We start from the raw sequence: 42,578 nt of genomic DNA on the forward strand, positions 1-42,578 counted from the left end.
ACCAGGTACAATCAAACCGCATACTAAATTCGATGCAGAAGTATACGTACTGTCTAAAGACGAAGGTGGTCGTCACACTCCATTCCTGAATGGTTACCGTCCACAGTTCTACTTCCGTACAACTGACGTAACTGGTGCGATCCAGTTGAAAGAAGGCGTTGAAATGGTAATGCCAGGTGACAACGTTGAAATGTCAGTAGAACTGATCCACCCAATCGCAATGGACGCAGGTCTGCGTTTTGCGATCCGTGAAGGTGGTCGTACAGTTGGTGCTGGTGTAGTATCTCGCGTTACTGCTTAATCACTGAATTGTGAAAAAAGCGTCCCTCTGGGGCGCTTTTTTTTATGCCTAATTAAAGTAAAAATGAATTGTTGAACAAAAATAAAAAGCTGTCCTTAAGTGATATTTCACTGACCTTAACTGCAATGATGTCAAACAGATATGTAAGTAATATAACAATCAGAGAATAGAAAAATAGGGCCAGGTCGAGAAGATCTGCGGGAGGCGTTACATGAATGCTGAAGTAAAAATTACTAACCGTGCCGGTGCAAGTTTCCCGGTTCGTCGTATGAACTTTAATTTTGATCAGGTTCCGGAATACTGGATGAATGGATCAGCGGGGCTGACTCATTTTATGACAGCATTGTCTGCATTGTTTCCTGCAGGTGAAAAATTCTTTATCGACAGCGTGCGTGCGGTACGCAATCATCCAAAGCTGAAAGACAACGAAGCGCTACAGAAAGAAATCTCTGCCTTTATTGGTCAAGAAGCCATGCATACTCAGGAACATGTTGGCTTTAATGCATCAGCGCAGAAATACGGTCATGATGTCGATACCCTAGATCGTTATACCGATAAAGTGATTCAAACTACACGTAAATTTATCGCTAAAGTAGCCCAGCCTGTGGGTATTACTCAGGAAATGGTGGACTTGACGGCTACTACAGCACTGGAACATTTCACTGCGACCATTGCTTCTCAGCTACTGACCAATAGTCATATTCAAGAACTGATGAAAGATGACACGATGAAAACCATGTGGCTCTGGCATGCGATTGAAGAAAATGAGCATAAAGCGGTAGCTTATGATGTGTTTGAAAGTGTCTTTGGTAAAGGCCTGAAATCCTATGCGTTGCGTACCAGTTCGCTGGTGATTGCCATGGTCACTTTATTCTTTGTGCAAACTTACTTTGTGCTGCGTTTGCTGAAAGAAGACAGACAGCTGAATTTCGAAGCACTGAAAGATATTTACCACTACGGTTATAGTCCTTCCAAAGGCATCATTACCGGTATGGGACGTGAAATGGCGATGTACTTCAAGCCAGGCTTTCATCCGAATGACCATGATACACGTCGTTTGCTGGCGAACTGGAAAGCCAAACTTGGTCTGTAATTCGACAAGTCATAAAGAGCGATTGAAATCGCTCTTTTTTTTACTCGATTTTCAGCACAAAGTTTCTATAATGCGCAGGAGATTTTTATTGATAGATGAACGAACATGATTCGTTTGATGCAAACTTCTGATGTTGAAGCCGTCAGTCACATTGAACAAAAAGTACAATCCCATCCATGGACGAAAAATCAATTTGCTGAAGCGGTGACTACGTATCAAAGCACGGTAATCGAGCAGGATGAAAAAGTCGTTGGTTTTTGTATTCTGCAGCCGGTGCTTGATGAAGCCAATTTGCTCTTAATGGCGATTGATCCGAGCCAGCAGGGTAGGGGCTTGGGCTATCAGTTGTTGGAAGAATCCATCCAGTTACTGAAAAATAATCCGGTACAGATTTTTCTGGAAGTCAGGGTAAGCAATACGCCTGCGATCAAGCTGTATGAGAAAGTTGGCTTTCACCAGATTGATTTGCGCAAGAACTATTATCCAAATCCGGATGGCAGCCGTGAGCATGCGATTATCATGGTGAAAGCCTGCACAGACGATTTTGCCAGCCTATTTAAATAACAAGAGATTTCTCGCCTGATGACGTTACTTGATAATTGAATTATTCCATCCGGAGGGTAGGGTCGTCATCAAGGAGTTTCCCAGGTGTTCGATCTCCTCGGCATTCAACATACGATTCAGGCGACGCCATTGCCCATCAATCAGTAGTTCCAGCGGTAGGTACTGGGATTTATAATTCATCTTGTTGGAATGCGGTACCCAATAGCCCAGATAAATAAATGGTAGGCTTAAGCTTTTAGCATGTTCAATCTGTTTCAGGATTGCAAATACACCGAGTGAGCGACGGTTCATGTCTGGATCAAAAAAGGTATAGACTGCAGAAATACCATCATCAAGCAAGTCACAGGTAGAAACGCTAATCAGCTGGCCATCTTGCCATAATTCCAGGAAGAAGCTGTTGGTACAGCTTTGCAGCAGGAATTTTTCGAACTGATCCCGGCTTGGTGGATACATGTCACCATCGGCATGACGTTCATTGATGTAGCGTTCATACAACGCATAGTGGGTATTAGTGGCGTCTTCTGGGGCGGTAATTCTAACGGTCAAGTCTTGGTTCCGTTTCCATGCTTTTTTCTGGGAGCTGTTCATGGAAAATTCATGTACAGGCACACGGCAGGACAGACACTGACGGCAAAGGTGGCATTCAGGGCGATAAACGAAATCACCACTACGGCGGAAGCCGGTACGGGATAATTCAGAAAGGGTGACGACATCAATACGATGCGAAGGATCTAAAAACACCATACGCGCAGATTTGTTCGGCAGATAACTGCAGTCGTGTGGCGGGGTAATATAGTACTGTAAATCGTTCAGCAGGGACTTTGGGTGATAAGAGTTCATAGCAAATTCCCTCTGTTATTTTCATTCATCTAATTGCGCGTTTATCGCTATTGTTTTACTTGAAAATACACCCTCCTGATATTTTTGCCAATTGATAGACGGCTGATTTATCACATCTTGTAACGAATTAAGATACGCCTGGCGAGAAATTGTACTAGCTCCAAGGCTAAGTAAATGATCATTAACGAGTTGACAATCGATCCAGGGCAGCTGATTTTCCTGTCCAATCAACATCAAGGTATAAAATGCCATTTTGGAGACATCAGTACGGGTACTAAACATAGATTCGCCAAAACAGCCTTTGCCAATGGTCACACCATACAGTCCACCTACCACCTGGTTTTCTTCCCAAACTTCAATGCTATAGCCATAGCCGGCATCAAATAGGTTACAGTATCCTTCAATAATATCCTCAGTAATCCAGGTGTCATCAGCATAAACACGTGGCAGGGAACAAGAGCGGATCACTCTCTCAAAAGCATGATTCACAGTAATTTGATAATCATACTTTTTCATATTGCGAATCAGGGATTTGCTGGGGTGGTATTCGTGAGGCCGGATAATGCAGCGCGGTTCCGGGCTCCACCAGCAGATTGGATCATTTTCTGAAAACCATGGAAACAGGCCATGGGTATAGGCTTCATATAATGTAGATGGTTCAAGGTCGGCCCCAATACAAATCAGGCCCTGACCTTCAGGATCTGCTTCGACAGGATTGGGGAAAATGTACTGTGAAGGAGGAAGAGGCTGCATACAAGAACCCAAGTGGAAAATCATCTTGGATTATCATACATAAAAAAACCGCCCAAGATGGACGGCTTTTTTTTGGCTGCTTGGTCTTATTTACCCAGTGCATCCAGATATTTTTCTGCATCCAGCGCCGCCATACAGCCTGAACCTGCAGAAGTAATCGCCTGACGATAAACGCTGTCTGCCACATCACCCGCAGCAAATACGCCAGGAAGTGAAGTTTGAGTCGCATTACCCGCAGTACCGCTTTGTACCTGGATATAACCATCACGAAGCTCTAATTGACCTTCGAACATAGTGGTATTTGGCTTGTGACCAATCGCAATGAATAGACCAGAGACTTCAACTTCTTGAGTAGACTCATCTTGGGTTGATTTCAGACGGACTGAAGTCACACCCGCTTGTGGATTACCCAGGACTTCATCCACCTGATGATTCCAGATGATGCTAATTTTGCCTTCTTTCTCTTTTTCAAACAGATGATCTTGAAGGATTTTTTCAGAACGTAAAGAGTCGCGACGGTGAACCAGAGTCACGTGAGAAGCAATATTAGATAGGTACAGGGCTTCTTCAACCGCAGTGTTACCACCACCCACAACCATGACTTTCTGGCCTTTATAGAAGAAACCGTCACAAGTCGCACAAGCACTCACGCCTTGGCCCATGAATGCAGCTTCAGATTCCAGCCCGAGGTATTGTGCAGTTGCACCTGTCGCAATGATCAGTGCATCACAAGTGAACTCTTCCATATCACCTTTCAATACGAAAGGGCGGACATTCAGGTTCACTTCATTGATGTGGTCATAGACGATTTCAGTACCGAAACGTTCCGCATGTGCCTGCATACGCTCCATCAGGACAGGACCAGTCAGACCTTCAGGGTCACCTGGCCAGTTATCTACTTCAGTTGTGGTAGTGAGCTGACCACCAAGCTGTAAACCTGCAATAAGGGTTGGTTTTAAGTTTGCACGTGCTGCATAAACAGCCGCACTGTAACCAGCAGGGCCGGAACCTAAAATAATCAGTCGAGAGTGACGTGCGCTCATCGGGACATCCTTTTTGTATTTAGAAATTTATTGAATTATACGGGAAACTGTATAACAGTGGTGTGAGATTAAAGTCGATATTATTGATCATTCAAATCGATTTGAGCTATATAGAGACGATAGACAACAAGGACGCTGCACAGTTGCACAATACTGCATCTTTTTTCGTGTAACAGGTGCATAATAAGCATTTTATTGCGTCGTTTTTTTGAATCATAATAGCAAAAGAACATTCATGAAGAATTCGCTACAGGACAGTATATGACAACGGTGTCGAGTGCTTATGCACAGCGCTTAGTAATGACATTATTTTTAGTCTCATTTGGGATTTATCTGTTTCTTGCAACAGTAACCTATACGCCATTTGATCCAGGCTGGATGCACATTTCCAGTGATACCCAGACTGTGTCCAATGCCAGTGGTGTTGCAGGGGCGTGGATCTCAGACCTACTGTTTGGTTTTCTGGGCTGGGCGAGTTTGCTGATTCCACTGTATCTGTTTATTGAAGCGATCCAGGTGTGGTGGCCACGCAGCTTCCTGAACCGTCCTTTCCGCTATGCGGCGCAATTCTTCCTGTTATTGACCACTTCTGCATTGATGTTCCTGTTCTGGGAAGTGCCAGCAGATACTTTAGATAATTCTTCAGGTGGCATCATCGGTTATGAGCTGGGCCAGAGCCTGGAACAGCTGCTTACAATTTATGGTGCAGCGGTATTCCTGATTGCACTATGGTTCCTACTATTTACATTGGCATTTGGGGTGAAATGGAACAAGACCTGGAGCAGCCTCAAAGCAGCTCCGGCTTATTTGCAGGATCTATTCTATCGTAATGTACCGGAAGGGGAGAGTGACTTTGATCGTTCCATGCTGGCAGCGAAGAAAGATGTGGTAGCTCTGAAAAAGGCTGTGCCTACACCAGTGATTCCTGTACCAGAACATGAACCCGTCGCGATTGATCCTGTGGTGCATGACCATATCGCAGAACGTCTGTTTGATGATATTGCCGACCGTGAACTGGAAGCACAGCAGAAGCAACATGTAGAGCCTGAACTGAGTCCTGAAGATGAAGAATTTGAAAAGACGCTGGAAAAAGCCCATCGTCTGGTGCAGGATTCAAACCGAATTATTACTACCGGTGAAGTCTGGCGTGCTTTGAACTCTGATGAAGATCAGCGTCATAAGCAGGATATTGATGCATTGCTGAAGGCGGCAGAAGAAAATCAGCCAGTATCAACATCAACTCATTCTGAACCAGTTACTTCAACACTTGTAGCCCCAATTGAAGATATTAAGGCACATTTAAAAGCTGAAACTTCAGTTCCAATGACAACAGCTAAAAAAGGCTTGGACTGGGATGATGATGAAATTTTTGATGAGTTACTGGCAGCCGTACCAGCAGGCAAAACTGCGACGGATGTGCATACGCCATTTACTACCCCTACAGCTACTGAACAGCCAACTTTAAGAATTGTTGAAGACCTGCCTGCAACTGCGGCGGCAGCAAGTGCTGCTGTAGTAACAGGGGTGAGCAACGCAGTACCTCATGCTCCATCGGTACGCAATGCACTGGAAACTGACTTTGATGATCTGGATGATTTGCTGGTTGAAGAGATTGAACCAGCACAGCCAGTACGAGCATCCAGCTATGCCCAGTCTTCTGCTTTTGTAAAAGCACCAATTCAGCACCAAGGTATTGATGTGCCTAAAGCTGTAAATCCAACTGTTGCTGAACAGCAAAATTCTGATGCAGTTAAAGTTCCTTTATCCAAAGAAGAATTTATTGAAGCCTGGCAGGAAACTGCAGGCGCGCCTCAGGATGAAGATAATTTCGACTTTGATGCCCCATTGACGGATTCTATGGGGCGTCCATTATCGCGTGCCATGATGGTGGCAGAACGCCGTAAAGATCTGCCGCCCTTGCCAGGTTTGGAACTGTTAGATGAAGTTGATCCAAACAAGAAGGTTAATTTTACAGAAGAGCAGCTATCCCGTCTGTCTGAATTGCTGGAAATCAAGCTGCAGGAATTCAATGTTAAGGCGAAAGTAGTCGAAGCTCAGCCTGGTCCAGTCGTGACCCGTTTTGAACTGGATCTGGCACCGGGTGTGAAAGCTTCTAAGGTGACCAATATTTCCCGCGACTTGGCACGTTCGATGTCGATGGCATCGGTGCGTGTGGTGGAAGTCATTCCGGGCAAGCCATATATTGGGATTGAAGTGCCAAACAGTACCCGTGAAATGGTACGCCTGATTGAACTGGTCAAAACGCCCAAATTTGAAGATCCGAATGGCATTCTGTCGATGGCCATGGGTAAAGACATTTCTGGTAATCCGGTGATTACTGAGCTCGGTAAAGCACCGCATATGTTGGTTGCCGGTACCACAGGTTCGGGTAAATCTGTTGCAGTGAACTCGATGATCTTGTCGATGCTGCTGAAATATACACCAGATCAATTACGACTCATTCTGATTGACCCAAAACAGCTGGAACTGGCCAACTATAACGATATTCCGCACCTGTTGACGCCTGTAGTCACTGACATGAAAGATGCGGTCAGCGCATTGAACTGGTGTGTTAATGAAATGGAACGCCGTTACAAGCTGATGTCTTTCCTGAAAATCCGTAAGCTAAGTGACTATAACCGTAAGGTGGAAGAAGCTTTAGCCAATGGCGAAGACCTGTTTGATCCAACCTGGAAAGCCAGCGAATCTGTGGCAGGGGAACGTGCTCCTCGTTTGACTCCACTTCCTTCTATTGTGATTGTTGCCGACGAGTTTGCGGACATGATCATGCAGGTGGGTAAAAAAGCGGAAGAGATGATTACCCGTCTGGCACAGAAATCCCGTGCTGCCGGTATTCACTTGTTGCTGGCAACCCAACGTCCTTCGGTGGATGTGATTACCGGTCTGATTAAAGCCAACATCCCGACCCGTGTGGCACTGCGTGTCAACTCGAAAATTGACTCACGTACCATTCTGGATGCAGGTGGTGCAGAAGACCTGCTCGGCCATGGTGACATGCTGTTCCTTGGCCCTGGCAAGATCGAGCCGGAACGTGTACATGGTGCCTTTATTGCCGATGATGAAGTCAACCGGATTTGTGATGCATGGCGTGAACGTGGTGCACCGAATTATGTGGATGAAATCCTGACCCCATTTGATGAAGAACCAAGTAGCCGGGGCTTTGAAGATGGCGGAGACGGTGGTTCAGATCGTGACCCGCTGTATGACCAGTGTGTATCCTTCGTGCTGGAAACCCGTAAGGCATCCACTTCATCGCTACAGCGTAAATTTAGTCTGGGTTATAACCGTGCGGCACGGATCATTGACCAGATGGAAGAAAATGGTATTGTGAGCTCGATGGGAGCGAACGGTAAACGTGAGATTTTGGTTTAATACCAGAATCTCCAAGCAATAAAAAAAGCCTGCATCAAGCAGGCTTTTTTGTGTGACCTAGAAAGTCTTAAGCAAATTTTGCAAGAACTTCCAGGAATTCAGCACTGTGACGTGGGAATTTGGCAATCACGTCATGAATACGCTCGCCTTCAGGATTGGTGGCATTGATATCACGACCATCAGCAACGAATTTAGTCAACAGACGTTCATAGTCATATGGACGCATGTGTTTATATGCATGATATAGCACATGAAAATCCGCGTTTACGCCTGCAGGAGGTAATTGATTGAGATAGGCAAATACACGCTCATCTGACCATTCTTCGTTAAACGTTGCCGGTTGAGACAATGCCATCACAAACTCCTTGATATAATTTTCGATATGAAAAAGGCAAAATATGAGACTAGATTAGCAAAGCACTGCTTTGCCTAGTCGCAAGACTTGAAGCTCTGCTTCAAGTGGGCTGAATTTAATAAAATAACTTCATTCAGCTAGTCTCATATTCTGCCTTGAATCTAGATTCTTGACTAATCAAAAATCAAATTATCGTTCTTCAGGTAAATTGATATTCATCTCAAGCATTTCAATGTTTGCTTCAGAACGCACCTGCATTTGAATGTGTTGTTCATCCACACCACGCACGTAGCGACTCACCACCTGCATGATTTCTTTTTTCATCATGTCAATTTTATCTTGGCTCAGACGACGTCCCAAACCTTGCTCAGATGCTACGATGACCTTTAAGCGATCTTTCGCAGTTTGCGCGCTTGATGGTTTGTCTTCGTTACCAAAAATCTTGCTCCAGAATCCTGCCATCCTTATGCTCCAAATAGACGAGCTAACCAGCCCTTCGGTTTCACTTCAAGATTACGGTAAGGACGTTCTTCACCGAGGAAACGTGCCACTAGGTCATCATAAGCCTGGCCTGCAGCAGATGCAGTAAAATGAATGACCGGTTTACCTTCGTTTGATGCTTGCAGAACGCTAGGGCATTCTGGAATCACGCCTAAAGTTGGGACACGTAAAATGTCTTTAGAGATGTCGTCGATGGTCAGCATTTCTTGCTTGTCAGCACGTTCAGGATTGAAACGTGTGATACACAGGTGCTTACGGATACGGCCTTCACCTTGTTCCACTTTCTTGGTTTTGCTGTCGAGCATACCAATAATACGGTCAGAGTCACGTACGGATGAAATTTCAGGGTTGGTCACAATGATGGCTTCATCGGCATGGTACATCGCCATGATGGCACCACGTTCAATCCCCGCTGGAGAGTCACAAATAATGTAATCAAATTCCTGCGACAATTCATCCATTACACGCGCAACGCCTTCATCAGTCAGGGCATCTTTATCACGTGTTTGTGAAGCAGGCAAAATATATAAGTTTTCAATATCTTTATCGCGAATAAGCGCTTGTTGTAATCGTGCTTCGTTATTCAGAACATTCACAAAATCATAAACTACGCGGCGTTCACAACCCATAATTAGGTCAAGGTTACGCAAACCCACATCAAAGTCGATCACAACAGTTTTGTGGCCACGTAGGGCTAAACCTGTTGCAAAAGATGCACTCGTCGTAGTTTTACCTACACCACCTTTGCCTGACGTTACGACAACAATTTTCGCCACCGAATCCACTCCTGTTATGGTTTAAATCCCCTAATTGATATAGGGGTTTTGGTGTTTATTTATACATTAAAATTGTAGAGCTTCAAATACAAGCTCTTGTTGATCATTCAAATAAATATGCACAGGCTTTTTCACCACATTTGGTGGGATGTCATCTGCGACGCAATAGGTACCTGCAATCGAAATCAGTTCTGCTTCCAGCGCATGACAGAAAATGCGGGCAGCGGTATTGCCACCTGCACCCGCAATCACACGACCACGTGCACTGCCATAAATATGAATATTGCCTGATGCGATCACTTCCGAGCCACTGTTCATGCCAGCATTGATAATAATGTCACCATGATCCTGCACGATACATTGACCGGTACGCAGAATTTCATCATGGTAAGACGTCACATGTGCAATCACTGGCGCCACTACAGCAGCCTCTTGACTAGCGTCAGCCTTGATTTCAGGTTTGATTTCGATGACCTGTTCTTTGCTGGCTTTGATTTCCTGCAACTGACGGTCTGGCGGTAATACCGGGAACTGGATGGCACGTGCCTGTTCAGCCAGTGGACCTTCAGTCACCGCCATCGGTTGTACATCCAGGCTAATCAGCAATTGAATCAGGGCAATCAGTTCCTGCTCGACTGAACTTTCAATCACCACCAGCATACCTGGCGGAAATGCAGCTTGTAATTTTGGTGCTAATTGCTGGCGGATCGCATCATGATCATTTGTATCAAGGCTAATGCGAATCGCATTGACCATTCTGCCCTTAATCCGTATATCAGCCATAGTTCTTCCTTAATACTTCTGACCTGTAAAATTTTATGTCGAAGCAATGTTGTAAATAGTGCAAATCCTAGAACAAATTTCGTTAATTCTCTAGCGATCCAAGTTATTTTTTTATGCGATCAAATTCCCTTAAAAAGAATAGCATTATTCCTGCCGGATTATTGATAGGTTGATCGCTGATTTTTCTCATTTTCTTCTAGAATTTGTTGCCACTGCTTGATTTTGACCTGTTCGCGAATGGCTTCAAGTGTTTCAAAAACAGCCGACTCGACCAGCTTGTCAATGTGTGGATTTTGTTCAATCTCGATTTGGCTGATCTTCTCGGCAATCATGGCATAGGTTGGATTATCCTTGCTGTAATTGGTGTGGGTAAACGGATCGATCAGTCCTTGGGTAATATTTTCACCCAGACGCTGACCGATACTCTGAATCTGCTGTTCGATGCGGCTGCCAACAATGGGGATCAGACGTAACAGTTGGGTCAGTTCGGGCGTATCTTCAATGGCCTGATTCACCACCTGACCGACATTCTTGGCAATCATGGAACGTTGGGCTTGTAATTCCTTGCCCAGACTTTCCTGCAAAATATCCGCAAGGGCAGTGGCAAACAGCTGGCGGTGATGCTCAACCAGATCATCAATCATCTGACGATGAGTGGTACTGGTGGTCAGTTCTCGTTTAATGCCATCCAGCACGGTAATCACGATACGGCTGGAAAGCTCTTCCATCACCAGGTTGTAATAGAAATTTGCACGTTTGTACCAGCTGTTAGGAATGACCTTGAAACCATGGCTATGCAGGTTATAGCCAATCGCGACAGCACGTAGCAGACGCAGGAAACGTAGCTGTGGAATAATCGCGAGAATTTCATACCAATGTACGAAAGGGAAGAACCACCAGCGCACATGATGACGTAGTACGATAGCAATCAGCCAGCGCGCTAGCAGTTCGCCAATTAAAAAAGTGGTAAACCAGCCTTCGGTAATGATCACCCAAGGGCGCAGTTCAGCCTTATAGAAATGTAGAATTTCGGGCAGACGAATGAAGTCGAACAGCCATTGTCCGAAGTCGCTAAGCAAAATGGCATTGGCACTTAGACAGAACAGGTTGATGATGATCAGCACCATCATGAAAATGTCGTAGGCCAGCGCGACCTTCCAGCCCCAAGTGCCTTCGCGGAAAAAGCTGAAGGCTGTAGAGCTGGTTTTTGGGGAGTTCGGCTTCATCACATCTCAAAAAATCAGGTCAGGCTGCCTGAGCCAGATCCTGCTTCATTTTTTCAATCAGCTGGTCTTTCTCAGTCCATAATTGATGTACCCATTGCTGGAAACGTTCACGGTATTCAGGATCATCCTCATAATTACCGCCCAGTACCCAGTCTGGAATTTCAATCTTTCTTAAATCTACCGCAATTCTTGGCACTTCGCCTAACCAGAATTCACCATAGCCCGGTACGCCGTCTGGATAGACAATGGTCATATCTACAAAGGCATCGATGCGGTCACCCAGAATATTCAAGGCTAGCGCCAGACCACCGGCTTTTGGTTTCAGCAGGTTTTTATATGGAGATTGTTGCTGGTCATGCTTTTCTTGGGTAAAGCGGGTGCCTTCCAGATAGTTGAGCAGGGTAAATGGCTGACTCAATAACTGCTGACATGACTTACGTGCTTCATCCATGTCGCGATCTTTCAGTGCTGGATTCTTGGCAATCTGTTCTTTGGTATGGCGTTTCATCATCGGAAAGCCCAGAATCTTAAACGCCTGTCCCACGAACGGAATAAAGATCAGCTCCCATTTGGTAAAGAAACGGGTGAGTGGCATACGAGTCAGACCAAAATACTGATTCACTGTGGTATCAACCCAGCTTTGATGGTTACAGGTCATCAGGTAACGACCTTGCATGCTTAGGTCGAGTGATTCATCAACGGTAATGGTCCACTTGGTATTTTTCAGCATGGTGTCAATCAGCCAGTTATTGACGCTCAGCCAGCTGTTGGTAATCTTGATATTGGTTTCATCAATTTTAGGTGATTTTTTCACTAACTTGGTCAGACCTAAAGCTAGTACTGGAGGCCCATGAAAGAAAGTACTTCCTGTCATAACTGAGCTTACAGTGAGGCCACGAGCAATTTTTTTTAAAAGCGGTTGTTTTTTACTTTCAGACGACATATAAATCTGTCCTAAGAGGGTAATCGTTTAAAATTTGTCATATTTTTAACAATATACGTTCTGAGAAGCGATTAGAAAAGTCCAGAATGAGAACTGTGGAGAAATTGTGATGAATTTAACTGTTTTAGTTACACATAAACATTACAAATAATTACGAAACAATTTATTATTAACAAAGTAAATATGGTTGTTGATTGAAATATCGACCATTATTCTTCAAATACAACAAAACAAGTTAAGGAGGCATGCAATGCGTGCATTGTTAATTTCAGCAGCTGTAGCAGGGGCGGTAGCACTTACAGGTTGTCAAACTACAGGTAACAACATTGGTGGCTTCGAATACGATAAAGCTGCACTGGGCACAGTGATCGGTGCAGCAGCAGGTTATGGTATTTCTAAAGGCAATGCCAACACTAGCGCTCAAAACAACCGTGCTGCTGCAATCGGTGCTGTTGTAGGTGCAGCAGCGGGTGCTTACCTTGACAATAAAGAGAAAAAACTTCGTCAAGCAACAGCGGGTAGCGGTATCGACGTAAACCGTAATCCAGACGGTTCGGTGAATCTGGTAATGCCAGGTAGCATTACTTTTGATACTAACAAGTCGAATATCAAACCAAACTTCTATGACACACTGAACAAAGTTGCTCAAGTATTAACTGAAGACAACAAGAGCGGTATCGTAGTAACTGGTTATACAGACAGTACTGGTAATGATTCAATCAACCTGCCATTGTCTCAAGCGCGTGCTCAGTCTGTTGCGAGCTACTTAGCGTCTAAAGGTATTTCAACTTCACGTATCAACGCTCAAGGTTTAGGTTCTGCGAACCCAATCGCTGACAACTCAACAGCTGCGGGCCGTGAACAAAACCGTCGTGTTGAAATCGCGGTATATCAAGTTCAGTAATCTCTGACTTGTAAAAAAGCCACCTTCGGGTGGTTTTTTTATGTCGGAAATTTGACTCAGGAAAATGAATTTTCAATTAGGCAAGTTGCCCGCAGATGACTATAATCGGAGCTGAATCTAGAAGAGGAAGCACTATGTCACTTGCCAGTCAGTTAAATGACAAGCAACTTGAAGCCATGAAATACACTCAAGGACCCTTGTTAGTACTTGCGGGGGCAGGTTCAGGTAAGACTTCCGTAATCACAAGAAAAATCGCTTATCTGGTCAAGCATTGTGGCATTCCGGCCCATCGTATTACAGCGATGACCTTTACCAACAAGGCTGCACGTGAAATGAAAGAGCGTGTCACTAAACTGCTGTCACGTGAAGAAGCGAAAGGTCTGTCAGTTTCGACTTTCCATACTTTTGGCCTGAATTTATTGCGTCTGGAACTGAAACATACGCCGTTGAAAGCCAACTTCTCGATTTTAGATGCAGATGATTGCAAACGTATTCTGATGGATTTAATGCACCGCGATAATTTGTCTGGTGCAGAAAGCAAGGAACTCATTGCTAAAGCGATGAAGATGATTTCTGACTGGAAGAATGACCTGATTCCACCGGAACAGGCACATACCACTTGTGAAACGCCGGAAGATGTTCAGTTTGCGCATTTATATCAACTGTATGAACGTAACCTGCGTGCCTATAACGCTGTCGATTTTGATGACCTGATTGTGATGCCTACACGTCTGCTACAGGAAAATGCGGAAGTCCGTGATAAATGGCAGAACCGGGTACGTTATCTGCTGGTGGACGAATATCAGGATACCAATACCGCCCAGTATATTCTGGTGAAATTGCTGGTAGGTGTAATGGGGCAGTTCACGGCCGTAGGTGATGACGACCAGTCAATTTATGCCTGGCGTGGGGCGAAGCCAGAAAATATGGCCTTGCTGCAACAAGACTTTCCGAATCTGAAAGTGATTAAACTGGAACAGAACTACCGTTCAACGAGCCGGATTTTGAAAGCAGCCAATACGGTTATCGGGAATAACCCGCATATTTTCGATAAAAAGCTCTGGTCAGACAAAGGCCATGGCGAAGTGATCCGTGTGATTACCTGCCGTAATGATGACGATGAAGCAGAACGCGTGGTCAAAGACCTTATTACCCATAAGTTGATGAATGGCAAAAACTGGAAAGATTACGCGATTCTGTATCGTGGTAATTTCCAGGCGCGTATTCTGGAAACCCAGCTGCGTCAGATGCAGATTCCGTACAAACTTTCTGGTGGTCAGTCCTTCTTCGCTCGTGCGGAAATCAAGGACATCATGAGTTATCTGCGCCTGATCATTAACCCGGAAGATGACAGTGCCTTCCTACGTATTATTAATACACCGAAACGTGCCATTGGTCCGGTAACACTGGAAAAATTAGGTCTATTCGCGCAGGAAAATAACCTGTCATTACTGGCTGCAGCAGGGGATCAGCGTCTGACCATGGCGATTCCCAAAAAAGCGACTACGCAGCTGGCTGAGTTTGCTGACTTTATTAATACCTTCACCCGTAACCTGCTAGATGATGATGAGCCGGTGCCGATTATCCGTCAGATGATGGTCGAAGCAGGTTATATCGACTATATCAAGGAATCGGCTGCCACTCCGGCACAGGAAAAAACCAAGCTGGACAACATTGAAGTGCTATATAGCAGTATCCAGAGCCTGATTAACCGCGCTGAAGATGTCGATGAAAAGAATATCGAAAGCGTGATTCGTAAGATGGTATTGCTGGATATGCTGGAACAGCAGCAGGAAGAAGAAGATACCGATAAGGTTAACCTGCTGACCCTGCATGCGTCCAAAGGTCTGGAGTTCCCTTACGTGTATCTGATTGGGCTGGAAGAGGAAATTCTACCGCATAAAAACTCGATTGCTGCCGATACGGTCGAGGAAGAACGCCGTCTGATGTATGTAGGCATTACCCGTGCCCGTCAAGGTTTAACCATTACTTTGGCCGAGCAGCGTAAGGCGGGCGGTCAGATGAAACAGATGACGCCAAGCCGTTTCTTGGATGAGTTGCCAGAAGATGAGCTGGAATGGCTAGGTCGCAAGAAAAAGCTGGCAGGCAATATTGATCCGAAGCAGCAAGCACAACAATATCTAGAAAATTTACGCGCTTTAATTAAGCGTTAATATTTAACCAATTTCTAAATCAATATTTTTCAATAGGAAAGAAATAATGAAAGTACAGGTGAAAGTCCTTGACTCACGCCTTGGCAATGAATGGCCAATGCCAACTTATGCAACAACTGGCTCTGCAGGACTGGATCTGCGTGCATGTGTAGATGAAACCACCGTGATCGAACCAGGTCAAACTGTATTGGTAAAGACCGGTTTAGCCATTTATATCGAAGATCCTAACTTTGCGGGACTGATCTTGCCACGTTCTGGCCTAGGTCATAAACATGGGATCGTACTGGGAAACCTGGTCGGTCTGATCGATTCAGATTATCAGGGTGAGTTGATGGTATCGGTCTGGAACCGTAGTCAAACTGCGTTTAGCCTGGAACCGGGCGAACGTCTAGCACAATATGTATTAGTCCCTGTGGTTCAGGCACAGTTTGATATTGTGAATGAATTTGAAGCTACTGAACGTGGTGCAGGTGGCTTTGGTCATACCGGCAAGAACTAATTTTTTGAAAGAGCCTACATTCAATTAAATGTGGGCTCTTTTAATCTTTGATAAAATTATAATTATCGTCTATTTAATTGCTATTTATCCATTTGATAAATTTTCTTACATTGATTATTTTCTGAAAATCAGCTAAAAGTACACTGTCTTAGAACAAGAACAAGAAGTTTCATATCGTGGTGATTACACCCGGTTTTTGAAATTATTTTCTCCTATCCAGCAGTGAAATTATCGTCTATGGGATTCATGCACCATCAATTCCCCATGCAACTCTTTCGTGCATATGACATTCGCGGTAAGGTTTCTTTACTGAATGCCGGCGTGGTGGAGGCTATTGCACATGGTCTGGCACAGCAGTATCAGCAGGCCGGGCAGACGCGTGTCGCGATTGGCTATGATGCCCGATTGACAAGTCCGACCTACGCAAAAATTATTCAACAGATCTTTCAGCAATATGGAATTGGTGCAACCGTGATCGGCTGTTGCTCCAGCCCGATGCTGTATTTCACGGCCAAAGAATTTGATGGGAACGGTATTATGATTACCGCCAGCCATAATCCGCGTGAGGATAATGGTATCAAGTGGTTAATGCAGGGGGAACCACCTTGTCCTGAGATGATTCAGAAAGTTGGACAAGATGCGGAACAGTATTACTCAGATGAATTGCCGCCAATCCCAGAAGTCTGGCATGAATTCATCACGGAATATTGCCTGAAGTATCAACAGTCGATTCTGGAGGATATTCAACTGAAACGCCGCTATAAAGTAGTGTTAGATGGCTTGAATGGTTCAGCTGGGCGATGTGCAGCTTTAGTGTTGAAAAAGTTGGACTGTGACCTAACCACCATTCGTACTGAAGCCAATGGCCATTTCCCTGATCATGCGCCAGATCCATCTCTGGATGCTCATCTGCAAAAACTGAAATCAGCAGTGCTGGATAGAGGTGCTGATTTAGGCATCGCTTTAGATGGTGATGGTGACCGTTTGGTGCTGATCGATGCCGCTGGAGAGATCATTCGTGCGGATCAATTACTTTGCCTATGTGCGGAAATCTGTCTGAAAGAGCATCCTGGACAGGAATTTGTATTTGATGTGAAATGTTCTGCCCAAGTGCGTAATACCGTACAGGCATTAGATGGCAAACCAGTGATGCTACGTACCGGCAGTTCTTTCCTGCGTAAATATTTAGCTAATGCGAAAGGCCAAGCCATTTTTGGTGGGGAATATGCAGGGCATTATGTTTTTAATGACGGCCGTGGCGGTGGTTATGATGATGGCGTCTATACTGCTTTAAGAATCATGGAATATCTGGATCAGACTGGTCAAAGTCTGGCAGAAGCACTCAAAAAATATCCAAAACGAGTTGGTACTGAAGATCTGTATATTTCTACCCATCAGATTCAACCTCAAGAATTACTCGACTTTGTTGAAGTGCAATCCCGTCAATTAAATGCACAAATCAGTAAAATTGACGGGATACGTCTTGATTTTGATGATGGTTTTGGCATCATTCGAGCATCCAATACAGGTGAATACTTTACAGTGCGTTTTGATGCAGAAAATCAGCAGCGACTGAATGAGATCTGTCACCTGTTCGTTTCGATGTTGCGTGACCGCTATCCTGCGATCGCCCAAGACATTTTAGATGCTCAATAAGGAGAGGCGAATGCCAAATCAACAGACCGGCATCGACAAAGCACAAGTACTGACCGAAGCTTTGCCGTATATTCAACGCTTTGCAGGTAAAACCCTGGTTGTAAAATATGGCGGCAATGCAATGACTGATCCTGAGCTGGAAAGTTCATTTGCACGTGACATCGTCTTAATGAAAACCGTGGGCTTGAATCCAATCGTGGTACATGGTGGTGGTCCACAAGTGGATTCCATGCTGAAACAGCTGGGCCGTGAGTCTGAACGTATTGATGGCATGCGTGTTACCGATCCAGCGACCATGGAAGTCGTCGAAATGGTCTTGGGTGGTAGCGTTAACAAGTCGATTGTAAACCTGATCAACAAACATGGTGGTCGTGCTATAGGCTTAACTGGTAAAGACGGCAATCTGATCCGTGCCCATAAACTGCTTATGGAAAAAACGGCAGAAGACGGTTCGATCCAGAAAATTGACCTGGGCATGGTCGGTGAAGTTGTCGGTGTAAAAACCGACGTTCTGGAAATGTTTACCAAAAGTGATTTTATTCCCGTGATTGCACCACTCGGTGTGGATGAAGAAGGGAATACCTATAACATTAATGCTGATCTGGTCGCAGGCAAAGTTGCGGAAGCTTTGGGTGCAGAAAAACTGATTCTGCTGACTAATATCACCGGTGTTCTAGATGAAAATAAAAATCTGCTGACAGGTTTAACCACTCAGGAAGTAGATCGCCTGATCGAAACTGGCGTGATCTATGGTGGTATGATTCCGAAAGTCGGCTGTGCCCTGGATGCAGTGAAAGGTGGTGTAGTCAGTGCACATATTGTGGATGGTCGTGTGCCGCATGCAAGTCTGCTGGAAATCTTTACTGATCATGGTGTTGGTACATTGATTACCAACCGGGTGAAATCAGCTCATCATTGATTCAGTATGAATGATAAGGAGCCTCTTGTGAGGCTCTTTTTTTATTTTCCCTATTCGAGGGATATTAGATCAAAACTAATATATCGAAAATATCCGAATAAAAAGTAAAGCTACGAGCAAGGTGGAAGTTTGTTTTTAATAAATTTGCATAAAAATAACTTCTTTAGCACTTTTGTTGCAAAGTCTTGCAGCAATCCTGATTTGAAAAGCCAACAGGGCTGATGCAGAATAACTGTATGGATTACCCAAGAATAGAATTGAGATTATGTGCCAGCTGTTAGGAATGAATTGTGCTACACCGACCGATATTACCTTTTCATTTCGGGGGTTTTCACAGCGTGCTGGAATTACCTCAGATCATTCTGATGGCTTTGGTATCGCCTTTTTTGAAGATAAAGCCTGCCGTCTGTTTGTGGATAACCAGTCTGCAGTCGAGTCACCGATTGCCGAGCTGATTCGAAACTATCCGATCAAATCCCGCAATGTGATTGCACATATCCGTAAGGCGACACAGGGTAAAATCAATCTGGAAAATTCTCATCCTTTTAGCCGTGAGTTGTGGGGGCGTCAATGGATTTTTGCACATAATGGCGATTTGCATGGTTTCTTTCCGGAATTATCTGGCCGTTTTACTCCGGTTGGGAATACCGATAGTGAACGTGCGTTCTGTTATCTGCTTGATCAGCTAGTCAAACGTTTTGGTTATGATGAGCCAAAATTGGATCAGGTATTTGACCTGCTAGTCGAGATTTCTCCAGGCATTGCTGAACACGGTACCTTTAATTTCTGTCTGTCCAATGGTCAGGCCTTATTCACTTATGCGACGACCAAACTGCATTGGCTCGTGCGTGAATATCCATTTAAGCCCGCCCAGTTGATTGATATTGATGTCGAAGTGGATTTTAGTCAGGTGACTACACCGGAAGATCGTGTTGCCGTCATTACTACTGAACCATTGACCCAAAATGAAGTCTGGACGCCATTTCAACCCGGTGAGATGATCTTATTCCGAGATGGTAACAACATTCGTTCTCAACTCACCCATGTCGAACGATTAGAACGTGAACGATTGGATCCTTCCTTAAAGCGGGTCACTCGAGCGGATCAATATTAAAAAATATCAGCTGGCGGAATAAAAAATCCGCCATTTCTTTATTTTAAATTAAAGTAAAAATCACGGATTAATAAGCGCTTATTTTTATCACTGGTTAATAAATATCTTATTCTTTTACTCGGGTTTGTTTTATTTTAACTAAATTTAACAATAACTTACTATTCAAATACTGACTTTTATATGAAAGCCGACTAATTCACTTCATTTTTATTTTAATCAATAACCTATATGCTCATTTCATGTGATAAGTCTTTAATATTGATAGGTGGTCGTAATGAAGATGAAGTGGATTCCAGACTATAACACTGGCATCGATGTGATTGACGATCAGCACAAACGAATTCTCGATTACATCAATGAAATTGATGAAATTGATGCGTCTACTGATCGTGCTCGAATCAAACAGATCCTGGAAAACATCATTGACTATACCCAGTCTCATTTCACCTTTGAAGAATCTTTACAGGAAGAGGCGGGCTATAAATATCGCGTACCACACAAACGCGTACACGACCTGTTTATCAAGAAAATTGAATCTTATCGTGACCGTTTTGAGATGGGGCATTCCATTGAAGCGGAACTCCATGAAGTGTTATCAAAATGGCTGATCAACCATATCCAGCATGATGATGCGGATTATGTGGGTGCAGTGAAGGAAAACATGATCGGCCTGATCAAGGAAAAAGAAAAGAAAAAAGGCAAGAACTGGTTCGCCCGTTTCTTCTCATGAGCCGATTATTCCTGATAACAAAAAATAAAGTCTAACGATCTTTTTTTGCGCAGCAAATCATCTTCGGGTGGTTTGCTTTTTGTTTTTGATTTTCACTGCCATGCAAGGCAAAATAGCGCTAGATTTTTATAGGAATGCATCATGCAGGACAATGCTATGTCGAAATGGTTATCGCCGCTGATGGCTTTTTGTTTATCCTTTCTTATTATTGCGACGCTCGCACCAATAACCGGGATTCAGATTGACCGTCAGCTTGATTTCTGGCTGTTGTGGTTAGCGACCATGCTGATTTTGGCTCTTCCAGTTTGCTATCTGGAAATTGCGCTGGCGAAACGCTCCAAAACCACAGCGCTCCAAGCATTGTCCAGCCTGACCCGTGAAGCGGATAGTTCACAACGCTGGCGTCTGGTTGGTTGGCTGGCGGTGGTATTTATTCCATTTTTGTCGGGTGCCATGCTCAATCATGCATCCAATGTGATTTCAGTAGCTAATCTGAATATCCAGCAACCGATTATCTTTGCTGTACTCGCCATAGCTGCGTTTGTGTTGTCTTTAGTGCCACGTTTAATTCTGGTCGGTATCACAACTGTAGGCGTATTAGCTTCTTTAGTCCTTGCCAATGTCATGGGCACTCAATTGCCAGCATGGCAAGTAACGCCAGTACAATTTTCTGAATGGGGCAATGTGACTGTACTTGCATTAGTGGCAAGCGGTTTAGGGATGGGTCTGTACTGGCAATCTAGTTTAGCTGCAGTAAAACAGCAGGATGTCGCGACTAAAACTGCTTTGCCAATTTGGATCGCCCAGCTGCTGGCCGTAATTGCTTTCGGTTTCTTTGCGGTGAAAGCGCAAGTACCTGCTTTTGCCCTGATGGCGGCAATTGTGGCGGCCGCTGCTTTAATGCTGCAAATGGCACGTGAACAGCTACAGCAACGTCAAATGAATGTCATCATCCAGTGGGTCGTGGTGGTGGTTGCGGCATTAATCTGGTTGATTCCAAATATTGCACCAATCTTTAACAATCTGCTGATTCTATGGGGCCTAGTGATCAGTCTGATTTATGCACTGTTTGCCGGCTGGATCATGAAAATCAGTCACCTGCGTAAATCAATGAACTTTAGTTCAGAAGCCTTTTACAACATCTGGCGTATCGCGGTACGTATTGTATTGCCAGTGGCGATCATCACAGCAATTATTGCGGTATTAGGGCAGTGGTTCTGATGAGTCAGGCAGCGATGGTTTGGGTGACGTATGCTGCCCCTGAACAACAGTTTCATATTGCTGTGCCATTTAAACAAGGCATGACAGCACTGGATGCCATTGCAGCAAGTGGTATCCGTGAACAGGTTGCATTGCCTGAGCCGCTGAGTCTGGGTATTTTCGGCGTTAAACTGCAGGATCATCAGAAGCTTTTGGAAGCGGGCGATCGTGTAGAAATCTACCGGCCACTGACAATTAATCCGAAAGATATCCGCCGTAAACGTGCAGCAGAAAATCCGGTGGGTCGTTATATCAAGGGCAACCGGGCCAAATTATGGAAATCTTAAAGAAATCGCAAATTCATTTGAATAGCGACAAAATGCTTGTTATTTGATAAACCTATGCCATTTATTAGAAAAACCCCTAGTCACTTAGGGGTTTTTTTATGGAAAAGCGATTATAGTGGGGGCGCTGTAAGAATTGCTTCTTTTGAGCCTGGTAGACCAGGTTGTGATTCAGGAATGGTTTCCAAACCTTCAATGCGTTCTACTATGCCATTCGGCGTAAAGTAGATTTTCAGGTGTTGACCACGTGCAGCAGGGATGTTGGCTTTTTTAGCATAGGTTCCTGGGGTATAATTGTAAATGTAGTCCCAGCGTAAAGGATTAAGCGGATCAGTTACTGTTGGACTACCAAGCAGGAAACGGACTTGCTGGTGACTCATACCGACCTGGATTTTTGAGGCTTGTGCTTGAGTTAAAGGTGTTCCTTGAGGAATATCAACTTTATACACACCTAATGTCGAACAGCCGACAAGCAATGAAGTGACGAATAACGTCAGCATGATTTTTTGCATTTTGCTACACTATCCCAAATTAATTATGATGCATTTGATCCAGGGATAGATCATACTGCATCTAAACTTTGTTGCATATTCCAACTTTAATTTTGTTGAGAGACCTTTGTACATGCCTATTTCAAATCAAGATTTACGTAAAGCTGGACTAAAAGTTACATTGCCGCGAATTAAAATATTAGAACTATTAGAAAACTCACGCCAGCACCACCTGAGTGCCGAAGATATTTATAAGACTTTACTCGATCAAGGCGAAGATGTGGGTCTCGCGACTGTATATCGTGTGTTAACACAGTTTGAAGCAGCAGGCATTATTCAGCGTCACCATTTTGAAAATAACCATTCAGTCTTCGAAATCATGCAGGAAGATCACCATGATCACCTGGTCTGCCAAAACTGCAACAAAGTGGTTGAATTTACCAATGATGTGATTGAGCATGAACAGCACGAAGTGGCGAAAAAATTTGGCTTTGAGCTGACTGGTCACTCATTGAACCTGTATGGTTATTGTGATGCACCTGAATGTCAGGAAGCCTACCGCAAGAAATAATTTTAGGCATGTCATTAAAAAAAACAGGCTTCATTTGAAGCCTGTTTTTTATTGCATAGAAAATAACTTAAGACTGACCATCAAAAGTGATGTTGCTATGCGAATTCATCAGATGGGCACCGCCTTCCTCCGAAAGCTTGATTTGCAGACGCAGGTCGTTTGGTGAGTCGGCATGTTTCAGTGCATCTTTATAGCTGATCTGTTTGGCCTTATACAGGTCATACAATGCCTGGTCGAAAGTCTGCATACCGAGTTCACGTGAACGTTTCATCAAATCTTTGATCTCATGTACATCACCTTTACGGATCAGATCTGAAACCAGCGGTGAGTTGATCAGGATCTCAATGGCAGCACGACGGCCGGTACCATCAATGGTCGGAATCAGCTGTTGGGCTACCATGGCACGCAAGTTCAGGGACAAGTCCATAAACAGCTGACTATGACGGTCCGCTTCAAAGAAGTGAATGATCCGGTCAATCGCCTGGTTGGCGTTGTTGGCGTGCAGGGTCGCAAACACCAAGTGACCGGTTTCTGCGAAGGCAATGGCATAGTCCATAGTCTCGCGGGAACGGATCTCACCGATCAGGATCACATCGGGCGCCTGACGCAGGGTATTTTTCAGTGCCACTTCGAAGGAATCAGTATCAATCCCGACCTCACGCTGGGTAATAATACAGCCCTTATGCTGGTGTACAAATTCGATCGGGTCTTCAATGGTAATGATGTGACCTTTAGAGTTTTCATTCCGGTAGCCAATCATCGAAGCCAATGAGGTTGATTTACCAGTACCGGTGGCACCCACGAAAATGATAATCCCGCGCTTAGTCATTGCCAGTTCTTTCAGAATTGGCGGTAACTTTAGATCATCCATGGTCGGAATCACGGTTTCAATCCGACGCAACACCATACCTGGCTGGTCGCGCTGCTGGAAAGCGCTGACACGGAAACGTGCCGATTTGCTGGCATTGGTAATGGCAAAGTTACATTCACGGGTTTCAGCAAATTCCTTGCGCTGTTTTTCCGACATGATCGAATGCAGAATTTGCCCTACAGCAGAACCCGGCAGCTTGACGTTGCCAATCGGCACAATCGTGCCATTTACTTTAATGGAAGGCTCAACATCCGCGGTAATAAACAAGTCCGATGCCTTTTGTGCCACCATATAATCAAGTAAACCGTTAAAATCCATGTAAATCCCCAAGAAAATGAAGGCTTATATTTTTATAGGAAGCTTTCAGGCTGTTTCGCCGCAGTACGTGCCACTTGAGGACTGATAATACCTTTGGACACCAGCGTTTTCAGGCTTTGATCCAGCGTGGTCATGCCATAGTTGGCACCGGTCTGGATTGCAGAGTACATCTGAGCAACCTTGTTTTCACGGATCAGGTTACGGATCGCCGGAATACCGATCATGATTTCATGTGCTGCGACACGACCACCGCCATTTTTCTTGAGCAGGGTTTGTGAAATTACGGCTTGCAGCGATTCTGACAGCATGGCACGCACCATGTCTTTTTCTTCAGCAGGGAATACGTCGATTACACGGTCGATGGTTTTTGCTGCTGAGGTGGTATGCAGGGTACCAAAGACTAAGTGACCTGTTTCCGCTGCAGTCAGTGCCAGACGGATGGTTTCCAGGTCACGCATCTCACCTACCAAGATAATATCCGGGTCTTCACGCAGTGCCGAACGCAGTGCTTCGTTGAAGCCATGCGTATCACGGTGCACTTCACGCTGGTTGATCAGACATTTTTTGGATTGGTGCACAAATTCGATCGGGTCTTCAACGGTCAGGATGTGGTCATAACGTGTATCGTTAATGTAATCCAGCATCGCCGCCAGTGTGGTCGATTTACCGGAACCGGTAGGACCTGTTACTAAGACCAGACCACGAGGATATTCACAGATGTCTTTAAAGATCTGACCCATGCCGAGATCTTCAATAGTCAGTACTTTTGATGGAATGGTACGGAATACTGCACCTGCACCGCGGTTCTGGTTAAATGCGTTCACACGGAAGCGGGCAACCCCAGGAACTTCAAAGGAAAAGTCAGTTTCCAGATTTTCTTCGTAGTCACGGCGCTGTTTATCGTTCATGATGTCATAAACCAGCTTGTGAACTTCTTTGTGTTCTAAAGCAGGCAGGTTGATACGACGTACTTCACCATCCACACGAATTAGTGGTGGCATCCCCGCAGACAAGTGTAAATCTGACGCGCCATTCTTAGCAGAAAACGCCAGTAATTCTGTAATGTCCATAAAGTCCCCAGAGTCATTAAAATGTTATTTATTTTGATAGAATAATAAGGCTTTCCCACAGCTTAACCAACACTTTGTTCGTGAGCAAGCGGAAAAATTTTGAATGAAATGAGAACTCCGTCAATGAATATGTTGCAACACGCGCGAAATCAGGTTTTGGCTCAAATTCACACTGCATGTCAGCAGGCTGGACGTGATGAAAATACGGTGCAGCTATTGGCGGTGTCCAAGACCCATCCGGCAGAAATATTGGCGGAAATGTATACAGCCGGGCAGCGCAGTTTTGGTGAAAATTATTTGCAGGAAGCGCTGGATAAAATTGAAAAGTTGCAGGATCTGGAAATTGAATGGCATTTCATTGGTCATGTACAGCGCAATAAAACCAAACATCTGGCTGAAAAGTTTGCCTGGGTGCATGGCGTAGATCGTCTGATTATTGCGGAGCGTTTGTCTAATCAGCGTGCGGATGATCAGGAGCCATTAAATATTTGTATCCAGGTCAATATTGACGGACAGGATACGAAAGATGGTTGCCAGCCAGCAGAAGTGGCTGAACTTGTCGCACAAATCAGCCAGTTACCCAACATTCGTTTGCGTGGTCTGATGGTCATTCCGGCACCAAACAATACTCAAGCCTTTAGCGATGCCAAGACTTTATTTGACGAGGTCAAAACACAGCATGCCCATCCGGAAGACTGGGATACCTTAAGTATGGGTATGTCAGGAGATATGACGGAAGCCATTGCAGCCGGTTCAACTATGGTGCGCGTCGGAACAGCCCTGTTTGGTGCGCGTCCTAAAAAAGATTAAGTGATTTAACAATCAGCTCATATTTTTAGTAAAGCGTTATTGTTGAACAGACAGTAACGCTTTTCTTTTTTGCGGTTCCAGCCATTTTGCTATGAACCAGGCAAAGAAGATTAAAAAGGTCATGCTGCCTAATAAAGCTAAAACAGCCCCGCCTAAGCCATACGCACGGCTTTGAGGAAAACAGCCTAAAATAAACAGCAGTAAAGGAAAATGGGTCACATACAAGGTATAGGAAAATCCTGCTGATTGAACCCAGATCGGATGATAATAACTTTGATAATATTGAAGCTGGGTTAACCAGCAAATTAATCCCAACCCGATACAGACATTAAATGGTACAAAATAGCTACCACGATAAATATTGGTGTGTTCGATGAAATGGAAAGTGTAGGCATCAATACAAGCAATCAGTAGAGCTAAACTAAAGAAGACTAATTTAAGTGAACTTAAATGATTTAGCAGATATTGCTGAACTTGCTGAAATGAACTGGCAAAGGCACTGAGCCAGAGCAGAAAATAAATCAGAAACTGCGGATTGAGTATCGATAGAATGACTAAAACTAGTGTGAAGCCAGCTTGAGCAAGAATCGAATTTCTTAGAAAGGGCAGAAAGCCTGCTAGTACATAAAACCAGATTTCATAACTGAAACTCCAGAACGGAGCATTAGCAGATAAAGTCGGTGTAATAAAGCCGTTTAAAAATAGCAGTGAACCTAGAAGATTGTCCCACTCTAGACTGTAAGATGTTCGAATCATCATGCCAAAGCTGTTTTCAAACTGGTGACTCTGCGAACTAAACAGCAAAGGAGCCAGAACATATAACAATACGGTCAGAACCAAGGCAAACAGGAACGGTGGCAAAATTCTTCGACAGCGCTGCTGAACATAATGAGGCAAATTAAACTGGTTATTGTGCTGAAGATTATTCTGTATAGATGTTCCGATCAGAAAACCACTTAAGGCAAAGAACATCATTACGGCTGCTTGCCCATGCATGCGTACCCAGGAATAAAGGGTCACATCAAATGGTGCAATAAAAGCCTGAAAGCAGTGGCTGAATAGCACCACAATCGCACTGACCCCACGCAAGCTTTCTAGTTGTAAGCTGAATTCAGCAGAGAGCTTGCGTGGAGTCATATTCATAAGCGCTAGCCTATAATCTGGATAGTGCTGGCACCGGAGCCGACCGGCTTGACCTGAATCTGCACCGGAATACGTTCATGCATCTCCTGTACATGCGAAATTAACACTACTTTACGACCTTGGCTTTGCAAATGGTCCAGTGCATTCATGACCATGTGTAGGGAAGCTGGATCAAGCGTACCAAAGCCTTCATCAATAAACAGAGATTCCAGTTTCATCGAGCCGGAGGCCATATTGGCAATCGCCAGTGCCAGGGCAAGAGATACTAGGAAGGTTTCGCCACCAGACAGGGAGAGTACCGGACGGACTTCGCTGTTCATATCCAGATCGATAATCGCCAGACTCAGGCTGTCCGGAATGCGGTGTAGCTGATAACGCTGGGTTAAAGGCTGAAGCTGCTGGTTGGCGTATTCCACTAGAATATCCAGATGGTGTTCCTGGGCAATTTTCTGAAACTTGGTGCCTTCCTTGTGTCCGATCAGGTCATAAATCCGGCCCCAGCGGTATTCCTCTGCCTTGATCTGTTCAATCTGATGCTGGTATTTGGTATAGGTGCTTTGGTTATTGGCATTCATACGCAGCTTGGCATCAATCTCATTCAGTGCTTCCTGCTGAGAAGTTTTTTCCTGAGCCAGTGCTGCCAGTTTTTGTTCAATCTCTTCGAAGTTATGTTCAGGCTGTAGTTTTAGATGCGCTTGATACTGTTCTTCAAGTAGCTGCCATGCAGTTTTGGCATTTTCCAATGCCTGTTTCTGATTCGCCAGATCCTGACGAATCCGTTGATGGCTGGTGAGATCGATGCTTAGCCAATGCTCAATTTGTTCTGTAGTTACCTGCGGGTGAGCTAGCTGCCATGCCTGAATCTGTTGTTGATGCTGTTTTAGTTGCTGCTCCAGCTGCTGTAATTGGGTAACAAAATCTTGCAGCTTGAGATTACCTTGATGCAGCTGTTTTTCTGCTTGAGCAGTGCGTTGCCGCTGATTATCCAGTTCCTGTTGCAAAGCTTTGCCTTGTTGATCTAGTACAACCTGCCATTCAGCAGCCACACGATACACCTGTCCAGCATGTTGTTCAGTCAGTTCAGCGAGTTGCTGACGCAGTTCTTTGCCTTGTTCCACCAGTTGTTCTAGAGACTGGCTGAGTTGGACAAAATTCTGTTGTTCAACTTGTAGCTGATATTGAGTTTTCTCTACTGCTTGTTGCTGTTGCTGCAGCTCGGAGTCCAGCTGTTTTTGTGTAGATAAATACTGGACGCGCTGTTGTAATTGTTGCTGGAGTTTAGGTAACCAGTTGATTGGTGGTTGAACCTGATACTGTTTAGGTAAGGCCATCATGACAGGTGTAATCAGCTGTTCGAGCTGTTGGCGTTGTTGTAATGCCAGTTGCAGATGCTGTAATTGCTGCTGTTGCTGACGCCATTGCTGTAATTGCTGCTGCAGCTGTTGTTCCTGGAGTTGCAGCTGTTCAATCTGTTTTGTCACAGTATTGTGATGATCTGCCAATTTCTGGATCAGATGAGGAAGATTATGTTCTTGTTGAGTAATTACACCTAAACTGAGCAGCTGAGTGGTACATTCTGCAGATTGTTGTTGTATCTGCTGTTGTACTGTCTGAGAACGCTGTTGTTGCTGCTCAATCACCGTTTGCAGTTTAGAGATTTCAATCCGTTTAGTTTGTTGTTGTTGTAATAGTTGATCCAGCTGCTCTCGTACCTGCTGTAACTGCTGTTCCTGTAATTGATGCAGGCTTTGTTCTAGCAGTTCATGCTGGCCTTGTACAAAAGGATGCTCATGGCTACCGCAAACCATACACGGCTCATTCGGTTTTAGTTGGGCACGCAGTTCCTGCACACTTTGTGCATGCAATAGACGCTGTTGGGCAAGGATCTGTTCTAGCTGTGTATAAGCTTGCTGTTTAGATTGAATCTGTTGTTGCAGATTGAGCTCAGCATTTTGTAGCACAACTAACTGTTGTTGCTGGTTTTGTACGGTATTTTGTAATTGTTCTGATTCTTGCGATTGTTGAGCAAGTTGTTGCAGGCGTTGCTGCAAGACCTCTAGCTGTAGCAGGGTAGTTTGATCCTGTTGTCGTTTTTCTTGCACAGAATGTAGTAATTGTTCCAGCTGTTGCAGGCTTTGATACTGTTGTGTCCATTGATTCAGATTATCTGAGAGTTGTACAACTGTATTTTCCAGTTCAGCCAATGGTTGCTGCAGGCTTTGTGGGTTTTGCCGCTGCAATTGCTGATATTGATGTAGATGGTCTTGAATCCGCTGTAGAGTGCTTTGCGGTTCCTGATCAAATACACTTAAGTACTCAGATTCAGTCAATTGCTGTGTAAGCTGTTGCTGTTTTGCCTGTGCTTGATTAAAAGTCAATTGCTGCTGTGCCAGTTGTTGTTCTAGCGGCTGCAGTCGTGTAGTTTGGAACTGACTTTTTTCGGCATTCTGTTTTTTATACTGCTCGGAAATCGTATTAATTTCATGATCCAGTTTTAGACCAGCATCCAGATGCGGCTTGATATTTTCTAAATACTGTTGGAACTGTTGTTGCTGTTGTTGTAGGGTTTGTAGCTTGGTTTCTTCTACAGAAAAAGATTGTTTGAGTTTCTCAAATTCAACTTTGAACTGGGCTTGTTGTTGCTGAATCTGGCTTTTTTGTGGTTCTAAACGGGCACGTTGTACAAACTGTTCCCGGATCGACTGGAACTCATCCAGTCGTTCTAATAATTGCTGCTGCCCGGCAGATTTAGTCACGGCATCCAGCTGTACATCATAAACTTCTTTTTTGGCATGCACTTCGGCATAGAGTTTATGCTGGTCCAGATGCCATTTTCTTTCATTTTCCAGCAGCTTTTCTGACTGTTGCAGATTCTGCAGTTGCAGGGAAAGGGCCTGCTGTTGCTGTTGCAATGCAGCAATGTCTTCTTCTGACAGGATTTCAATATAGCCAATCAGCTTTTCCAGTTCGCTACGCTTGTTTTTGACTTCACTGAATTTCTGTGCAGCTTTCTGGCTGACCACACTAAAAATCTGTGAATTGGTTAGGTATTCCAGCAAATCGGCACGTTCATGGTCTTTGGCTTTTAAAAATGCACCGACTTCGGACTGCGCCAATAACACCGCACGGGTAAACTGTTCGAAACTCAAGCCAATCAGCTTTTCTACCAGTGGTGTGACTTCGGATATTTTCTGGGTAAGGGTGGTATCATCATCCAGACATTTGATATAACGCTCGACCTTGAGATTGCCATCAATCTTGTTACGGGCACGGCGGATATCCCAACGTGCCAGATAACGCTTGCCATCTAGCGCAATAAATTCCAGTTCACTAAAACCGGAAGTGGTGCCACGACGCAAAATATTTTTGGAGTCCTTGATGGATACATCCTGTCCGCCAGTATCTTTTAGGCTGCCGGAAGCGCCTTTTAGGCGAGGAATCTCGTTATACAGCGCCAGACACATGGCATCGAGCAGAGTGGATTTGCCGGCACCGGTTTTGCCGGTAATGGCAATCAGTCCTGCATGGGCCAATGGACTTTCATCAAAGCGGATATCGTGCGTACCTGCCAGAGAGGCCAGATTGTTCAGGCTTAAACGTAGAATTTTCATGGCATCTCCTTAAGGTTGCTGCAGGTCAATGTCCTGCTGTGCTTCATGCAGCAGCTGCAGAAAATCACGCTGTACCGAATCATCCGGTTCATAGCCCATCTTTGTCCATAGGGTGCTAAATAGGGATTCCGGTGTTGGAGGTGCCAAGTCAATTTTAGAAATTTGTGCGTCAGTATCCATGACCTGCTGATAAATCCTGGAAATCCGCAGCAGGCGGTAGCGGTTCGGCGGCAAAGCCTGTTCGATCTGTTGTCTCAGATCAACCGGTGGTGGCGCTGTAGTGGTATATTCAATTTCCAGAAAATGCCGTGCATAGAGTTGCTCAATTTCACCTGCTGGTAGGGCTTTGACTTTATCAATTAATTCATTGAGATCAGCTCGAATCCGGATCAGATCCACGGTCCGAGGAATAAGCAGAGGCTCGTATTGAAAACGCTGCTCATCTGATCGAGTCGGATCAATCCGGATTTCCACGATTTGATGCTTATAGTTCAGTTCGCTAAAAGACAGCGGAATGGGCGAGCCGCTATAACGGATATGTTCCTTGCTAACTTTCTGCGGTTTATGTAGGTGACCCAGTGCGACGTAGTCAATATCATCTTCAAATAGGGCTGTAGAGAGCGCTTCTTCATTACCGATCACAATTGGGCGTTCCGAATCGGAAGTTTCACCGCCTTGCATATGTGCATGTGACATTAAGATCAGCGCTTGATCTGGCTCTTGGCGAGAGCGGGCTTCGGCAATCAGTTGTTGATGTAAGTAAGCAATCGCACTCTGGTTATTGCTGGTATGTTCATTCAGCCCGGTAATTTCCGCACTACGCAGATAAGGTAGTACCAGACACCAGGCCACAATTTTCTGTTCAGGGTTATAAATTGGAACCAGCAGACGATTCAGATCGAGTTTGTTGTCTTCAGTTTTGCTGATCACGCCGACTGCTTTGGCATTGAATTTACTTAAGAATGGCTCAACCTGTTCAATGCGGTACCCCGAGTCATGGTTGCCGGCAATCATCAGGGTCTGCATATGCGGTGCCAGATGATGCGCCGTAGTCAGGAACTGGTACAGCTGTTTTTGTGCACTAGAGGCTGGATTGATGACATCAAAAATATCCCCGGCAATCAGCAAGGCGTTTGGCTGTTTTTCTTTGATCTGTTTTAGCAGCCAGTCCAGAAACTGGGTATGTTCAAATTCACGATCATGATTATGGAAGAACTGCCCCAAATGCCAGTCTGATGTATGTAGAAAGTGAACTGCCATGTCCCCTGAGCCTGTAAAATTTTAAACACCCGGATATGGGCAAAAAGCATGGATGAAAACCGGTCTAAGCTGTATTTCCCAGTTAGTCTTATCAGCAGGAATATGCGTCTTAGGCTGGCTATAAAATAGCAGTATAGTCATCTCTAGGGATGAACACTAGCGCCCAGCAGTGGATTCGTGGGGTTAAATTCGATGTCATGAAATCTTATTTATCGTTAGTTATAGAAACTAAAGTGTTAAAATATGAGCCAATATCAAAAAAATAAAGCTGGGAAAATTACATCGCCCAAAAATAAAGACCGACGATTCGAGTGATGGTGAAATCGTCGGTCAAAGTGTACGCTTTATGAAAGTTTCGGCTGCTATTCAAAACTTTCTTTTGGCACACAAGTCTTATTGCTTTAGCAAAGATCAAACATATTTGTGGATGCCGGTACAAATTTGATGACCTTGTACCCTATATAACGTCAGGGTATTCACATCAGTTGACAATAAAATGAAAAAAAATCCAATTTTTTTTATACTAGCTACATATCTTTGTGTGAATCCCCATCATGGCTTCCTTAAAACGCTATTTTCTCTGGTTTTTTTTCATCTGCTTTGTGTTGACCTGTATTTGCGGTGTCATTGCTGCATTGATGCCAACCGGAATGGGAGCAATTCTGACGGTGGTACCTTATCTGGTGGCCATGATCTGGGTATTGTATAAATTTCTGAGCCAAAATCGCCGTGCACCGACCCAGCAAGAACGCAAAAAAATTACCTTAGGTTTTACCCTGATTTTTTGGGGTTATAACCTGGCATTCTTATTACTGGGGATTTTACTGGCAACCCGATCCAATCCGAATGCCTGGCAAGATTTTCTGCTGTATCTGCAGCAACCGCAATTTATGAGCATGGTGCTGATCATGATTCTGCTGCTGGCAATTCCGCTGTATCTATTAACCTACTGGTTTTATGGGGCACAGGCACAGCGTATGGCCGCTAAAATGTTTGGACCGAACCAATAAATTACTGAAAAATAATAATCTCGACATTTTAAAATTCGAATTGGATAAGTGAATATTAAAGGTTTAGCTATACCTGTCGGTATAAATTGTTACGCTTATTGAGCGCTTTGGATAGCTCTAAAACTCACGCAGTTCAGTACAATAGTCCCGATATAAGAACAATGGCGACTGAATAACAATGTATAAACCTGTCGTACTGATTACCGGCGCCAGCGGTTTTATCGGTCAATATGCCGTCCAGCATTTTCTTGGCATGGATTATCATGTAATTGGTCTGACCCGTGAACGGCACCGGATCGACATGCATCCAGATTTTGAATGGATTCATGATTTCGAAGAATTACATAGCCAGCAGATTGACTATGTGATTAATCTCGCCGGTGAAAATATTGGTGCCCAGCGCTGGACTGATGAGCGCAAGCAAACTCTGCTCAGCAGTCGTCTCGACACTACCCGCAGACTGTATGAATTTCTAGGGAAAAACCAGATTTTCCCAAGGCGTATCCTGTCGACTTCGGCGGTGGGCTATTACGGTATTGATCCTGAAGAACAATGGCAGCAGGTCTGTACCGAGAAATCGCCACCGCAGCCGATTTTTATGTCACAACTGTGTGCGCAATGGGAAGAATTGGCACTGTCTTATACTGATCAAGATACCAAGATCATGCGTTTTGGTGTGGTACTGGGCAGAAAAGGCGGGCTCTTACCGCAAATCCTGATGCCGATTAAACTGAACCTGTTTGGCCAGATTGGCAGTGGACGTCAGCCATTTTCCTGGGTGCATATTCAGGATCTGCTCAGTGTTTTTGATTTTTTGATGCATGAACCGACCACTTCGGATATTTTTAACGTGGTTGCGCCGGAAAAAACCAGCCAGCTGTATTTTAGTCAGACCGCAGCACGGGTATTACATCGCAAACCGTTATTTTGTTTGCCCGGTATTTTTATGAAATGGCTGCTGGGCGAGCAGTCGCAGCTGATTTTAAATGGTCAGTACGTCCAACCCAAAGCCTTGCAAGAGGCAGGCTTTGAATTCCAGTTCCCAACCATTAAAGAAGCCTTAACTGATTTAGTCGGCAAGCACAGTTAAAGGCTGTAACTGTTCTGGTGTATAGGCTTTCGGGTTAACCACGGTTGGTTGTCCAAACATCAGCTGTCTCAGTAATAAAGCGGAAGCAGGCGCCATACATAGGCCGTTGCGGAAATGGCCGAAATTGGCCCAGCCATTTTTCAGTTGTGGTAACTGACCGAGATAAGGAATGCCGTCTGGTGAACCTGGACGTAATCCAGCCCATTCCTGCACAATCGGGAAGTCTGCCAGTTCTGGTACCATCTCAAAACAAGCATCCAGAATTTTCTGGCGGATTTCAGATGCTGGGGTGGTATCAAAACCGACTTCACGCATGCTTGAACCGCAAACGATATGTCCATCTTGACGTGGAATCAGATACATCACCTGATTCATGCACATGGTCGGTAGCCAGTGTCCCGGTGTTTTAAACAGGACCATTTGACCTTGTACTGGACGGACCGGAATATCCAGTTTGAGCTGTTCAGACCACTGTGCTGACCAAGCGCCAGTGGTAAACACAAACTGATCTGCTTCAATCCAGTCACCCTGTTCAGTTTGTACTGCTGCAATTTGATCATCACTAATTTTTATCTGACGTACCGGGGTGTGTTCTAGCCAGGTCACTCGTGGATGCTGTTTGAGATAACAGCTAATCGATTGCAGCAGGCGAGGGTTACGCACATTGGCGATCTGCGGGAAATACAGCGCATGTTTAAAGTCAGTAGAAACCTGAGGATTGATCTGCTCGATCTGTTCCTGCTCAACATATAGCGCTTCTTGCATCGGTTCCTGATGTTGTTCGGCATAGTGATAGCCGACTTCAAAATCATCTTCGTCGAAGATCAACATGCCGGTTTCATGGATTTCGAAATCGATACCGGTTAGTGGTTTCAGCTTATCATTCCAGGCCTGATACAGTGGTTTGGCATATTTGGCCAGATCATTCACGGCTTGAGGATAACGCCATGGATACATCGGGGAGAGGATGCCGCCACCAGCCCAGGAGGCGGCTTTGCCTGCTTGCTGTTGATCCAGAATCGTCACTGAACAGCCCTGTTCAATCAGCTCCAGTGCAGTCATGAATCCGTTAATTCCTGCACCGATGATGGCAATATGCATCAGGTTTTCACCTTTATTTCAATCATCAAACAAAACGCAAAAAAATGCCTCCCTTGGAGCAAGGACGGCATTTGAGATTATTTCATGTCTTTCAGTTTTAGCGCGGCTTCTTCAGCGAAGTAAGTCCAGATGCCGTCAGCTCCGGCACGGCGGCAGCTCATCAGTGATTCCAGAATCACGCTATCGGACAGCCAGCCATTTTGAATCGCGCCAGCCAGCATCGCATATTCACCACTGACCTGATACACGAAAGTTGGAATGCCAAAGGTATCTTTGACTTCACGGACTACATCCAGATATGGCAGGCCTGGTTTTACGATGACCATGTCCGCACCTTCCTGAATATCAAGTGCAATTTCATGCAGGGCTTCAGCACGGTTACCGACATCCATCTGGTAATTGTATTTATTACCGCCTTTCAGGTTAGAGGCAGAACCGACTGCATCACGGAACGGGCCGTAGAAGCTGGACGCATATTTGGCAGAGTAGGCCATGATATTGGTATAGATAAAGCCATTGGCTTCGAAAGCCTGACGGATCGCACCGATCCGGCCATCCATCATGTCGCTTGGTGCAAACACGTCGGCACCGGCTTCAGCATGGCTCAGACCCTGTTTAATCAGACATTCAACCGTTTCATCATTCAGCACGTAACCGGTTTCATCGATAATTCCGTCCTGACCATGTGTGGTATATGGATCCAGCGCGCCGTCAGTGATCAGCACCATTTCTGGTAATTCTTTTTTTAGCAGGCGAACCGTGGTCTGTACCAGACCGTCTTCACGCCAAGCAGCTTCTGCGGTCAGGCTTTTATCTTCTTGTGGAGTCACCGGGAACAGCGCCAGTTTAGTCACGCCAAGTTCCAGCAGGTGCTCTGCTTTTTTGAGTAGCAGATCGGCAGACAGACGCTGAATGTTCGGCATGCTTGGTACGTCCTGAGTCTGGTTTTGACCCGGCAAGACAAACACGGGATAAATGAGATGATCAGCACTGAGATGCGTTTCACGAACCATGGAACGGAGGTGTTCATTTTTACGAATACGACGCATGCGAGTCGCAGGAAACGCGGGACGATTGAACGTATAGGTCATAAAAATCTCATTGATCAATATTAAACTATGAGTATTGTAGTGCCTTAATTTGCATTTAGGGCAAATGAAAGTATTTTTTTATTTGATCAAGGTTATTCGAGCAAACTATGACGGTAGCAGAGAAAAGTTGGACAGGAAATATTGATTTAGGCTCGGATAAGGATGTTCTGTTAGACCAGTTGTGTGCTGCTTTTAATGATTCACCATTCTACAAATATTGTGGCATGCAAATGCGTGTGGTGGATGGACAGATTGAAGCTTATGTGGAAATGCAAAAGGATTTGATTGGTAATGTGGCATTCCAGATTTTACATGGTGGCGTAGCAGCCACCATTTTAGACAGTATTGGCGGGATTACCGCGATGGGTGAGCTATATAAGAAAGCCAGCCCGGAAGATATGGTTGATACCAGCCAGAAAGTCTCCCGACTGGCAACGGTGGATATGCGCGTGGATTATCTGGCACCCGGACGTGGCAAATACTTTACCGCACGTGCGGAAACTCTGCGCCTGGGCCGTAAAGGCTGCACTATGCGCATGACATTGATTAATGATGAAGCCAAACCGATTGCGACAGCAATTGCTTCTTACGCGTATTAATTTTTTTTTAATTCAAAACCATTTTAAAATTTTCGATACAGGCATTGTTCCAGCAGGGGCAGTGCCTGCCTGCATTTGGAAACTGTAGAGTTACATAATTTTGCTCAAAAAATCGATTTTGAGATTAGAATGCGTGACATTTACAGTTTTATGACTTTCTCAGCAAAACTACAGGTCTGTGCCCCATAAATCCAAAAATGCACAGGCATGTGTGCATGACCAAGTCTGTTGGATTTAGGAAAATCAATGACAGATACACAAGAAACCCTGCCAGAAAATACATCGCAGCCTTCTGAGCAAGAGCTAAAAGCCAAACGTAAAAAAGCGCTCGGGATCGTTGCCATTCTCATGGCCATTGCGCTGGTGCTGTTTCTGATATGGAAATTCTTCCTGAATAATTCGGTCAGTACTGAAAACGCCTATGTTGGTGCAGAAACGGCTTCGGTCACCTCGATGATCAGCGGGCAGGTGGCTGAAGTTTTGGTGCATGATACCCAGGCGGTGAAAAAAGGTGAGGTACTTGCACGAATTGATGACCGGGATGCACAAATTGCCGTGGCACAGGCGCGTGCTGAACTGATCAAGGCCAAACGTCAATATAAACAGACTGCGGCCAATAGTGGTGCATTAAGTTCACAGATTGGCGTCAGCAGTGATGCCATTCGTAGTGCTGAAGCCCAAGTCGCTCAGGCTCAAGCGGCTGTACGTAAGGCTCAGGATGAATATAGCCGTCGTGAAAAACTCAGTGCAACGGGTGCCATTTCCAAAGAAGAACTGAGTACTGCGCAAAGTGCCTTGGATACTGCAAAAGCGGGACTGGCTTCGGCAGAAGCAGGCTTGGCACAGGCCAAATCCAGCCAGAAAGCAGCACAAAGCAACCTTGCCGCGAATGAAGCGCTGATTCAGGGTGCTAATGAAAACTCAACGCCAGATGTTTTGGTCGCTGAAGCTAAATTAAAACAAGCTGAACTGGATCTGGAACGTACCGTAATCAAAGCACCTTTTGACGGGGTGGTTTCACGCCGTTCGATTCAAGTGGGTCAACGTGTCGCACCTGGTACGGTGTTGATGATGGTGGTACCGGTCGATCAGCTCTATGTGGATGCCAACTTCAAGGAAAGCCAGTTGGAAAAAGTTCGTGTTGGTCAGAAAGCTGAACTGACTTCAGACCTGTATGGTAAATCGGTGAAATATCATGGTACCGTGGTTGGTTTCTCTGGCGGTACCGGTTCAGCCTTTGCCTTGATTCCGGCACAGAATGCCACAGGCAACTGGATCAAAGTCGTGCAACGTTTACCGGTACGAATTCAGCTGGATCCGAAAGAACTGGCAGAGCATCCGCTGCGTGTGGGTCTATCCATGGAAGCTGAAATCCACTTCAAGAAGTAATTCCCGATGAATAATTATGTTCCATATGGGAATCTGAGCGGAGGCAAGCTGCTGCTGGCAGCCTTTGTACTGGCACTGGCCAACTTTATGGTGGTGCTGGACATGACTATTGCCAATGTCTCGGTGCCGCATATTACCGGTAGTCTGGCGGTATCCAGCTCGCAAGGCACCTGGGTGATTACATCCTACGCCGTAGCGGAAGCAATCTGTGTCCCATTGACGGGTTGGCTGGCCGGACGTTTTGGTAGCGTGAAACTGTTTGGTGTCTGTCTGCTTGGTTTTACCCTGTTTTCAGTGCTATGCGGGATTTCTACCAGTCTGGAAATGCTGGTGTTTTGCCGGATCGGGCAGGGGCTGTTTGGTGGCCCAATCATGCCGCTCAGTCAGACTTTATTGCTGCGGATTTTCCCACCTGAAAAGCAATCCCAGGCTATGGGGATGTGGGCAATGACCACTGTGGTGGGGCCAATTCTGGGGCCGATTCTCGGTGGTACCATCAGTGACAACCTGTCTTGGCACTGGATTTTCTTTATCAATATTCCGGTAGGTTTGTTCTGTGGTCTGATGGCGTTGAAATTGCTCAAGCCAGCCGAAACCTCAACTAATGTCTTAAATATAGATAAAGGTGGTCTGTTCCTGCTGATCTTATGGATTGGTGCGTTGCAGCTGATGCTGGATCTGGGTCATGAACATGACTGGTTTAGCAGTTCCTTTATCGGCACCTTGGCGGTGATTGCCTTTGTCGGTCTGATCATTTTTACCATCTGGGAACTGACCGAACGCCATCCTATCGTGGATATCAGCATTTTCCGCTATCGTGGCTTTACTTTTGCCGTGCTGGCTTTGGCCTTTGCCTTTGGTGCCTTCTTCTCTAGTATTGTACTGATTCCACAATGGGTACAGATTAACTTGGGCTATACCGCGGCCTGGGCGGGTTACCTGACCGCGACCATGGGCTTTGGTAGCCTGTTGATGTCACCGATTGTGGCAAAACTGGCCACCAAATATGACCAGCGTATTCTGGCCAGTTTCGGCCTAACCTTGCTGGCTGGGGTGACCTTAATGCGTGCTTTCTGGACCAGCGATGCGGACTTTATAGCGTTAGCTTGGCCACAGATTTTGCAAGGTTTTGCAGTGCCATTTTTCTTTATTCCACTCTCCAATATGGCACTGGCTTCAGTGTTACCTCAGGAAATGCCATCAGCAGCCGGTTTGATGAACTTTCTGCGTACCATGGCGGGTGCAATTGGTGCTTCAATTGCGGTGACGATTTGGGATGATCACAGCAAAGTCGCGCGTAGCGAGCTGGTCGGTAAACTGAATGTTGAAGAAGCCCAGAATACCCTAATGGCGCAGGGTATGAGTTCGGATAGTGCCTTGGGCTATATTTCCAGTTTGGTGGATAAAGAGGCTTTGACCTTATCAGCCAATCATTTGTTTTTGATTCTGGCGCTGGTGTTTATTTTCGCTGCCTGTTTGGTCTGGCTGGCACCACGGCCTAAAGCTGGTGTTGGTGGCATGCCATCGCATTAAAATTTTCAAAATAAAAAACCGCTGCACAGTCAGCGGTTTTTTTTAAAGGCTTATAAGTCTGATTTTGCCCGTTTCAAGGCGTTCTGCCATTTGGCCAGATGGGCTTCACGCTCATCTGCCTGCATTTTTGGTTCAAAAGCACGTTCTAGCTGCCAAGACTGGGCGATTTCATCGAGGCTTGAAAATACGCCGGATTTTAAGCCCGCCATGGCTGCAGCTCCCCAAGCAGTGGACTCCAGCATTTTCGGACGCAGCACTGGCACATTGAGTAGATCAGCCTGAAACTGCATCAGGGTATCATTTGCGCTGGCACCGCCATCGACACGCAGTTCCTTTAAGGGATGGGTAATGTCGGATTGCATGGCGGTTAGTACATCGGAGACCTGAAAGGCGATGGATTCCAAAGCTGCTCGGGCAATATGGGCTTTATTGGTTCCGCGGGACATACCACACAGCAGCGCACGGGCTTCGCTATCCCAGTGCGGCGCACCGAGTCCGGTAAAGGCTGGCACCAAGACCACGCCGTCGGTATCCGGTACCTTGCAGGCCAGTTTTTCTACCTCTGAACTTTTTTGAATGATGCCTAGACCATCACGTAGCCATTGCACCACCGCGCCGGCCATAAATACGCTGCCTTCTAAGGCATAAGTCGTTTGATCCTGAGCTTGCCAGGCAAGGGTAGAGAGTAATTTGTTGTGACTGAGCTGAATGTCATGACCGGTATTAAACAGCATAAAACAGCCAGTGCCGTAAGTATTTTTGGCTGAGCCGACTTCAAAACAGGACTGGCCGAACAGGGCAGACTGCTGATCCCCTAAAATCCCGGTAATTGGAATATTGGCGCCGAGCAGACCAGAGGCGGTGTCAGCAATATAACTGTCCGATGCAATGATTTTGGGTAGTACCGAAGCTGGGATATTAAACAGATTGAGCAGCTCTTCATCCCAAGTTTGGGTGTGGAGGTTCATGAGCATGGTTCGTGAAGCATTGCTAGCTTCAATGACATGCTCGGCACCTTGGGTCAGGTTCCAGATCAGCCAGCTATCCATGGTGCCAAATGCGACATGGCCTTGTTCTGCCAGCTCACGCAAGCCTTCAACATTTTCTAATAACCAGACCAGTTTTCCCGCACTGAAATAGGGGTCAATACGCAGGCCGGTTTTCTGTTGTACGCGCTCCATCTGACCCTGCTGGGTCAGCTGATTACACCAGTCCGTCGCACGGCGGTCCTGCCAGACAATGGCCGGGGCGAGTGGTTTGCCAGTTCGCTTATCCCAGACTGCTGTGGTTTCACGCTGGTTGGTGAGTCCAATGGCTTTAATATCTTTCGCGAGAATACGGGCGGAGGCAATCGCCTGTTGTACCACACCAATCTGAGTGGTCCAGATTTCCATGGCATCTTGTTCTACCCAGCCGGAATGTGGGGTCTGGATATGAATTTCCCGTTGAGCCGTCGCTTGAACCTGTCCATGTTCATTAAAAATAATCGCACGACTGGAAGTCGTTCCTTGATCGAGGGCGAGTAAAAAGCTCATAATTTTTTCTATAGGATGACTTGAAAAAGAAAAGTTTAGCTCAATAAAGTAACTGAGCGCATCGAAAAGTGTAATTGTGTAGAAAATGCATCGTATTTTTTGCCAGTTGTGCTATGATTGCTCATACATCTGGGGATGTTCTTGGCTTCGACGCCGATGATGAAACTCATAGATGCATGCCGAGAGCGCATTTTCTCTCGTAAATCAAATTTGCATTTAAATAGTCGCAAACGACGAAACTTACGCTCTAGCTGCCTAAGGGCAGCTTGTCCGCATCCCTGAATACTTGTGGTTAGGGGTCCCGACTGAAGCGAACGCACACAAGTCCGTATAGAGTCAAGCCTCGGGGCTTTATACCAAACTTAGAGGATCGCACCTTGAACCCTGTTCGTCGGGTCTCTGGGTGTTAAAATAATAGACGATATCTAAGCATGTAGTATTCTCGAGCGTAGTGTTGGCGGACGCGGGTTCAACTCCCGCCATCTCCACCAAGATTCTGAAAAAACCTTAAATCGAAAGATTTAAGGTTTTTTTATGCCTAACAATAATTGAAAAAGTATTATGGTTTTCGTATGTATAAGGGGGTGAATTAATATAATTAGCTCATAATTGAATAAAAGTAGGAAAAGTTAGACAAGCACATCCTGAGCCAGTTGAGTATTAGGAAATCAAGAAGCAAACTTGATTCAGTTGAGATTTAAGCAAGATAAAACTTAGTATATTGAGGGGAATTGATGTAAAAAATGACACATAGGTTGACTCAGGAATTATATCGAATATCTCATGAAAACTATGATAACTGTATAGTGTGTGGATATGCATTTCAGGAAGGTGATACGTCACATCTGGGTTATGATTTAAATGATAAGCCGTTACATGTATGTGATAAATGTTCTAACTTACTTAAAGAAACCGTTGTCAGGTATCGTTTCTCACCTAGATCATATGAAATCCTGAACCGTACCGGGTTTGTC

General features: G+C 45.1%; 37 protein-coding genes, 1 other RNA gene and 1 pseudogene. 21 read left to right on the plus strand and 18 right to left on the minus strand.

Annotated features, from left to right (window positions below; all coding sequences use genetic code 11):
• The 3 genes and pseudogenes from tuf to rimI all read left to right on the plus strand — a co-directional run.
• A pseudogene (gene tuf, locus GW12_RS07915) lies at positions 1 to 301 on the plus strand (elongation factor Tu); the annotation flags it as partial.
• A gap of 211 nt (positions 302 to 512) precedes the next feature.
• Positions 513 to 1,394: a metal-dependent hydrolase gene (locus GW12_RS07920; protein ID WP_034585932.1), complete on the plus strand. Its 882-nt coding sequence runs from the start codon at positions 513 to 515 to the stop codon at positions 1,392 to 1,394.
• Positions 1,395 to 1,499: 105 nt separating this feature from the next.
• Positions 1,500 to 1,958, plus strand: coding sequence for a ribosomal protein S18-alanine N-acetyltransferase (gene rimI / locus GW12_RS07925; protein ID WP_034585935.1), 459 nt, complete (start codon positions 1,500 to 1,502; stop codon positions 1,956 to 1,958).
• 24 nt (positions 1,959 to 1,982) lie between these two features.
• On the opposite strand, the gene GW12_RS07930 is transcribed toward rimI, so the two are convergent.
• The 3 genes from GW12_RS07930 to trxB all read right to left on the minus strand — a co-directional run bounded on the left by GW12_RS07930 (position 1,983) and on the right by trxB (position 4,594).
• The gene (locus GW12_RS07930) at positions 1,983 to 2,798 is read right to left on the minus strand and encodes an arginyltransferase (RefSeq protein ID WP_034585938.1); all 816 of its coding nucleotides are present in this window, start codon (positions 2,796 to 2,798) and stop codon (positions 1,983 to 1,985) included.
• A 21-nt stretch (positions 2,799 to 2,819) separates the two neighbouring features.
• A complete protein-coding gene (aat, locus tag GW12_RS07935) occupies positions 2,820 to 3,551 on the minus strand; it encodes a leucyl/phenylalanyl-tRNA--protein transferase (RefSeq protein WP_034586024.1) in 732 nt (243 codons plus the stop codon).
• An 86-nt stretch (positions 3,552 to 3,637) separates the two neighbouring features.
• Positions 3,638 to 4,594, minus strand: coding sequence for a thioredoxin-disulfide reductase (gene trxB, locus GW12_RS07940; protein ID WP_034585941.1), 957 nt, complete (start codon positions 4,592 to 4,594; stop codon positions 3,638 to 3,640).
• A 261-nt stretch (positions 4,595 to 4,855) separates the two neighbouring features.
• On the opposite strand from trxB, the gene GW12_RS07945 reads away from it, so the two are divergent.
• Positions 4,856 to 7,987 (plus strand): DNA translocase FtsK, encoded by a 3,132-nt coding sequence (locus GW12_RS07945; RefSeq protein WP_034585944.1) that lies wholly within the window; start codon positions 4,856 to 4,858, stop codon positions 7,985 to 7,987.
• A 67-nt stretch (positions 7,988 to 8,054) separates the two neighbouring features.
• On the opposite strand, the gene GW12_RS07950 is transcribed toward GW12_RS07945, so the two are convergent.
• The 6 genes from GW12_RS07950 to GW12_RS07975 all read right to left on the minus strand — a co-directional run bounded on the left by GW12_RS07950 (position 8,055) and on the right by GW12_RS07975 (position 12,571).
• A complete protein-coding gene (locus GW12_RS07950) occupies positions 8,055 to 8,342 on the minus strand; it encodes a PA4642 family protein (RefSeq protein ID WP_034585947.1) in 288 nt (95 codons plus the stop codon).
• Positions 8,343 to 8,531: 189 nt separating this feature from the next.
• Positions 8,532 to 8,804, minus strand: coding sequence for a cell division topological specificity factor MinE (gene minE, locus GW12_RS07955; protein ID WP_034585949.1), 273 nt, complete (start codon positions 8,802 to 8,804; stop codon positions 8,532 to 8,534).
• A 2-nt stretch (positions 8,805 to 8,806) separates the two neighbouring features.
• Positions 8,807 to 9,619: a septum site-determining protein MinD gene (gene minD / locus GW12_RS07960; RefSeq protein ID WP_034585950.1), complete on the minus strand. Its 813-nt coding sequence runs from the start codon at positions 9,617 to 9,619 to the stop codon at positions 8,807 to 8,809.
• A 66-nt stretch (positions 9,620 to 9,685) separates the two neighbouring features.
• Complete coding sequence (gene minC / locus GW12_RS07965; protein WP_034585952.1) at positions 9,686 to 10,402, minus strand: septum site-determining protein MinC; 717 nt, start codon at positions 10,400 to 10,402, stop codon at positions 9,686 to 9,688.
• 158 nt (positions 10,403 to 10,560) lie between these two features.
• Positions 10,561 to 11,628 (minus strand): hypothetical protein, encoded by a 1,068-nt coding sequence (locus tag GW12_RS07970; RefSeq protein WP_034585955.1) that lies wholly within the window; start codon positions 11,626 to 11,628, stop codon positions 10,561 to 10,563.
• A gap of 19 nt (positions 11,629 to 11,647) precedes the next feature.
• On the minus strand, positions 11,648 to 12,571 hold the full coding sequence (locus GW12_RS07975) for an acyltransferase (RefSeq protein ID WP_034585957.1): 924 nt from the start codon (positions 12,569 to 12,571) through the stop codon (positions 11,648 to 11,650).
• A gap of 250 nt (positions 12,572 to 12,821) precedes the next feature.
• Between GW12_RS07975 and GW12_RS07980 the strand changes: the two genes are divergently transcribed.
• The 9 genes from GW12_RS07980 (at position 12,822) to GW12_RS08020 (ending at position 22,114) form a co-directional block, all read left to right on the plus strand.
• The gene (locus tag GW12_RS07980) at positions 12,822 to 13,475 is read left to right on the plus strand and encodes an OmpA family protein (protein WP_034585961.1); all 654 of its coding nucleotides are present in this window, start codon (positions 12,822 to 12,824) and stop codon (positions 13,473 to 13,475) included.
• A 134-nt stretch (positions 13,476 to 13,609) separates the two neighbouring features.
• On the plus strand, positions 13,610 to 15,649 hold the full coding sequence (gene rep / locus GW12_RS07985) for a DNA helicase Rep (RefSeq protein WP_034585964.1): 2,040 nt from the start codon (positions 13,610 to 13,612) through the stop codon (positions 15,647 to 15,649).
• Between the two features lie 46 nt (positions 15,650 to 15,695).
• Complete coding sequence (gene dut, locus GW12_RS07990) at positions 15,696 to 16,148, plus strand: dUTP diphosphatase (protein ID WP_034585967.1); 453 nt, start codon at positions 15,696 to 15,698, stop codon at positions 16,146 to 16,148.
• 237 nt (positions 16,149 to 16,385) lie between these two features.
• The gene (locus GW12_RS07995; protein WP_034585970.1) at positions 16,386 to 17,804 is read left to right on the plus strand and encodes a phosphomannomutase/phosphoglucomutase; all 1,419 of its coding nucleotides are present in this window, start codon (positions 16,386 to 16,388) and stop codon (positions 17,802 to 17,804) included.
• A gap of 10 nt (positions 17,805 to 17,814) precedes the next feature.
• Positions 17,815 to 18,723, plus strand: coding sequence for an acetylglutamate kinase (gene argB, locus GW12_RS08000; protein WP_034585973.1), 909 nt, complete (start codon positions 17,815 to 17,817; stop codon positions 18,721 to 18,723).
• Between the two features lie 265 nt (positions 18,724 to 18,988).
• Entirely contained in the window at positions 18,989 to 19,837 is an 849-nt protein-coding gene (locus GW12_RS08005; protein ID WP_034585975.1) for a class II glutamine amidotransferase, read from the plus strand.
• A gap of 274 nt (positions 19,838 to 20,111) precedes the next feature.
• Positions 20,112 to 20,567, plus strand: a complete 456-nt coding sequence (locus tag GW12_RS08010) for a bacteriohemerythrin (protein WP_034585978.1) — start codon at positions 20,112 to 20,114, stop codon at positions 20,565 to 20,567.
• A gap of 141 nt (positions 20,568 to 20,708) precedes the next feature.
• Positions 20,709 to 21,788: a membrane protein gene (locus GW12_RS08015; protein WP_034585980.1), complete on the plus strand. Its 1,080-nt coding sequence runs from the start codon at positions 20,709 to 20,711 to the stop codon at positions 21,786 to 21,788.
• Positions 21,788 to 22,114 carry an RnfH family protein gene (locus GW12_RS08020; RefSeq protein WP_034585983.1) on the plus strand — a complete coding sequence of 109 codons (327 nt, stop codon included), beginning with the start codon at positions 21,788 to 21,790 and terminating at the stop codon, positions 22,112 to 22,114. Before GW12_RS08015 ends, GW12_RS08020 begins: the two co-directional genes overlap by 1 nt.
• 110 nt (positions 22,115 to 22,224) lie before the next feature.
• Here GW12_RS08020 and GW12_RS08025 read toward each other — a convergent pair whose 3' ends face one another.
• The gene (locus tag GW12_RS08025) at positions 22,225 to 22,623 is read right to left on the minus strand and encodes an outer membrane protein assembly factor BamE (protein ID WP_034585986.1); all 399 of its coding nucleotides are present in this window, start codon (positions 22,621 to 22,623) and stop codon (positions 22,225 to 22,227) included.
• Positions 22,624 to 22,735: 112 nt separating this feature from the next.
• Between GW12_RS08025 and fur the strand changes: the two genes are divergently transcribed.
• The gene (gene fur / locus GW12_RS08030; RefSeq protein ID WP_034585989.1) at positions 22,736 to 23,173 is read left to right on the plus strand and encodes a ferric iron uptake transcriptional regulator; all 438 of its coding nucleotides are present in this window, start codon (positions 22,736 to 22,738) and stop codon (positions 23,171 to 23,173) included.
• A gap of 67 nt (positions 23,174 to 23,240) precedes the next feature.
• Here fur and GW12_RS08035 read toward each other — a convergent pair whose 3' ends face one another.
• Positions 23,241 to 24,362: a PilT/PilU family type 4a pilus ATPase gene (locus tag GW12_RS08035; RefSeq protein ID WP_034585991.1), complete on the minus strand. Its 1,122-nt coding sequence runs from the start codon at positions 24,360 to 24,362 to the stop codon at positions 23,241 to 23,243.
• A 32-nt stretch (positions 24,363 to 24,394) separates the two neighbouring features.
• A complete protein-coding gene (locus GW12_RS08040) occupies positions 24,395 to 25,432 on the minus strand; it encodes a type IV pilus twitching motility protein PilT (protein ID WP_034585994.1) in 1,038 nt (345 codons plus the stop codon).
• A 123-nt stretch (positions 25,433 to 25,555) separates the two neighbouring features.
• Here GW12_RS08040 and GW12_RS08045 point away from each other — a divergent pair, with 123 nt between their 5' ends.
• Positions 25,556 to 26,242 carry a YggS family pyridoxal phosphate-dependent enzyme gene (locus GW12_RS08045; RefSeq protein ID WP_034585997.1) on the plus strand — a complete coding sequence of 229 codons (687 nt, stop codon included), beginning with the start codon at positions 25,556 to 25,558 and terminating at the stop codon, positions 26,240 to 26,242.
• Between the two features lie 36 nt (positions 26,243 to 26,278).
• Here GW12_RS08045 and GW12_RS08050 read toward each other — a convergent pair whose 3' ends face one another.
• Genes GW12_RS08050 through GW12_RS08060 form a run of 3 tightly spaced genes read right to left on the minus strand, consistent with a single transcriptional unit; the run spans position 26,279 to position 32,256 of the window.
• Complete coding sequence (locus GW12_RS08050) at positions 26,279 to 27,385, minus strand: acyltransferase (protein ID WP_034586000.1); 1,107 nt, start codon at positions 27,383 to 27,385, stop codon at positions 26,279 to 26,281.
• A gap of 5 nt (positions 27,386 to 27,390) precedes the next feature.
• Positions 27,391 to 30,996, minus strand: coding sequence for an AAA family ATPase (locus GW12_RS08055; protein WP_034586003.1), 3,606 nt, complete (start codon positions 30,994 to 30,996; stop codon positions 27,391 to 27,393).
• A 9-nt stretch (positions 30,997 to 31,005) separates the two neighbouring features.
• Complete coding sequence (locus GW12_RS08060) at positions 31,006 to 32,256, minus strand: exonuclease SbcCD subunit D C-terminal domain-containing protein (RefSeq protein ID WP_034586005.1); 1,251 nt, start codon at positions 32,254 to 32,256, stop codon at positions 31,006 to 31,008.
• Positions 32,257 to 32,810: 554 nt separating this feature from the next.
• Between GW12_RS08060 and GW12_RS08065 the strand changes: the two genes are divergently transcribed.
• Entirely contained in the window at positions 32,811 to 33,266 is a 456-nt protein-coding gene (locus tag GW12_RS08065) for an ABZJ_00895 family protein (RefSeq protein ID WP_034586007.1), read from the plus strand.
• A 178-nt stretch (positions 33,267 to 33,444) separates the two neighbouring features.
• Positions 33,445 to 34,356 (plus strand): TIGR01777 family oxidoreductase, encoded by a 912-nt coding sequence (locus GW12_RS08070; protein ID WP_034586009.1) that lies wholly within the window; start codon positions 33,445 to 33,447, stop codon positions 34,354 to 34,356.
• On the opposite strand, the gene thiO is transcribed toward GW12_RS08070, so the two are convergent.
• Together thiO and hemB are read right to left on the minus strand one after the other, a co-directional pair.
• Positions 34,336 to 35,457, minus strand: coding sequence for a glycine oxidase ThiO (gene thiO, locus GW12_RS08075; protein ID WP_034586010.1), 1,122 nt, complete (start codon positions 35,455 to 35,457; stop codon positions 34,336 to 34,338). The genes GW12_RS08070 and thiO overlap by 21 nt on opposite strands.
• A 77-nt stretch (positions 35,458 to 35,534) precedes the next feature.
• Entirely contained in the window at positions 35,535 to 36,548 is a 1,014-nt protein-coding gene (hemB, locus tag GW12_RS08080) for a porphobilinogen synthase (RefSeq protein WP_034586011.1), read from the minus strand.
• A gap of 107 nt (positions 36,549 to 36,655) precedes the next feature.
• On the opposite strand from hemB, the gene GW12_RS08085 reads away from it, so the two are divergent.
• From GW12_RS08085 to GW12_RS08095, 3 genes are all read left to right on the plus strand, one after another.
• Positions 36,656 to 37,147, plus strand: coding sequence for a thioesterase family protein (locus tag GW12_RS08085; protein WP_034586013.1), 492 nt, complete (start codon positions 36,656 to 36,658; stop codon positions 37,145 to 37,147).
• 246 nt (positions 37,148 to 37,393) lie between these two features.
• Complete coding sequence (locus GW12_RS08090) at positions 37,394 to 38,536, plus strand: HlyD family efflux transporter periplasmic adaptor subunit (RefSeq protein WP_034586016.1); 1,143 nt, start codon at positions 37,394 to 37,396, stop codon at positions 38,534 to 38,536.
• A 6-nt stretch (positions 38,537 to 38,542) separates the two neighbouring features.
• Positions 38,543 to 40,069, plus strand: coding sequence for a DHA2 family efflux MFS transporter permease subunit (locus GW12_RS08095; RefSeq protein WP_034586018.1), 1,527 nt, complete (start codon positions 38,543 to 38,545; stop codon positions 40,067 to 40,069).
• Between the two features lie 50 nt (positions 40,070 to 40,119).
• On the opposite strand, the gene glpK is transcribed toward GW12_RS08095, so the two are convergent.
• On the minus strand, positions 40,120 to 41,604 hold the full coding sequence (glpK, locus tag GW12_RS08100) for a glycerol kinase GlpK (protein ID WP_034586021.1): 1,485 nt from the start codon (positions 41,602 to 41,604) through the stop codon (positions 40,120 to 40,122).
• Positions 41,605 to 41,735: 131 nt separating this feature from the next.
• Here glpK and ssrA point away from each other — a divergent pair.
• Positions 41,736 to 42,095: a transfer-messenger RNA gene (ssrA, locus tag GW12_RS15435) on the plus strand.
• Positions 42,096 to 42,578 lie beyond the last annotated feature (483 nt).

The organism is Acinetobacter sp. HR7 (assembly GCF_000773685.1).
GTDB lineage: Bacteria > Pseudomonadota > Gammaproteobacteria > Pseudomonadales > Moraxellaceae > Acinetobacter > Acinetobacter thermotolerans.

Bases quoted from the DNA above. Each gene is read 5' to 3' on its own strand.
- GW12_RS07920 (WP_034585932.1), top strand. From the start codon at position 513: ATGAATGCTGAAGTAAAAATTACTAACCGTGCCGGTGCAAGTTTCCCG.
- rimI (WP_034585935.1), top strand. From the start codon at position 1,500: ATGATTCGTTTGATGCAAACTTCTGATGTTGAAGCCGTCAGTCACATT.
- GW12_RS07930 (WP_034585938.1), bottom strand. From the start codon at position 2,798: ATGAACTCTTATCACCCAAAGTCCCTGCTGAACGATTTACAGTACTAT.
- aat (WP_034586024.1), bottom strand. From the start codon at position 3,551: ATGCAGCCTCTTCCTCCTTCACAGTACATTTTCCCCAATCCTGTCGAA.
- trxB (WP_034585941.1), bottom strand. From the start codon at position 4,594: ATGAGCGCACGTCACTCTCGACTGATTATTTTAGGTTCCGGCCCTGCT.
- GW12_RS07945 (WP_034585944.1), top strand. From the start codon at position 4,856: ATGACAACGGTGTCGAGTGCTTATGCACAGCGCTTAGTAATGACATTA.
- GW12_RS07950 (WP_034585947.1), bottom strand. From the start codon at position 8,342: ATGGCATTGTCTCAACCGGCAACGTTTAACGAAGAATGGTCAGATGAG.
- minE (WP_034585949.1), bottom strand. From the start codon at position 8,804: ATGGCAGGATTCTGGAGCAAGATTTTTGGTAACGAAGACAAACCATCA.
- minC (WP_034585952.1), bottom strand. From the start codon at position 10,402: ATGGCTGATATACGGATTAAGGGCAGAATGGTCAATGCGATTCGCATT.
- GW12_RS07970 (WP_034585955.1), bottom strand. From the start codon at position 11,628: ATGAAGCCGAACTCCCCAAAAACCAGCTCTACAGCCTTCAGCTTTTTC.
- GW12_RS07975 (WP_034585957.1), bottom strand. From the start codon at position 12,571: ATGTCGTCTGAAAGTAAAAAACAACCGCTTTTAAAAAAAATTGCTCGT.
- GW12_RS07980 (WP_034585961.1), top strand. From the start codon at position 12,822: ATGCGTGCATTGTTAATTTCAGCAGCTGTAGCAGGGGCGGTAGCACTT.
- rep (WP_034585964.1), top strand. From the start codon at position 13,610: ATGTCACTTGCCAGTCAGTTAAATGACAAGCAACTTGAAGCCATGAAA.
- dut (WP_034585967.1), top strand. From the start codon at position 15,696: ATGAAAGTACAGGTGAAAGTCCTTGACTCACGCCTTGGCAATGAATGG.
- GW12_RS07995 (WP_034585970.1), top strand. From the start codon at position 16,386: ATGGGATTCATGCACCATCAATTCCCCATGCAACTCTTTCGTGCATAT.
- argB (WP_034585973.1), top strand. From the start codon at position 17,815: ATGCCAAATCAACAGACCGGCATCGACAAAGCACAAGTACTGACCGAA.
- GW12_RS08005 (WP_034585975.1), top strand. From the start codon at position 18,989: ATGTGCCAGCTGTTAGGAATGAATTGTGCTACACCGACCGATATTACC.
- GW12_RS08010 (WP_034585978.1), top strand. From the start codon at position 20,112: ATGAAGATGAAGTGGATTCCAGACTATAACACTGGCATCGATGTGATT.
- GW12_RS08015 (WP_034585980.1), top strand. From the start codon at position 20,709: ATGCAGGACAATGCTATGTCGAAATGGTTATCGCCGCTGATGGCTTTT.
- GW12_RS08020 (WP_034585983.1), top strand. From the start codon at position 21,788: ATGAGTCAGGCAGCGATGGTTTGGGTGACGTATGCTGCCCCTGAACAA.
- GW12_RS08025 (WP_034585986.1), bottom strand. From the start codon at position 22,623: ATGCAAAAAATCATGCTGACGTTATTCGTCACTTCATTGCTTGTCGGC.
- fur (WP_034585989.1), top strand. From the start codon at position 22,736: ATGCCTATTTCAAATCAAGATTTACGTAAAGCTGGACTAAAAGTTACA.
- GW12_RS08035 (WP_034585991.1), bottom strand. From the start codon at position 24,362: ATGGATTTTAACGGTTTACTTGATTATATGGTGGCACAAAAGGCATCG.
- GW12_RS08040 (WP_034585994.1), bottom strand. From the start codon at position 25,432: ATGGACATTACAGAATTACTGGCGTTTTCTGCTAAGAATGGCGCGTCA.
- GW12_RS08045 (WP_034585997.1), top strand. From the start codon at position 25,556: ATGAATATGTTGCAACACGCGCGAAATCAGGTTTTGGCTCAAATTCAC.
- GW12_RS08050 (WP_034586000.1), bottom strand. From the start codon at position 27,385: ATGAATATGACTCCACGCAAGCTCTCTGCTGAATTCAGCTTACAACTA.
- GW12_RS08055 (WP_034586003.1), bottom strand. From the start codon at position 30,996: ATGAAAATTCTACGTTTAAGCCTGAACAATCTGGCCTCTCTGGCAGGT.
- GW12_RS08060 (WP_034586005.1), bottom strand. From the start codon at position 32,256: ATGGCAGTTCACTTTCTACATACATCAGACTGGCATTTGGGGCAGTTC.
- GW12_RS08065 (WP_034586007.1), top strand. From the start codon at position 32,811: ATGGCTTCCTTAAAACGCTATTTTCTCTGGTTTTTTTTCATCTGCTTT.
- GW12_RS08070 (WP_034586009.1), top strand. From the start codon at position 33,445: ATGTATAAACCTGTCGTACTGATTACCGGCGCCAGCGGTTTTATCGGT.
- thiO (WP_034586010.1), bottom strand. From the start codon at position 35,457: ATGCATATTGCCATCATCGGTGCAGGAATTAACGGATTCATGACTGCA.
- hemB (WP_034586011.1), bottom strand. From the start codon at position 36,548: ATGACCTATACGTTCAATCGTCCCGCGTTTCCTGCGACTCGCATGCGT.
- GW12_RS08085 (WP_034586013.1), top strand. From the start codon at position 36,656: ATGACGGTAGCAGAGAAAAGTTGGACAGGAAATATTGATTTAGGCTCG.
- GW12_RS08090 (WP_034586016.1), top strand. From the start codon at position 37,394: ATGACAGATACACAAGAAACCCTGCCAGAAAATACATCGCAGCCTTCT.
- GW12_RS08095 (WP_034586018.1), top strand. From the start codon at position 38,543: ATGAATAATTATGTTCCATATGGGAATCTGAGCGGAGGCAAGCTGCTG.
- glpK (WP_034586021.1), bottom strand. From the start codon at position 41,604: ATGAGCTTTTTACTCGCCCTCGATCAAGGAACGACTTCCAGTCGTGCG.